This is a genomic window from Candidatus Omnitrophota bacterium (genome assembly GCA_014728045.1).
GTDB lineage: Bacteria > Omnitrophota > Gorgyraeia > Tantalellales > Tantalellaceae > WJMH01.
In genome coordinates this window covers 1-56,717 of record WJMH01000025.1, presented here as the reverse complement: position 1 = coordinate 56,717, position 56,717 = coordinate 1, and the positions used below count along the sequence as shown (strand labels likewise).

The 56,717-nt window shown below is 47.5% G+C and carries 64 protein-coding genes, 3 tRNA genes and 1 other RNA gene; 5 read left to right on the top strand and 63 right to left on the bottom strand.

Annotation, left to right across the window (positions count from 1 at the left end; translation table 11 throughout):
* Positions 1-31 precede the first annotated feature (31 nt).
* The 35 genes from GF409_08835 to GF409_08665 form a co-directional block, all read right to left on the bottom strand.
* Entirely contained in the window at positions 32-448 is a 417-nt protein-coding gene (locus GF409_08835; protein ID MBD3427305.1) for a YjbQ family protein, read from the bottom strand.
* A gap of 31 nt (positions 449-479) precedes the next feature.
* Positions 480-788, bottom strand: a complete 309-nt coding sequence (locus tag GF409_08830; GenBank protein ID MBD3427304.1) for a divalent cation tolerance protein CutA — start codon at positions 786-788, stop codon at positions 480-482.
* Positions 789-811: 23 nt separating this feature from the next.
* Positions 812-1,606: a hypothetical protein gene (locus GF409_08825; GenBank protein MBD3427303.1), complete on the bottom strand. Its 795-nt coding sequence runs from the start codon at positions 1,604-1,606 to the stop codon at positions 812-814.
* A gap of 4 nt (positions 1,607-1,610) precedes the next feature.
* Entirely contained in the window at positions 1,611-2,186 is a 576-nt protein-coding gene (locus GF409_08820; GenBank protein ID MBD3427302.1) for an HD domain-containing protein, read from the bottom strand.
* Between the two features lie 35 nt (positions 2,187-2,221).
* On the bottom strand, positions 2,222-2,935 hold the full coding sequence (gene rlmB / locus GF409_08815) for a 23S rRNA (guanosine(2251)-2'-O)-methyltransferase RlmB (protein ID MBD3427301.1): 714 nt from the start codon (positions 2,933-2,935) through the stop codon (positions 2,222-2,224).
* Between the two features lie 41 nt (positions 2,936-2,976).
* On the bottom strand, positions 2,977-3,483 hold the full coding sequence (locus GF409_08810) for a YbhB/YbcL family Raf kinase inhibitor-like protein (protein MBD3427300.1): 507 nt from the start codon (positions 3,481-3,483) through the stop codon (positions 2,977-2,979).
* Between the two features lie 44 nt (positions 3,484-3,527).
* Positions 3,528-3,893 (bottom strand): hypothetical protein, encoded by a 366-nt coding sequence (locus tag GF409_08805; protein MBD3427299.1) that lies wholly within the window; start codon positions 3,891-3,893, stop codon positions 3,528-3,530.
* Positions 3,894-3,918: 25 nt separating this feature from the next.
* Positions 3,919-5,148 (bottom strand): DUF748 domain-containing protein, encoded by a 1,230-nt coding sequence (locus tag GF409_08800; GenBank protein ID MBD3427298.1) that lies wholly within the window; start codon positions 5,146-5,148, stop codon positions 3,919-3,921.
* A complete protein-coding gene (amrS, locus tag GF409_08795) occupies positions 5,115-6,128 on the bottom strand; it encodes an AmmeMemoRadiSam system radical SAM enzyme (protein ID MBD3427297.1) in 1,014 nt (337 codons plus the stop codon). Before amrS (GF409_08795) ends, GF409_08800 begins: the two co-directional genes overlap by 34 nt.
* 13 nt (positions 6,129-6,141) lie before the next feature.
* A complete protein-coding gene (gene rmuC / locus GF409_08790) occupies positions 6,142-7,332 on the bottom strand; it encodes a DNA recombination protein RmuC (GenBank protein MBD3427296.1) in 1,191 nt (396 codons plus the stop codon).
* Complete coding sequence (gene lpdA / locus GF409_08785) at positions 7,238-8,644, bottom strand: dihydrolipoyl dehydrogenase (protein MBD3427295.1); 1,407 nt, start codon at positions 8,642-8,644, stop codon at positions 7,238-7,240. Before lpdA ends, rmuC begins: the two co-directional genes overlap by 95 nt.
* A gap of 22 nt (positions 8,645-8,666) precedes the next feature.
* A complete protein-coding gene (locus tag GF409_08780; protein ID MBD3427294.1) occupies positions 8,667-9,614 on the bottom strand; it encodes a bile acid:sodium symporter family protein in 948 nt (315 codons plus the stop codon).
* 20 nt (positions 9,615-9,634) lie between these two features.
* The gene (locus tag GF409_08775) at positions 9,635-10,195 is read right to left on the bottom strand and encodes a cob(I)yrinic acid a,c-diamide adenosyltransferase (GenBank protein MBD3427293.1); all 561 of its coding nucleotides are present in this window, start codon (positions 10,193-10,195) and stop codon (positions 9,635-9,637) included.
* A gap of 81 nt (positions 10,196-10,276) precedes the next feature.
* A complete protein-coding gene (gene bioA / locus GF409_08770) occupies positions 10,277-11,641 on the bottom strand; it encodes an adenosylmethionine--8-amino-7-oxononanoate transaminase (protein ID MBD3427292.1) in 1,365 nt (454 codons plus the stop codon).
* The gene (gene bioD / locus GF409_08765) at positions 11,638-12,336 is read right to left on the bottom strand and encodes a dethiobiotin synthase (protein ID MBD3427291.1); all 699 of its coding nucleotides are present in this window, start codon (positions 12,334-12,336) and stop codon (positions 11,638-11,640) included. The genes bioA and bioD overlap by 4 nt, the downstream gene beginning before the upstream one ends.
* Positions 12,337-12,341: 5 nt before the next feature.
* A complete protein-coding gene (gene bioC, locus GF409_08760; protein MBD3427290.1) occupies positions 12,342-13,106 on the bottom strand; it encodes a malonyl-ACP O-methyltransferase BioC in 765 nt (254 codons plus the stop codon).
* Positions 13,107-13,118: 12 nt separating this feature from the next.
* A complete protein-coding gene (gene bioF, locus GF409_08755) occupies positions 13,119-14,264 on the bottom strand; it encodes an 8-amino-7-oxononanoate synthase (protein ID MBD3427289.1) in 1,146 nt (381 codons plus the stop codon).
* Entirely contained in the window at positions 14,249-15,169 is a 921-nt protein-coding gene (gene bioB, locus GF409_08750; protein ID MBD3427288.1) for a biotin synthase BioB, read from the bottom strand. The genes bioF and bioB overlap by 16 nt, the downstream gene beginning before the upstream one ends.
* Before the next feature lie 35 nt (positions 15,170-15,204).
* Entirely contained in the window at positions 15,205-15,699 is a 495-nt protein-coding gene (locus GF409_08745; protein MBD3427287.1) for an NUDIX domain-containing protein, read from the bottom strand.
* 14 nt (positions 15,700-15,713) lie between these two features.
* Complete coding sequence (ilvD, locus tag GF409_08740) at positions 15,714-17,378, bottom strand: dihydroxy-acid dehydratase (protein ID MBD3427286.1); 1,665 nt, start codon at positions 17,376-17,378, stop codon at positions 15,714-15,716.
* A 12-nt stretch (positions 17,379-17,390) separates the two neighbouring features.
* The gene (gene trxB, locus GF409_08735) at positions 17,391-18,350 is read right to left on the bottom strand and encodes a thioredoxin-disulfide reductase (protein ID MBD3427285.1); all 960 of its coding nucleotides are present in this window, start codon (positions 18,348-18,350) and stop codon (positions 17,391-17,393) included.
* 23 nt (positions 18,351-18,373) lie between these two features.
* Positions 18,374-19,084 (bottom strand): hypothetical protein, encoded by a 711-nt coding sequence (locus GF409_08730; GenBank protein MBD3427284.1) that lies wholly within the window; start codon positions 19,082-19,084, stop codon positions 18,374-18,376.
* Positions 19,074-19,745, bottom strand: coding sequence for a YggS family pyridoxal phosphate-dependent enzyme (locus GF409_08725; protein MBD3427283.1), 672 nt, complete (start codon positions 19,743-19,745; stop codon positions 19,074-19,076). The genes GF409_08730 and GF409_08725 overlap by 11 nt, the downstream gene beginning before the upstream one ends.
* A gap of 13 nt (positions 19,746-19,758) precedes the next feature.
* Positions 19,759-19,920, bottom strand: coding sequence for a hypothetical protein (locus GF409_08720; protein MBD3427282.1), 162 nt, complete (start codon positions 19,918-19,920; stop codon positions 19,759-19,761).
* A 168-nt stretch (positions 19,921-20,088) separates the two neighbouring features.
* On the bottom strand, positions 20,089-20,439 hold the full coding sequence (locus GF409_08715) for a response regulator (GenBank protein ID MBD3427281.1): 351 nt from the start codon (positions 20,437-20,439) through the stop codon (positions 20,089-20,091).
* 110 nt (positions 20,440-20,549) lie between these two features.
* The gene (locus tag GF409_08710; GenBank protein MBD3427280.1) at positions 20,550-22,829 is read right to left on the bottom strand and encodes a hypothetical protein; all 2,280 of its coding nucleotides are present in this window, start codon (positions 22,827-22,829) and stop codon (positions 20,550-20,552) included.
* Positions 22,830-22,847: 18 nt separating this feature from the next.
* Positions 22,848-24,020 (bottom strand): AmmeMemoRadiSam system radical SAM enzyme, encoded by a 1,173-nt coding sequence (gene amrS, locus GF409_08705; protein ID MBD3427279.1) that lies wholly within the window; start codon positions 24,018-24,020, stop codon positions 22,848-22,850.
* Positions 24,021-24,046: 26 nt separating this feature from the next.
* On the bottom strand, positions 24,047-24,895 hold the full coding sequence (locus GF409_08700; protein MBD3427278.1) for a DUF89 family protein: 849 nt from the start codon (positions 24,893-24,895) through the stop codon (positions 24,047-24,049).
* A 43-nt stretch (positions 24,896-24,938) separates the two neighbouring features.
* Entirely contained in the window at positions 24,939-25,757 is an 819-nt protein-coding gene (locus tag GF409_08695; GenBank protein MBD3427277.1) for a hypothetical protein, read from the bottom strand.
* Positions 25,754-26,524 carry an ABC transporter permease subunit gene (locus GF409_08690; protein MBD3427276.1) on the bottom strand — a complete coding sequence of 257 codons (771 nt, stop codon included), beginning with the start codon at positions 26,522-26,524 and terminating at the stop codon, positions 25,754-25,756. Before GF409_08690 ends, GF409_08695 begins: the two co-directional genes overlap by 4 nt.
* Complete coding sequence (locus tag GF409_08685) at positions 26,521-27,261, bottom strand: ATP-binding cassette domain-containing protein (GenBank protein ID MBD3427275.1); 741 nt, start codon at positions 27,259-27,261, stop codon at positions 26,521-26,523. The genes GF409_08690 and GF409_08685 overlap by 4 nt, the downstream gene beginning before the upstream one ends.
* Before the next feature lie 34 nt (positions 27,262-27,295).
* Positions 27,296-27,645: RNase P RNA component class A (rnpB, locus tag GF409_08680), an RNA gene on the bottom strand.
* Positions 27,646-27,671: 26 nt separating this feature from the next.
* Positions 27,672-28,103: a reverse transcriptase-like protein gene (locus tag GF409_08675; GenBank protein MBD3427274.1), complete on the bottom strand. Its 432-nt coding sequence runs from the start codon at positions 28,101-28,103 to the stop codon at positions 27,672-27,674.
* Positions 28,087-28,812 (bottom strand): hypothetical protein, encoded by a 726-nt coding sequence (locus GF409_08670; protein MBD3427273.1) that lies wholly within the window; start codon positions 28,810-28,812, stop codon positions 28,087-28,089. The genes GF409_08675 and GF409_08670 overlap by 17 nt, the downstream gene beginning before the upstream one ends.
* A 39-nt stretch (positions 28,813-28,851) precedes the next feature.
* Positions 28,852-28,928 (bottom strand) — tRNA-Val (locus tag GF409_08665).
* Between the two features lie 208 nt (positions 28,929-29,136).
* On the opposite strand from GF409_08665, the gene GF409_08660 reads away from it, so the two are divergent.
* Both GF409_08660 and GF409_08655 read left to right on the top strand, forming a co-directional pair.
* Positions 29,137-29,214 (top strand) — tRNA-Ile (locus GF409_08660).
* A 113-nt stretch (positions 29,215-29,327) separates the two neighbouring features.
* Positions 29,328-30,776 (top strand): hypothetical protein, encoded by a 1,449-nt coding sequence (locus tag GF409_08655; protein MBD3427272.1) that lies wholly within the window; start codon positions 29,328-29,330, stop codon positions 30,774-30,776.
* A gap of 92 nt (positions 30,777-30,868) precedes the next feature.
* Here the strand turns inward: GF409_08655 and GF409_08650 are convergent, their stop codons facing one another.
* From GF409_08650 to uvrA, 28 genes are all read right to left on the bottom strand, one after another.
* Positions 30,869-31,066 carry a hypothetical protein gene (locus tag GF409_08650; GenBank protein MBD3427271.1) on the bottom strand — a complete coding sequence of 66 codons (198 nt, stop codon included), beginning with the start codon at positions 31,064-31,066 and terminating at the stop codon, positions 30,869-30,871.
* Positions 31,067-31,451: 385 nt separating this feature from the next.
* Positions 31,452-31,796 carry a hypothetical protein gene (locus GF409_08645; GenBank protein ID MBD3427270.1) on the bottom strand — a complete coding sequence of 115 codons (345 nt, stop codon included), beginning with the start codon at positions 31,794-31,796 and terminating at the stop codon, positions 31,452-31,454.
* A gap of 80 nt (positions 31,797-31,876) precedes the next feature.
* Positions 31,877-33,082 carry a 6-phosphofructokinase gene (locus GF409_08640; GenBank protein MBD3427269.1) on the bottom strand — a complete coding sequence of 402 codons (1,206 nt, stop codon included), beginning with the start codon at positions 33,080-33,082 and terminating at the stop codon, positions 31,877-31,879.
* 56 nt (positions 33,083-33,138) lie between these two features.
* Complete coding sequence (locus tag GF409_08635; protein ID MBD3427268.1) at positions 33,139-33,615, bottom strand: hypothetical protein; 477 nt, start codon at positions 33,613-33,615, stop codon at positions 33,139-33,141.
* A gap of 7 nt (positions 33,616-33,622) precedes the next feature.
* The gene (locus tag GF409_08630; protein ID MBD3427267.1) at positions 33,623-33,895 is read right to left on the bottom strand and encodes a DUF861 domain-containing protein; all 273 of its coding nucleotides are present in this window, start codon (positions 33,893-33,895) and stop codon (positions 33,623-33,625) included.
* A gap of 28 nt (positions 33,896-33,923) precedes the next feature.
* Positions 33,924-34,376 (bottom strand): dCTP deaminase, encoded by a 453-nt coding sequence (locus GF409_08625; protein ID MBD3427266.1) that lies wholly within the window; start codon positions 34,374-34,376, stop codon positions 33,924-33,926.
* A 15-nt stretch (positions 34,377-34,391) separates the two neighbouring features.
* Positions 34,392-34,829 (bottom strand): D-tyrosyl-tRNA(Tyr) deacylase, encoded by a 438-nt coding sequence (locus tag GF409_08620; GenBank protein MBD3427265.1) that lies wholly within the window; start codon positions 34,827-34,829, stop codon positions 34,392-34,394.
* A complete protein-coding gene (locus tag GF409_08615; protein MBD3427264.1) occupies positions 34,826-35,560 on the bottom strand; it encodes a hypothetical protein in 735 nt (244 codons plus the stop codon). Before GF409_08615 ends, GF409_08620 begins: the two co-directional genes overlap by 4 nt.
* Positions 35,561-35,570: 10 nt before the next feature.
* Positions 35,571-35,966, bottom strand: coding sequence for a deaminase (locus tag GF409_08610; GenBank protein ID MBD3427263.1), 396 nt, complete (start codon positions 35,964-35,966; stop codon positions 35,571-35,573).
* A gap of 48 nt (positions 35,967-36,014) precedes the next feature.
* On the bottom strand, positions 36,015-36,239 hold the full coding sequence (locus tag GF409_08605; protein ID MBD3427262.1) for a hypothetical protein: 225 nt from the start codon (positions 36,237-36,239) through the stop codon (positions 36,015-36,017).
* 39 nt (positions 36,240-36,278) lie between these two features.
* On the bottom strand, positions 36,279-38,003 hold the full coding sequence (gene rpoD / locus GF409_08600; protein ID MBD3427261.1) for an RNA polymerase sigma factor RpoD: 1,725 nt from the start codon (positions 38,001-38,003) through the stop codon (positions 36,279-36,281).
* 2 nt (positions 38,004-38,005) lie between these two features.
* The gene (locus GF409_08595; protein ID MBD3427260.1) at positions 38,006-39,787 is read right to left on the bottom strand and encodes a DNA primase; all 1,782 of its coding nucleotides are present in this window, start codon (positions 39,785-39,787) and stop codon (positions 38,006-38,008) included.
* A gap of 7 nt (positions 39,788-39,794) precedes the next feature.
* The gene (locus tag GF409_08590; protein MBD3427259.1) at positions 39,795-40,748 is read right to left on the bottom strand and encodes an NGG1p interacting factor NIF3; all 954 of its coding nucleotides are present in this window, start codon (positions 40,746-40,748) and stop codon (positions 39,795-39,797) included.
* Positions 40,738-41,319, bottom strand: coding sequence for a hypothetical protein (locus GF409_08585; GenBank protein MBD3427258.1), 582 nt, complete (start codon positions 41,317-41,319; stop codon positions 40,738-40,740). Before GF409_08585 ends, GF409_08590 begins: the two co-directional genes overlap by 11 nt.
* A gap of 105 nt (positions 41,320-41,424) precedes the next feature.
* Positions 41,425-42,705, bottom strand: a complete 1,281-nt coding sequence (mtaB, locus tag GF409_08580; GenBank protein ID MBD3427257.1) for a tRNA (N(6)-L-threonylcarbamoyladenosine(37)-C(2))-methylthiotransferase MtaB — start codon at positions 42,703-42,705, stop codon at positions 41,425-41,427.
* Between the two features lie 26 nt (positions 42,706-42,731).
* Positions 42,732-43,469 carry a 16S rRNA (uracil(1498)-N(3))-methyltransferase gene (locus tag GF409_08575; protein ID MBD3427256.1) on the bottom strand — a complete coding sequence of 246 codons (738 nt, stop codon included), beginning with the start codon at positions 43,467-43,469 and terminating at the stop codon, positions 42,732-42,734.
* A complete protein-coding gene (amrB, locus tag GF409_08570) occupies positions 43,466-44,968 on the bottom strand; it encodes an AmmeMemoRadiSam system protein B (protein MBD3427255.1) in 1,503 nt (500 codons plus the stop codon). Before amrB ends, GF409_08575 begins: the two co-directional genes overlap by 4 nt.
* Positions 44,968-45,456, bottom strand: coding sequence for a hypothetical protein (locus tag GF409_08565; protein MBD3427254.1), 489 nt, complete (start codon positions 45,454-45,456; stop codon positions 44,968-44,970). Before GF409_08565 ends, amrB begins: the two co-directional genes overlap by 1 nt.
* 56 nt (positions 45,457-45,512) lie before the next feature.
* Positions 45,513-45,588, bottom strand: a tRNA-Ala gene (locus GF409_08560).
* 59 nt (positions 45,589-45,647) lie between these two features.
* Positions 45,648-46,580, bottom strand: coding sequence for a histone deacetylase (locus tag GF409_08555; GenBank protein MBD3427253.1), 933 nt, complete (start codon positions 46,578-46,580; stop codon positions 45,648-45,650).
* Positions 46,581-46,616: 36 nt separating this feature from the next.
* Positions 46,617-46,937: a hypothetical protein gene (locus tag GF409_08550; GenBank protein MBD3427252.1), complete on the bottom strand. Its 321-nt coding sequence runs from the start codon at positions 46,935-46,937 to the stop codon at positions 46,617-46,619.
* Entirely contained in the window at positions 46,937-47,152 is a 216-nt protein-coding gene (locus GF409_08545) for a hypothetical protein (GenBank protein MBD3427251.1), read from the bottom strand. The genes GF409_08550 and GF409_08545 overlap by 1 nt, the downstream gene beginning before the upstream one ends.
* Positions 47,149-47,436 carry a hypothetical protein gene (locus GF409_08540; GenBank protein MBD3427250.1) on the bottom strand — a complete coding sequence of 96 codons (288 nt, stop codon included), beginning with the start codon at positions 47,434-47,436 and terminating at the stop codon, positions 47,149-47,151. The genes GF409_08545 and GF409_08540 overlap by 4 nt, the downstream gene beginning before the upstream one ends.
* Positions 47,433-48,137: a hypothetical protein gene (locus GF409_08535; protein ID MBD3427249.1), complete on the bottom strand. Its 705-nt coding sequence runs from the start codon at positions 48,135-48,137 to the stop codon at positions 47,433-47,435. The genes GF409_08540 and GF409_08535 overlap by 4 nt, the downstream gene beginning before the upstream one ends.
* Positions 48,134-48,532, bottom strand: coding sequence for a hypothetical protein (locus GF409_08530; GenBank protein MBD3427248.1), 399 nt, complete (start codon positions 48,530-48,532; stop codon positions 48,134-48,136). Before GF409_08530 ends, GF409_08535 begins: the two co-directional genes overlap by 4 nt.
* Positions 48,516-49,148, bottom strand: a complete 633-nt coding sequence (locus tag GF409_08525; GenBank protein ID MBD3427247.1) for a MotA/TolQ/ExbB proton channel family protein — start codon at positions 49,146-49,148, stop codon at positions 48,516-48,518. Before GF409_08525 ends, GF409_08530 begins: the two co-directional genes overlap by 17 nt.
* Before the next feature lie 40 nt (positions 49,149-49,188).
* Positions 49,189-51,669, bottom strand: a complete 2,481-nt coding sequence (locus GF409_08520; protein ID MBD3427246.1) for a tetratricopeptide repeat protein — start codon at positions 51,667-51,669, stop codon at positions 49,189-49,191.
* Positions 51,670-51,778: 109 nt separating this feature from the next.
* Entirely contained in the window at positions 51,779-54,571 is a 2,793-nt protein-coding gene (uvrA, locus tag GF409_08515) for an excinuclease ABC subunit UvrA (GenBank protein MBD3427245.1), read from the bottom strand.
* 73 nt (positions 54,572-54,644) lie between these two features.
* Between uvrA and GF409_08510 the strand changes: the two genes are divergently transcribed.
* The 3 genes from GF409_08510 to GF409_08500 form a co-directional block, all read left to right on the top strand.
* Positions 54,645-55,262, top strand: a complete 618-nt coding sequence (locus GF409_08510) for a cupin domain-containing protein (protein ID MBD3427244.1) — start codon at positions 54,645-54,647, stop codon at positions 55,260-55,262.
* 39 nt (positions 55,263-55,301) lie between these two features.
* Positions 55,302-55,658, top strand: coding sequence for a response regulator (locus tag GF409_08505; GenBank protein ID MBD3427243.1), 357 nt, complete (start codon positions 55,302-55,304; stop codon positions 55,656-55,658).
* Between the two features lie 18 nt (positions 55,659-55,676).
* Positions 55,677-56,717 (top strand): hypothetical protein (locus GF409_08500; GenBank protein MBD3427242.1); only part of this gene is annotated, 1,041 nt, incomplete at its 3' end.

Here is a 56,717-nt window from a genome sequence, read left to right as displayed (position 1 = left end):
AAATGCCAGTTGCCGGGTTTTTTGCGGGGATTTATTCGCCAATTAACTTTACCAGCACACGTTTTTTACGTCTGCCGTCGAATTCCCCGTAAAATATCTGCTCCCAGGGGCCAAAGTCCAGCTTTCCCTTGGTAATGGCCACAACGACCTCACGGCCCATTACCTGACGTTTCAGGTGAGCATCCCCGTTATCCTCATACCCGTTATGCCTGTACTGTTCAACGGGCGCATGAGGTGCAAGCCTCTCCAGCCAGTCATCATAATCCTGTATGAGGCCAGGTTCATCATCGTTGATATACACGCTGGCGGTTATATGCATGGCATTTACCAGGCATAAACCTTCTTTTATACCGCTTTTCCGAACGATCTCGGCAACTTTAGGGGTTATATTGATATAATCACGTCGGTGAGGCGTTTTGAACCAGAGTTCTTCTCGATACGACTTCATCATACCTCCTTGGAATAAATATTCAGGGATGTCAGCTTGTTTCGTTTATCACCCACTGCTGATATGATCTGGTGACCCGGGATACTGGCAAAGCCACTATACAGGGGCAGGTGTAGCTGTGAAGTTGCACCACTACTTCTTCAAGTTGCGGCAAAAGGGATTCTCTGGTCTTCAGTATTACAGCGGTCTCGACATCCTTTTGCAACTTATTTTCCCACCAGTAAACGGACTCTACCCCGTCAAAGATATTAGCGCAGGCTGCGAGCCTGTCCCTCACTACCTTTTCTGCTATATTCTGAGCTTCTGTGGTGCTTGAAGCAACTATGTAAACCAGATAAATATTTTCCATGCGAAAAACCGGGTCTATCGGTGTTGTGCTTTTGACAGAACAAATAAAGTTATCGCGGCCGCAACCGTTACGTTCAGTGATTCCACGCTCTCATGTATAGATATGGTGAAATAGTCATCGGCAAGTTCGGACAACCGCAAACTGACGCCTCTAGCCTCGCTTCCGAAACATACTATGACCGGTCCCTGGAACTGTATAAGTTCGCTGACATCCAGGCTTGTGGGAGCCTCTGGCATGCTCACAAGCAGGCGGTATCCTTCGTTCCTCAGGGAAACTACCTGTTCCAGGTCACAAGTTTTTACGGGCAGGTCAAGCAGCGTCCCGCTAGAAGCTCTTACAACCTTTGGGTTATATGGATCCACTGTCTCGCCTGTGAGTAGAATGCCACTGGCATTAAAAGCCGCGGAGGTGCGGATCATAGCCCCAAGGTTCCCCGGGTCCTGCACTCCGTCACACAGCACGACAACAGTTCTTCCGGCAACTTCTGTAAAATCAACCGGTTCACTTTTACGCATAACCGCGACAATGCCCTGTGAGTTCTTAAGGTCCGATATCTTATTAATGTCGGCTTCTCTTGTGAAATTTACGGGAACTCCCGAACTTTCAAATTCCCGGGCAAGCTCGGAACTTTCTTTCTTGTCTGCAAGAACATCGGACAGTAGAACTGACACGGGCATATGCCCCTTTTTGAACATATCAGTAACTATCTTAATCCCCTCAGCAACAAAAAGGTGCTTCTCGTCACGAACTTTCTTGTCGCGAACAAGATCACGAAGGTCCTTTAACTGTTTTCTTGTAGCTTTTTCCATGATCTCATCGCTCGAATTTGCCCAAGCTCTCCCACCAGGTGCTGCTGTCCCAGGCCGAAGCGCTCTCCCAGAGGTTCTTGGCGCTCTTCGTCTTGAGATGTTCTGGCGCCTTCTTGAAGAACTTTTTTGCGTTCTGGTAGCCTAAATCCACGTATTCCTTCGCCTGGATCAGGCATTCAAGTATATCAGCGTCGCGTGCAATCACACTCTCCGGAGATTTTTGTTCGTCATGTTCTTCGCGCAGCTGTTGCATCTCTTTCCTCATATCTTCGTCTAGGGAGGCGACCTGTTCACTGAACGCTGCTTTTTCGGCCTGCCTAACATCAACATATCTATGAGCTACCTTATGCATATCATTTATGCGGGCTTCATGCATGTCATTGAAAAGACTCATCATAACGGTCCTGTACGGGTCTACGCCTTCCATCCTGGAAAGCACGTAGCCTATCGCTGCGCACCTGAAACTGTGTTCTGCGACGCTTTCTTCCTCAGGAATGCCCACCATCCACCAGCCGCTCCGCTTTATGCGTTTCAGCATGCCGAGTTCAGCGAAAAAATCAAGAACCTGTTTATCTTTCATTAAATATCCCCTTTAATTTACGACAGCGTTTACCCCTACCAGCGCCTGCGGTTGATCTCATAACAGAATAAAGAAGCCGCGACAGCGGCGTTGTAAGACAAAGGAGCTCCCTTCATCGGAAGCGAAAGTTCAATGTCGATGGTCTTTTTTACACCCGGGCGGATACCTTTGCCCTCGGACCCTATTATCAAGGCCATAGGCCCTGATAACTCGGCTTTTGTTATATCGACCGAATCCTGGACAACCGCACCGGCAATGTTAATACCCTCTTTGCTGATCTGTTTCAAGGCCGTGGCAAGATTCGTGACGCTAGCTATCTTAATATAGTTCTCACCGCCGCTCGCGATTCTAAGAACGGTTTCATTCACCTTGGCCGAGCGGTGCTCCGGAAGCACCAGAGAGAACCCTCCCAGGCATGCCAGATTCCGTATAATCGCTCCCAGGTTCTGCGGATCGGTGATACCGTCCAAAAATACTGGTATGACGCTGCTATTCTTGCAATCGATAATAACATCTTCGAAGGAAGCATATTCGAACTCTTCAATCACAGCGAGTACTCCCTGTGTGTTCAAATCTCCGCATTCGGACATAAACCAAGCCTTATCAACGGACTCGAAGGTAAGACCTGCTCCTTTCGCGGCCTTGACGATCTCGGAAAGATCGGTTCTTTTTTGCAAATAGAGGGTCTTTATCGAATCTGGTCTGGCCTTTATTCTTTCCAGGACCGGATTCTTTCCGTATAATCTCATGAGAGCCTTTTCGTTATTGAAATATAAGACTTGTCCCCGGCTTATTCGAAGACACCGACAAGTTCCGCACGGTCAAGTATATTTCCCTGGATAGCCCGCATAAGCTGTCCTTTATTCGCGCCAGGGGCGAGTTCAAGCTCCCTATCCAGCGCGTATAGTTTGAAAAAATACCTGTGCGTCGACCCCGGGGGCGGTGACGGACCGCCATAGCCGGCCCACCTGAAGCTGTTGATGCCCTGGAGGGTGCCATTCTCGAGGGTAAAGTCCCTCGGAACACCTTCCGGTAGAGACCTGGATTCTTCCGGGATATTATAGATCACCCAGTGCACCCACGTCCCCATGGGCGCGTCAGGATCGTCCATAACAAGAGCGAAACTTTTTGTCCCGTCCGGCACATCAGACCATCTTAACGGCGGAGAGCTGTTCTCTCCCTTGCCTGTGAATTCAATCGGGATAGTTTCCCCGTCCTTGAACACATCGCTCGCGATCTCAAGACCCGACGCCTCAGATGAAGCAAACAAAAGCACCACAGAAAGAACGATACACATAAAAAATGTGAAATTCTTCATCTTACCTCCCCTTGCCTCACCCATCAAGCAGCCAATATAAGCGTAACACCAATGAATAAAGCTCCAACACCGATAAGGTACACCTGCTTTGCAGGTCTTGTTTCAACCCAGTCGAGCCATTTTATGAAAACATCCCTTTTGATGAGAAGGCCCGCTACTCCCGTAAAAGTATTAAGCGCGCCCCAGAAGAGCACTACCCAGGTTATACTGCAATACCTTGCGGCTATCATCATCAATATACCGAGAACTATTTTTATCGTCATTACCATCAATACATTATTGCGCTTCTTCAAGAACTCGGTAAAATTCGATATCATCCTGGGTCTGAATATTATCAGACACCCGTAAACCGTTATAGCGATAGCAAGAACCTTAATGAATAAGACCATTTCCACCTCCTGTTATATTGCCGTATCATTTGTTCATCAAGCCCTTTATTACGTCTATGACCTTGTCAGTATCAGACTGCCCGGCCGACTCTCCTTCTTCCTTTCCAAAACTCTTGATAACATCGGAGACCTTGTCGATGGCCATGTTCTGTATAGCCTGCTTGACGGTGGGCCCCGGATAGAACCTCGGGTTATCCATCGGGCCCTTTATCTTGAAATCAAAAGTGACCTCATCCGGATTGGACTGCAGATACTTGATCATCTCGGGGATTATGTCCTGCTGCCAGGCTGAAAAAGCGGTTCCTCCCTCCTTGGGTGTGAACCGCAGGCCTTTTATGACTATTGTATTCATGGAACCGATATTCCCGCGGTCAAAATCAAAGACCAGTGTTCCCGAGCAGGTACCTCTCTGTATGTTTATCGGCGAATACTCGTCATAATAAGGTTCGAACTGTGTTATATCTATGCCCTTTACCTCGAAGCGGTTCGACATGGTAAGCGCACTGGCCGTAGGGTCAAACGAGACGACCCAGTCTATTTGCTGCCTCATCTGCCCGTCGATATACCCGGTGCCCCTACTTTTGACGAATAGAACACCCGTATAATCATCGTTAAGTTTTAACTGTATATCTCCATTGACATTTTCGAAAGTTATTTTATACGGCGGTCTGGATACGTAATGATCTGTGAAAACAACCGAGCCATCAAGGACATTGATAGTTTCCGTCAGCTTCACAAGATCCGATATTTTCATTGCGGCCTTGTCGTTGCCTTTGTCATTCGCCGAGACGGCCGGCTTGTCGGTTTTTTTCATCAACTGTTCCATCTCATTGACATTTATCCTGCCACCGGAAAGCCGCTCAATGTTGATTACCGGCTTTGAGGCTGTTATGCGCGTAACCTCAATCCCGTCAAGGATATTGCCCCCTCTCATCCTGTATCGACAATTTATTTCAGCTATTCTCGCCAGATGTTTTTTACTGAAACCTTCGGGGTTATCGATCCTGAGACCCTCGAGGGTCATTCTCCGTTCTTTGAGGTCAAAGGCGAGTTTATCGACATGCACATACGGCGGCAGGTTCTGTTTAAGCACTTTTTCCGCTGAATACTGGAATATATCACCCCCGAAGAAATATATGACCGCCGCTATTACGACAACGATAATAATCACAACGAACAATATACGCATGAACATGTTTCGCCTTTCGGTTCTTGAAGAAATTATTTCCAAACACCCGCTATTTTGGTCCCGCATTTACGGCAACTCGCGCTGGAAGTAAAATCTTCGGAGATCTTGGCCGTGAAACCAGCCCTGTCGATCAGGGACGCCCCGCATTGCGGACAGACGGTCTCCGCCCTTGTATGAACGTTCCCAAGATAAATATAATTGAGCCCCTCTTCCTCGCCTATTTTCTTCGCTTCCTCCATGGTTTCAAGAGGTGTCGCGGGTGATTCACTGTATTTATAATCAGGGTGGAACCTGCTTATATGCCAGGGTATATCCCGGCTTGTATCAGAAATAAAACGTGCTATGTTCCGCAATTCTTCTTCTGAGTCGTTCTGACCCGGGACGACAAGCGTGGTGACCTCCACCCATATGCCGGCTTCATACAGGTTTTTTATTGTATCCAGTACCGGTTGCAACCGGGCTGAACACATTCTCCGGTAAATATCGTCATTGAAGAACTTAAGATCGACATTGGCGGCATCCAGATAGGGCTTGATGGTCTCGACCGCCTGTTTTGTCATATACCCGTTCGTGACAAAGTTATTGTGAAGACCTTTCTTCTTGGCTAATTTGGCGGTATCAAGCGCATATTCAAAGAATATGGTGGGCTCGGTGTAAGTGTACGAAATGCTTTTACAGTCATTGTCCAAAGCCTCCTTCACCACCTGTTCGGGTTTCATTTCAAGCCCTTCCAGATCACCGTCTTTCTTAGACATCTGCGAGATCGTCCAGTTCTGGCAAAAGGTACACCGGAAATTGCAACCTATGGTTGCGATCGAATAGGCGTAAGTTCCCGGGAGAAAGTGGTACAGGGGCTTCTTTTCGATCGGATCCACATGATTTGCGATAACGCTGCCGTAAGCATAAGTGAACAGCTCACCGCCGATATTCTGGCGCATGCCGCAGAAACCGTAGTCGTCTTCACCTATTTGACAGTTATGAGCGCAAAGAAAACAATGTATCTTGCCTTGTCCGGTCTTTTCCCATAGAACGGCTTTTCTGCGCATTTGCTAATCCCCCTTAAGTCCTGTGGTGTTCATCGGACAGCATCTGATGTTCAGCAGAATCTTTACTCGTTATTTCGAACCTCAGCGCCGAATCAAGGTTCTTCTTGAAGCGCTGTACATGTGTCTTTCCTGTATTGTACGATTTTGCGGCTTTATCCAGTGCTTTTCCTATATTCTCGAAATTGCTGTAAAAATATGTGTAATCCTTTTCTATCTTGGACAGAATTTCCTGAAGTTTCATTGCTTCCTTGGCTATCTCGACATTACGCACGCCGAGGATGATTACCTGCAGAAAAGCGAAAAATGTATTGGGGCTGACGGGAATCACCTTATTGTCGCGGGCGTAATCATATATCTGGCAGGGTTCTCCTATGAAGTTCTTTTCGGCAATGGTTTCATAATAAATCGCCTCTGACGGTATAAAAAGCAGAGCGAATTCTGTCGTACCCTTTTCGGGCTTTATATATTTGTCCCTTATCGAATTTATCTGGACCTTAAGTGCCTTTTCGTAATTGGACCAGTGCTTCCTCTGCTCCCGTTCATCAGTCGAAGAAAGGTATTTCTGATAGTCATCCCGAGGGAACTTGGAGTCTATCGGAACAACGACATTCTTGTATTTGACGACCGCGTCAACCTTCTCTCCGCCGTCAATGGTATACTGTCTTTCCCACATACCCTTGGCAGGGAGCACCTGCTCGAGCATCTCCTCCAGAATGGTCTCACCGTAATTACCCCTGAGTTTAGGCGCCTGCAAAAGATATTCAAGGGATTTACCAAGCTCCTGGGCCTTTTCCTGCTGCTGGACCAGGTTACCGACGATGGTATTCATATTATTTATGTGTTCCAGCGTCTTGATAGCGTTCTTCGAAAGAAAGTCTTTTGAATCCTCGACCTGCTTTCTCGTCGACTCCATCGTGTTGCTTATGCGTTCGGAAAAATCTATGAACTTCTCGTTAAGCACCGACTCGATATGCCCTCTGCCCTGGTCCCCGGAGAAAAGTCTCCATGCAAGGAACCCCACGAGCATCAAAAGAAAGAAAAGCATTACTAATATGATCGTTTCCATAATTATCATTGTATTATATATTAATTGTCCTTTCCATTCTTTTTCACCCGTGTATCGCCCTCCCAAAAACCGACCTGCAGGCTTCCGGAACAGCTTCGGATAAAGTGGGATGCGCATGAACAGCTTCAGCCAGCTCATCCACGCTGACACCGGCTTTCTTGGCGACCACGAACTCATGGATAAGATCGGCAGCATCTTCCCCGATAATGTGAACTCCAAGTATCTTGTGCGTAGAATTATCGGCAAGGATCTTTATGAATCCTTCCGTCTGCGAATTGATCACCGCCTTCCCGTTGGCCTTGAAGAAATATTTGCCTTCCGAATAATCGATATTCTTTTCCTTGACCTCTCTTTCAGTAAGGCCTACTCTTGCGGTCTGGATATCAGTATAAGCTACGCTTGGAACACAACCATAATCCAGAGCCTCCACTTCATCACCCGCGGCGCTTAAAGCGGCTTTCTCCCCTTCTGTATAACCAGCGTGAGCAAGCATTGGGCCGGGCACTACATCCCCCGCGGCGTACACGTTCTTGTTGGAAGTTCGCATTTCAAAGTCTACGATTATGAAACCATCTTTATCAGTATTTATCTCTGCCTTATCAAGCCCGATATTTTCTGTAACGGGACGTCTTCCGGCCGAGACCAGGATAATATCATAGTTCTCCCTGATCTTTAGATCTCTACCGTCTATGGTGACAGCCAAATGACCATCCGATATTTCAGCACCAGAAACAGTGCTGGAACTGAGGACTTTGATGCCTTTTTGCCTGCATATCGCCTGCATTCTCCTTCCGATATCTTCATCTTCCTCAGGGAGAACAGAATCTTTCATCTCAACAATGGTGACTTCAGATCCGAGAATATTGAAATATGAAGCGAATTCCATACCGATATATCCGCCGCCGATAATAAGAAGACGCTCGGGGACCTTTCCAAGGCGAATTGCTTCGGAACTGGATATTATGCGTTCGCCGTCAAATCCCAGTCCCGGAAGGACCCTTGGGACCGAACCAGTAGCTATAAGATATTTATCCGCTTTTATCGTAAGAGGTCCTCCCTGCTCCTTCCGGATATGAACGGTTTGGCTGTCTTGAAAACAAGCTGCACCCTCGAGAAGATCAATTCCGTTCTTCTTGAAAAGGAACTTGAGACCTTTTTTCAACTGTTCGGTCTTCTGCCGGCTCCTCTTCACGAATGCAGAAAGGTTAGGCGCGCCATATTCAGCCTCGATACCGCAAAGCTCCTTGCTCCTGCGAATACTGTCATAAATAGAAGCGCATCTGTACAGGGCTTTGGCGGGGATGCAGCCTTCGTTGAGACAAACTCCGCCGAACATGCCGGGATCCTTTTCAACCACGGCCACTTTAAGGCCTAGCTGCGCGGCCTTGATAGCGGATACGTGACCCGCCGGACCGCTTCCAATGACCAGATAATCGTATTTGTCGCTCATGTATCACCTTTCCGGTAGACTCTCATGCGTAATTTGATAGCGCCTCAGCGTTTCCTCTCCAGAACTCGGCTATTACGGACGCGGTGAGAATGCATATAAAAACGAACGCGGCTGCCGGTATGGCCGTCTGGGCAGTAAAATGTTTAAGCGCCAGTACCGTGCCCAATCCGGCGTTCTGCATTCCAATTTCAATGCTGAGCGATCTTCTTCTGGGGATACTGAATCCGGCTAACTTACCTACACCATACCCCATCAACAAGCCGCCCGCGTTCAAAAATATAACTGTAACCAGAACAAGTCCGGTTATCTCGATAAGCCTGTCCTTGTTCAGCGCGATAACAAGAGCGCATATAAAAACGATAAAAGTAACAGAAACAGCCGGAAAAACGCTCAGCACTTTTTCGATATGTTTCTTGAAATAATGCCGTGTCAATACTCCCAGAATAAGCGGGATGATGACCATTGCCATCAAACTGGTGAACATTGACCAGAAATCCACCTTGAGCAATGACCCCGCTAATAAATAAGTCAACCCCGGCGTCATTACAGGCGTCAGCAGAGTAGAAACCGAGGTGAGTGAGACCGAATACGCCACATCAGCCCTAGCGATATAGCTCAGAACATTACTTGCCATGGCCCCTGGAGCGGAACCTGTCAGGATCAGCCCTACCGCTATCGCCGGCGGTAGACTGAAGGCCTTCGCAAGCAAAAACGCGCCCAGGGGCATAATCGAGAACTGTGCTATGGTGCCGATAAGGACCACCACGGGGTTTTTGGCTATGTTCTTGAAGTCTTCCACGTGCAGGACCACACCTATCCCGAACATTGTCAATGCAAAGAACGAATCCATCCATGGTTTCATCGCCACAAAGGGGGCCGGTCTGAAATAAGCTACCGCGGATACGGCGATCACCCATATCGCCATATATTTTGTGTAAACTTTTAGAAATCTCTCTACACCAGCAGGCATGAAACTCTTGTCTGGCCTTTCTATTTATTCTTTTTGGCGGATTTCCTTTTTTTTCTGCGTGCCGCTCTTTTTTTAGCCTTTTTCCTGGCAAGGATGAACAAAATATCTGAAATACAGTTAAGATACGATAAAATGAATTCGTCCTTGACCTTGTCCTTGTGAAATAACTCGACAACGCTTCTTTCGGCTCTCCGGGCAACCGCGCGAGCTACGTCACAAAGGGCCGATTGTTCACACTCTCCCGGAAGACGAAAACAGTTCTCGATCTTTGTATCTTTTTCCAGATCGTAGATGCGCTGTTTTATCCAATCCGTATCTTCTTTCTTGAGCAGTATACCGTGCTTCTTTTTTTTCTCCGCACCGATCGATATTTCCGAAGCTATTATGACCAGGGCAAGCTGAATGTGCTCGAGCATCTTCTTCTCTTTGCGCGACCTGGTTTTTGCCTTTATGAGCCCCAGAAAACTGTTAAGCTCATCCAGATCCCCTATTGCCCTTATATCCAGGCTCTCCTTGCCTATATGTTTACTGAAATGAAGCTCGGTGAAACCTTCATCTCCCTTGCCGGAACGAATAACCATACCTGCCCCCCCATACTATTAATATTAAAGCTTATTTTACAGGAAAATCCGTAATTTGGAAATGGAAAACGACAGGCCCATTCAGGATAGGACCGATATTTTACTATTTATCTCGCCAAGCACACCTTCCGCGCGGAAGAATATATCTGAAAGCTGGTCCTTATCAACACAAAGCGGAAGAAAGAAATAGATGACATCCCCGAGAGGCCTGAGAAGTATGTTCCTATCGAGCCCGAGTTTGTAGACCTCCAGACCGATGCGCTCTTGCATGGGAAAAGATGCTTTCGTGCGCCTGTCCCTGACAAGTTCCATCGCACCCACTGCTCCGATATGACGGACGTCACCAACAATCGGAAGTTCACTCATTCTTGAAAGAAAGCCACTGAGCATATCACTTATGTTTTTCACGTTATCCAGAGTCCCCTCTTTTTCAAACAGATCTACGGACGCCACTCCTGCAGAACAAGCCAAAGGATTCGCTGTATACGTATGGCCGTGATAAAAAGTCTTCAGGTTTTCATAGTCATCATAAAAAGCGTCAAATACCCTGTCGGTGGTAAGTGTAGCCCCCAAGGGCAGATAACCTGAAGTCACTCCCTTTGACAAACAAAGAAAATCAGGCTTTATCCCTGCATATTCACAGGCGAACATCTTCCCGGTCCTTCCGAACCCGGTTGCCACCTCGTCGACTATAAGATGTACGTTATATTCCCGAGAAAGCCTTTCCAGGCCCCTGAGATATTCGGGCGGATAGATGATCATCCCTCCAGCGGCCATGAGAAGCGGCTCTACCAACATGGCCGCGATATTCTCGCTTTTCCCTTTGAGAATCTCTTCCAGGTCGTTAAGACAGTCAAGACCGCATTTTTCCCTGCTCATCCCTTTAGGGCACCTGTAACAATACGGAGAAGGAGCTTTGTATGAATTAAAAAACAGCGGTTTGAATTTTTTGTTGAATAGATCCACCCCGCTCACGCTCATAGTTCCGACGGTATCACCATGGTAGGCCCTGTCCAGGCTGACAAAAGATGTTTTTCCATGTCTTTTGGTGTTTTGCCAGTACTGAAAAGACATCTTCATGGCCACCTCAACCGATGTCGAGCCATTATCTGAATAAAAAACCTTGGTCAGCCCCTCCGGGGTTATCTTAACAAGTCTCTCGGCAAGATCAACGGCCGGCTTGTGTGTGAATCCCGCGAAAAGCACGTGCTCAAGCATATCCAACTGCTCCTTGATCGCGGATTTGACAGCGGGATGGTTGTGCCCATGGACATTGCACCACCAGCTGGATATGGTATCGTAATAAAAATTACCGTGAATATCGTATAATTTAACCCCCTCGGCCCGTTCTACCGCAATTGGAGGCATGGATTCGGCATCTTTCATCTGCGTATAGGGGTGCCATAGATATTCATGGTCCCTTTTTATTATATCTTCTTTCATCATGTCTCCATATTTTCAAGTAGTCTTTCGCCTATGGGCACAAAAGTCCTGTAGAGTTCCTCTGTTCTGGGCCTATAAGGCAACTCCCCGAGTACATTTATGCCGGTAAGACCCTCGACTATACGCAAATTGTCCTTGAGGATGATATCGTCCTCCTGATCATTCACCCTGTTGAATATGATACCCATAACCTTGAGCCCCCTGCTCTGGGCCGCCTCAACGGTCAATACGGTCTGGTTTATCGCGCCCAGCCGGTTTTCGGCCACCACAAGGATAGGTAAACCCAGCTTCTCAACGATATCGACCAGCATATCTTCGTCACTCACGGGTACCATCAATCCGCCTGCACCTTCGACCAGAACGAAATCAAACTTATCAGAAAGACGGTAAAAACTGTTCTCGATCTTTTCCGGGCATATCTTCTTCTTTTCAAGCGCCGCGGCAAGATGCGGTGACGAGGGGTGCTCGAAAGAATATGGGACCATATCCTGAACATGTTGTTCTACTTCGGCCCTCTCGACCTTCATGGACCTGAGGTGCTCGGCAATGTCACAGGAGAACCCATCGCATCCGGTCTGCACCCATTTCTGGGTTATGACGTTGATGCCTTTTTCCGAGAGCATCCGCCCCAGAAGCCCCGTTACAAGGGTCTTACCGACGCCTGTATCTGTGCCTGTTATGAATATCGCTTTTGCCATTATCTTCACATTTGCGCTTTGCAGAAGAAGACATGGTGTGTCGCTACTATACGTCCGTATTTCTCCATATATGTCTTCTCCATTTCCCGCAAGCCGTACCTGCCCAAGAAAGTGCTCCTGCCGAGCCCTTCCCCGCGGGTACCGCTGTGCTTAATATCCTTCAGCATGTCCCACAAGGAGATGAATTCAACTTCAAAATGCTTTTCTGAGAGTTCAACTCTCGAAAAATATTTGTCCATAACAGCCTTGACCGTTCCGAAAGGGATGAACCGGCTTGAACTCAACCATTTTCTGCTGCCGTAATGCTTGTTTAATACCTTCTTGAATTCATGGAAAGTGTCAGGCCCGTACATGGAAAAACACAATAGGCCGCCTTTCTTCAGATGTCCAGTGAACATGGCCATCGCTTTGTGCAGATCCTCGAACCACTGGAAACTCGCATTGGAGGTAACCAGTTCGAAATCCGCATCAAGATCAATATTTTCCCCGTCTTCGGTCAAATACACTATTTTATCGTCTTGCATCCTCTCCTTCGCGATATTTATCATATCAGGAGATATATCTACGGCCGTTATGCGTGCTTCTTTATTAGTGCTGCGCAATAAACGCGTGTATATACCGGTGCCGCAGCCAATCTCCAGTATGTTCGGGTACTCTTTCCCCTTAAGTGAATCCACAAGTATCCTGGCACACTGCCTCTGAACCGAAGCATGATCTTCGTAGCGAGGAGCGTTCCTGGAAAAATTTCCTTGAATTATTTTCTTATCCATGATCTGTACCTTTTAGATCCCGCTCAAAGCCTCAACGAGCCTGTCCAAGACATCCCTGGAATGGTCATACGTTACAGAAATGCGCAACCTTGCGCTGTTTTTGGGGACCGTAGGAGGCCTTACGGGCATTACCCAAAAACCTTTCTTCCGCAATCTGTCACTGAGCATCACCGCACGCTGGTTCTCTTTTACAACCAGCGGTATTATCTGAGATCTTCCAAATACTGTATAGCCCTTATCCCTAAGTCGTTTCCGGAGATAATCTGCCCTTTCCAGAAGTTCTCTCCTTCTGTGGGGCTCTTTCTCTATGATCTCCATGGCGGCTATATTCGATGCGATTACTGCCGGGGGCAGCGCGGTTGAATAAATAAAGCTTCTACATGTATTTATCAGGTATGATCGCATAATGTCCGAAACAGCTGCGTAAGCGCCGAACCCAGCCAGGGCCTTGCTGAAAGTGCCCATGATTATATCGACGTCTCCGGTTATCCCTTCCTGCTCAGTCATTCCGCTTCCTCCTGGACCGAATATGCCGGTGGCATGAGCTTCATCCACCATCAGCAAACAATCATACGCTTTTTTCAATTTTAGGATATGTTTCAAGGGGGCTACGTCCCCATCCATGCTGAAAACCGTCTCTGTGACTATCAGTGCATCCCGGTATTCCTTTCTGTGTTCATGCAAAAGGCATTCAAGGTGTTCTGGATCATTGTGCCGGAAACGGAAAAGCCTGGCCCCGGAAAGCCGTATCCCGTCAATTATGCTCGCATGATTAAGCCTGTCAGAGAAAACACAGTCGCCTCTGCCAAGAATCGAACTTATTATACCCACGTTTGCCTGATAACCGGAATTGAATACGAGGGCTGCCTCTTTCTGCTTGAATATTGCCGTTCTCTCTTCAAGCGCATGGTGAAGTTCAGTGCTTCCGGTCATGAGTCTTGAGGCAGTGGCACTAACCACGGGAGAAAGGGCCTCTTGTGCTGCCTTTGCCAGCGACCGATGCGAGGCCAGGCCCAGATAATCATTAGAAGAAAGATTAACGTAACGCTTGGGCCCCACAACGATCTCGCCCCTCTTGTCAGGACTAAGCCTGGTAAGCGAACGCAGGGAACTACCCTCTTCAAGTCTTTTTAAATGATCCGCTATCCTCTTGACCATGATCCCTTTATCCTTGATACAAGCTGCCTGTCCAATTCAACCTGTCTTCCCGATACGGTCAGATACCCTCCTACCATCATACCGTTCGCCCCGGCCTTAAAGATCATCTCCTGCTCATCTTTAAAGATGGACTCCCTGCCGGCGATCACCTTTATCGGTTTCTGTTTAAGGATGATCCTGAAAAGAGCTATGGCGCGTATGGCATCCGCGCGTTTCATCGGCTTGACCCGCCCAAGGGGCGTCCCGTTCATCGGTATCAGGAAATTAACAGGCACTGAATCCACCTCAAGCTCTTTAAGAAACACAGCCATATCATATCGATCTTCCCAGGTCTCGCCAAGACCAAGTATGCCGCCTGAACAGACTTCCAGACCCGCTTTTTGGGCAGCCCTTATTGTTTCCACCCTCTGGGAGAAACCATGAGTCGTCACTATAGAAGGATAATACCTTCGGGAAGTTTCGATATTATGATGGTACCTCTTTAGACCGGCTGACTTCAAAAACGAAAAGGCCTCTATACTGAGCGCGCCTAAAGAAGCGCAAGGGACAATACCAACCTCGACAACTATCCTCCGTATAGCTTCGGCTACCGTTCCAAGCTCTTCTTCGGTAAGCGCATTCCCACTGGTGACGATCCCAAAATGGCTGGCGCCATTTTTAAGGGCTTTCCGGGAAGCTCGAACGATCTCGTCGCTAGTTTTTAAGGAATATTCATTCACGGAAGCATTATATCTCGCCGACTGCGCGCAGAAGCTGCAATTTTCAGCGCATCTGCCTGATTTCGCGTTAATGATGCCGCATAGTTCGACAGAACCACCGCACCACTCTGTTCTTACCTTATTGGCATGTCCGAAAAGCTCCTCAAGGGGCATGGATATGATATCATTTATCGTAGGATCCTTCATATTGTAAACTATTCTACCAGTTTGGGTTTACAATATCAAGAGGAGAAAAATTCCCTGATAAGTGAAATATGTGACCTAAAGGGTATCTCCGGAAGATCCTGAGCAGAAGCGAATTTCGCCTCAGCGGCATCATCACCAGGTGTGATCTGTCTGTTATCCGCTGTAAACTCCATTCCAAGGACAAGGATCGAGCCGTATAAAGGGCTTTTATGTTCATGAGCGCCTACTAATCGTCCAGGGTTGCCTGAGATACCGGTTTCTTCCAAAAGTTCTCGTTTGCCTGCTTCCGGGATGGTTTCACCGCTTTCAATGAAGCCTCCAGGCAATGCCCAATACCCCTTGCAGGGTTCCACTCCTCTTTTTACAAGAAGCACCCTTCCCTCACGATCAGAAACTAGGCAGACAACTACGGGCAACGGGTTTTTGTAGTTGATCCATCCACATTCTTCGCAGACGAGTCTCTGCCGACCGTCGATATGTTCTTTCCTGAGCGAAGCCCTGCACATGGGGCAATATTTGAAATCATCCATATGCTCAAACCGGATCAGTCGCTTTTGAATATCGCCCCGGTGGATGCGGAGGTAACCTGCTTGGCATACCTGTAAAGATACCCTTCCTTGACCTTGTATTCAGGCTGTTCCCATGCTTTCAGCCTTTTGGATATCTCCGCCTCATCCAACATCAGTTCAAGTTTCTTGTTTGGTATGTCTATCCTTATCCTGTCACCCTCCTTTACGACGGCTATAACCCCGCCGTCCTGAGCTTCAGGCGAAATATGACCTATGGCCGCCCCGCGCGTTCCCCCGGAGAACCTGCCGTCAGTGATAAGTGCGACGTCCTTATCCAGCCCCTCACCGGCTATGGCAGAGGTCGGCCCAAGCATCTCGCGCATTCCCGGACCGCCTTTAGGACCTTCATAACGGATAACCACCACGTCGCCTTTTTTGATCTGGGCGCTCATTATCGCCTTCATCGCATCATCTTCAGAATCAAAGACACGCGCTGGACCCTCATGAACGAGCATGCTCTCATCGACCGCGGATTTTTTGACGACCGCACCCGCTGTGGCAAGATTACCGAACAGTATACATAATCCGCCATCCGGCGTGTACGGTGAATCAATTGGACGGATGACCTCCGGATCCATGTTCTCTGCCGAATCAATAGTATCTTTGAGCTTCGCCCCGGTCACTGTGACCGCACCGGTGTCCAATAGCGCCTTTTTATTGAGCTCGGACATCACAGCCGGTATACCGCCTGCCGCGTCCAGATCCTGCAGATGCTGCGATCCAGCAGGCGAAATACGGCAAAGATTGGGAGTGCGCTCGCTGATCTTATTGAAAAGGTCAAGATCAAGCTTTATCCCCGCTTCGTTGGCTATCGCCGGAAGATGAAGAACCGTATTCGTCGAGCTTCCAAGCGCCATTTCGACGGTAATGGCATTGACCAAACTGCTTTGGGTGACAATATCACGAGGCCTGATGTTCTTCTCAACAAGTTCCAGGATCTTCATTCCGGCAGACTTCGCCAGGCGAAGTCTTTTAGCCATAACCGCAGGTATTGTCCCATTACCAGGCAGACTTAAGCCTAGCGCTTCGCTCAGACAGTTCATCGAATTAGCCGTGAACATGCCCGAACAGGAACCGGATCCCGGACAGGCCTCATTCTCAAGCTGTTTGAGGACCTCCTCGTTTATCTTCTTCGATGCAAGAGCGCCTATACCCTCAAAGACGGATATGAGATCGATCGCCTCTTTGTTAACACATCCGGCCATCATCGGCCCCCCACTAACAAGAATAGCCGGCACGTTGACCCTCAGCATAGCCATCATCATCCCCGGAACGATCTTGTCGCAATCACATATGCATATAAGACCATCTATGGGATATGCTGTTGCCATTATTTCGACCGAATCTGCTATAAGCTCCCTTGAAGGAAGAGAATACTTCATACCCTGATGCCCCATCGCGATACCGTCACAAACACCTATGGTATTGAATTCCATGGGTGTTCCTCCCGCCATTCGGATCCCGGCCTTCGCCGATTCGCCGATATCTCTCAGGTGATTATGTCCCGGTATCACTTCACTGGCTGAATTGGCTATGCCTATTATGGGGCGATTAAGCTCCTCGTCCGTAAAGGCAAGAGCTTTAAACAGAGATCTGTGTGGAGCTCTTTCTATCCCTTTTTTCATTTTGTCTGAACGCATGTATATCCTCCTTTACTTATAAGCTACACCCTTGAGCTCTTCCACGTATTGCTGCGACGCATACGCGGCGGTCGCTCCGTCCCCGCAGGCAGTGACTACCTGATGCAAAAGCTTGCTAGTGCAGTCACCTGCGGCAAAAATACCATCTCTGGAAGTTCTCATGTTGCTGTCTACTGTTATAGCACCACGGTCGTTCATATCGACCTTGTCGCCGAGAAATTCCGTATTAGGATGCCACCCGACGAATATGAAGACACCGTTACAGGGTAATTCCGAATTCTTTCCGGTGCTCCTGTTCTTCAGTGTAATACTTTCAACTGCATCTTTCCCGTTTATTCTTTCAACCACCGACTCCCATACAAAATCCATCTTATCATTGTTCAGAGCCCTCTGTTGCAAGACCCGTGCGGCTCTAAGACGGTTTCTGCGGTGAACCAGGGTCACCTTTTTCCCGAATTTTGTCAGAAAAAGCGCTTCTTCGACAGCGGCATCCCCACCGCCGACAACAACGATGTCCTTTTCACGGAAGAATGCTCCGTCGCATGTAGCGCAATAGGATACGCCTTTGCCCAAGAACTCTGTTTCTCCGGCTACTTCCAGTTTTTTCGGCCTGGCCCCACTGGTGACTATGATCGACAACGCCTCATGAACAGCATTTTCATCGTGGACTTTCCACAGAGGCAATCCCTGCTTCTGTCCGGCCTCAACGCCTTTAACAGTTCCCATCATGTTTTCAAGTCCGAAAGACTGGGCCTGCTTCTTAAATGCGGAGACGAGCTCGAATCCGCCGATCTTCTCTATGCCGGGATAATTCTCGACTGTCTCGGTCATCGTAAGCTGCCCGATAACGCTCATGCTTTCCACTAGAAGAACATCCATGCCCGCCCGCGCGGCATAGAGACCGGCTGTCAGTCCCGCGGGCCCCCCACCGATTATTATAATGTCACGCACCCCTTCCGGTAACTTGTTCATAGAATATCTTCCTCTCTCCTCTGTTAAAGCTGAATAATGTGACCGGCCATCACGGGAATGAAATTCCCGTGGTATTTTCCGCTGAATATCCTGTTGACCTTATCCTCCGTAGAATGTGTAGGACCTATCTTCTCAACCCCCATTGATTCAAGCCTGGCAATGGTAGCTGCTATATCGTCCCGTTCTTCGCTCTCAAGACGGAACCCGCCGATTACCATGTACATCTTGTCAATGTCCATCCGGGCTTTAACTGTTTGTATAACGTTCAATATACCCGCGTCGGAACAGCCATTGATCAGTGACACGCCTTTTTCGCCGTTAACTACAAGGGCCTGTTCATGTATCACGGTTTCATTATGCCTGGCCTCTATGGCCCCGGTAACATGGATATTCTCCGTAATACTGGTAGGGCCCTCGACAAGTATCAGTTCGCCTCCCAATTCCTTGACGCAGTTCTTGAAAGTTTCGCTGAATACTGGGCATGCGTATACCTTAAGACCTTTCTTGCGCTTGAGAACTTCCCACAGGCCGCCTGTATGATCCCATTTGTCACTTGAGATAACGACCGCTTCAAGCTCCGGTATGGAGACCATCAGCCTGTCCATGTTCTCGACCAAAGCCTCAGGATCGCCTCCGGCATCGAATAGTATCTTATTATCTATCAAACAGGCAAACCCCCTGCCTGAAAGCAGACCTCTCTTGGCCTTGGCATCATAAAGAACTTTAACGTACATCCCTCTCTCCGAATATTTTGGTGCCGATCCTTACTAAGTTCGCCCCCTCCTCTATAGCCACCTGGTAGGAATTCGTCATACCCATGGACAAATACACTGCTTCTACCCGTGGCAGGGAGGCCTCTTTCAATTCCTCGAAAGCTTTTCGTGTTTCCGTGAAGAACGGTCGCGCCTGTTCCGGATCTCCAGAGAATGGCCCCATCGTCATCAGCCCCTTTAACCGGATATTGCCAAGACGCGCGATCTCTTTCGCAAAAGAAAGCACATCCTCCGGGAATATGCCGTATTTCTGGGGTTCCTTGCCGCTATTGACCTCTATCAGCACATCCATCACCTTACCGGATGAGAAGCATCTCTTGTCAAGCTCTTGGGCAAGCTCCAGAGAATCGATCGTCTCTATCATATCGAAAAGCTTAATGGCCTTGTTTATCTTATTCTTCTGCAAGTGGCCTATAAAATGCCATTTAACCGGTTTTTCAATTGCTCTAAGAGCCTTGACAGCCTCCTGCACGTAATTTTCACCTATTATCCCGACCCCGGCGTCTATAGCCTCTCTCACTTCTTCGGCCGTCCGGGATTTGGCGGCCGCAACGAGCTGAACCCCTTGGGGGAGTTCGTTAAGAATCGTTCTTACGTTCTCGGTTATGCTGGATGGGACCATTGCATCTCTGTGTTTATTGTTTTCCCTTCAAAAGGTTCGATATTTCCTCAAGCTGGGAAGAGATTCTCTTAAGCAGCTCGATCTGTTCTCTCTGAGATCTTTCCTGGCTCGCCTGCACCTTTTTAGCCTGGTCGGCAATCTTCGTCATGTCGCCCAATTTACTTAGATCAAACATATCTGCCTTTCTGTCATTTACTGTTAACAATGTGACAATTATACAATGTAAGTCAGGTTAATACAACAGTCAAACAAGTACTCTTAGGGGCCTTATGAGATATGACCGTGGAATGACCGCTTAAGGAAAAACGTCCCCGGAAGAATCTGGTGCACAGTAACTGCAGGATCAGCCATTCAAAATATCATTTATCGTATCTATGAGCGTGTTGAGATCTATCGGCTTTCTCAAAACCGCTCTTGTGGAGGGTATATCGTCATTCACGCCCACAGAACCGGTGAGAAGAATAACAGGAATGTCTGTCTGCTTTTTCCTCATCTCCTCCAGAACCTCAAAGCCCTTGAGCCCGGGCATCCTGTTATCAAGTAATATGATATCGTACTCTTCGCCTGAATCTATGATACTCAAAGCTTTGCTGCCGTCATCGATGCAGGTAACATCAAAACCTTTCTTCTCCAGAAATATCCGCAAAACGTCACGGATGGACCGTTCATCGTCAACTACGAGTACCTTGGGCATATTTACCTCCGGGAATTATATCCTGTAAGATCTACTTCTAAGCGGCAATATTAAATATAATATACATCACTCTGCCAGGAAAATGCAAATATATTAGGAATAGCGCAAAGCTATTTCCGGATGTATGATAAAAGAAGCAGTGCCAGCACTGTAACATTGATCAGGGCGGTCAGAAAACACGTCCCGAAAATCCCCAGCACTGGCACCAGGAACGCGGCCGCTAGCAGGGCTCCCACGCAGGCGCCTAAGAGGTCCAAGCCGTAACTCAACCCAGCTGTGCGGCCTATCTCACTGCGATCCTGCATATAGATCTTGTTCGCCAGAGGGAACTGTATCCCTCCTATGATCCCGGCTATAACCGGCAGGAATGGAAAGATGACGTTCGATCCAAGCCAGGATAAAATTCCCGCTCCAGCCGCTGAGAACGCCAGGAAAACGACAGGCAGCAAAAGCGGATAAAGGCAAATACTGAACTGTGTCCTGACGAAGATCTTCATATCATCCTCAAGGGCGTTTATTCGCCGTGCTATTAACCAGCCGCCAAGAGCAAGACCAATCATGAAAGAAGTGATGATTATTCCTAATTTATAAAAGACATAACCGTAAACAACCTGAAAAGACAATATCACCGTTATCTGAAATATGATCTCGGCAAATCCAGTGGTCATTATCGCAAGAAGCGCACCGCGCTTGGCCAGTCTGTCTCCGCTCAGAAGACCGAAGATCAGCACGCCTGCACAAAAAAGAACCGCGGCAAGCCATACGTTCTCCGTCCTTATCGAGCGCAAAAGATGCCTGAAAAAAGGCATCTCGAACTGGGTCCCCCAGAATACAGTAGCATAATAATACGATACGGGCCTGAAATCCCTGTTAAGTCTGGCTCTCCCGTCCTGTTGAACCGCTTCACGCATATATTCCGTTCTTTCATCTGAGAGCTTAAACTGAAGGTAATAATCCCGGAAATATGCGGTTTCGATACCCCATTTATCCATCGTTCGGGTAAGAATATCGGTGTCATGTGTAAGAGGCTTCTTATCTCTGAGCAGGAAATAAGCTGTATCTCCCGGGATCACGAGAACATTCGAAAAAACCTTTTTGGCGCTCAGGTAAATGGATCTGAGGTACTGCTTGAGCTCCGAGCTTATATAGTTTTCCGAGGAAGTAAGGGCAAAGCCGCATACCCCGTTCGGTGAAAGGATATTCTTGAGCTCACTGAAGAACTCCACGGTATAGAACCTGTTGATCTGAGCGGTATAAGGGTCCCCCAGGGAAATGATCACGCAATCATATTTATGGGGTTTCTTTTTAACGAAAAAACGTCCATCCCGGTGTATGATGTTCACGCTCGCATCGTTCAGGACTTTTGCATCCGCTTCTTTCAGGTATTTTCTCGCCATCCGGATAATTGTGGGGTCGAGCTCCACATAGTCCACCTTTTCAACCGGGTATTTCAGGACCTCTTCCAGAAGCCCCCCTACACCTCCGCCGATAAGAAGCACACGGCGAGGAGCTTCTGTCTGCAAAAGAACGAAATGAACGGATTCCTCGGCGTAAAGCTTATCCGGAACGGTATACAGGTGCAGACCGTTCCCGTAGAAGGACCTCTGCTCTCCCCTTTTGGTGACAGTGATATTGCCGTAAATCGAATCTTTGGAACCAAGTACCTCAAAGCCCGACCAGAGCTGCTCCAGCGAGAACTGCCTGAAGAAGGAACTTGCTCCAATAAAAGAAGAAAAGATCCCGCAGATGAGAAAAAAAGCTGTGATAACAAGAAGGGTCTTTTTAAAAGCCTTGTTCTTTCTGTATCGCTGCATGAACAAAGATGCCGAGAGATTTAGCAACGAAAGCAAGAATAATATGGAGGTAGCGCTCATGTATCGTATAAGGAAATAACTTACCAGGAGCCCCCCGGAAAGGGCCCCCATCGCCTCGTAAATATATACGCGCGCTATACTCTCTTCTGATGAGGCCGCGTGATCGCTATAAAGACGGCATGCCAGACTGAACATGAAGCCCATGACCATACAGGGTAGCCAAAGAACCAGAAAGGTCGAGAGCAGCATCGGGGGATACCCTATGATCTCTCCTGTAGTTATGCCTAAAAGATTCTTGACGGACCTTACAGCGAGCAATGTCAGCGGAAAGATAAAAGCGAGGGCCAACTGGCAAAGCGAAAAGACAGTTACCCTGCTTTGTATACGGTCTGAGTACCTGCCCAGCAATGCGCTGCCGAAAGAGCCCCATACCAGCCAGCTGGCGAGTATAAGTCCCACGGATACTTCGTTACCGTAAAAAACAACGAGGAATTCCCTCATCAGGACTATCTGAGAAGCCATGGCGGAAGCACCCGCCAGGACAATGGAAAGAATAACTGTCTTCTTAAAATCCATATCGGAATGATCAGGCTGTTAGCTCCAGATCCCTTCTATTTGACAGCCGCAGAACTTGCATTTACCGTTAACAACGTGATTTTCCAGAACCTTGTAACCAATCCTTTTTATTATGACCCTGCCGCAGCCAGGGCATATGGTGCTCTCGCTTGCTGTTTGTGGCACGTTCCCTATATAAACGTATTTGAGGCCTTCTTCCATGGCTATTTCCCTAGCCTGTTTCAACGTGGATACCGGCGTGGGATAAAGGGACCTTAATTTATACTGTGGCCAGAACCGCGAAAAATGAACTGGGACCCCCTCTCCGAGGTTATCTTTTATCCACCTGACCATGCGCCGGATATCATTCATATCGTCATTTAATGTCGGTACTATAAGATTGGTTATCTCGACCCATACGCCATGCTTCTTGAGGATAACAAGTGTCTGAAGGATATTATCCAAGTCCTGCGCGCAGACCTCTTTAAGGTATTTTCTATCAAATCCCTTAAGATCGACATTAGCCGCATCGATGGTCTTACACATCATTTTCAGGGGTTCTGACCGGATCTTGCCTCCGGTGACGATTATGTTCTTTAGCCCCTTTTTGTGGGCCTCCCGGGAAGCATTAACGGTATATTCATAGAAAACAATGGGTTCAGTGTAAGTATAGGCTATCGAGGAGCAACCGTTCATCACAGCCGCACCAACGAGACCCTCCTTGGTCAATACCCTGTTATTCGTCTGTTCTGGAGGGCGTTGTGAAATGGTCCAGTTCTGGCAGAATTTACATCTTGAATTGCATCCGGCTGTAGCAATCGAAAAAGACCTTGAACCAGGCAATACATGGAACATGGGTTTTTTCTCGATAGGATCCACATGCATCGCGCAAACAAGCTCATAGACAAAGCTGTATAACTTACCTTTTACAGGGCCCCGCACCCGGCAGAACCCCCTCTGCCCGTTGGAGAGAACACACTCTTCAGGACAAAGCTTGCACCTTACGATATCATCGCTTATCTTCTCGTAGAAAAGGGCCTCTCTCATACCCCTTTTCTCGCCCACGGAAGCATACGCCTCGTATTTTGAAAGAGCATCAAAAAGATACATTGAAGCGGCTACAGTGGCTCCTGTAGCCACGCATTTGCTTATGAAATCTCTTCGCGAGAGCTTCTCGCGCCATATTTTTTCGAGTCTTTCAGCGGATATCATGCTTAAATCACCCCTATAATATTATATCATATAAGGGGTTGCTTCTTTAAGATGATATCCCCCACTTCGCATCCGATATGACGGGCGATCACCGGACACTTGGCTTTGAAAATGAAAAAAATGGGTTTGGACTCATCTGCGAGGGTCTCATAATTACCCTGCCCCTTGCTGATAATGAGATCAGCCTTATTGTACAGTTCAAGGAATTCTTCATTGCATCTGGAAGGCACAGTGCCGGGAACATCCGATCCACTGGATATAACAGGCACCACCCTGTCCAGTCCCGTTTCACGTGCGTCTTCCATGGTCACATCGTTTATGATGGGTTTTCCTCTCACCGCGCAGACTATATCCCGATCGATCTCTTCAACAAGGATCTTGTCAAAGACAATTTCACCCGCGTTATCAAGAAGATATAGGATATTATCTGAGCGTTTCACCGCTTTTGCAAAATCTTCGAAATCGAATATAGCAAAATCCTTCTCCAGACACTCTTCTATCTCTTTTTCGATATCAAAGGCATGTGGAACACCATAATCTATAACGTTCCCCGCAACCGCTAGCCGTACCGCGCTTAATAGTACGTCGTCAGAGCCTTCTATCTGGTCTTTAAGCCGTGAGTAGAGCTCCATCGACATCCGGTTGCTTTTTTGCTTTACTTTCTTGTAAACATCTTTTCCGCCTGTGATCTCCTCGACCAGACCGTAAACGGTCCGTGCTATTTCGGGCGGGGTCACGTTAAGCGGAAATTCCGGCAGAAGCCGGGACACCTCATCGATCACCTGTTTCTGCGTCAGCTCATCTGCGCCGGCTAATTTGGCAGCTTCATGGGCTTGCCTCAAAAAACAGGGTATACATTCGAGATACGTTTTCACCGTCTCACCTCTTTTCCCATGATTTAATTAAAATCCGCTATCGCTATGGAGAAGAAAGTTCTCGTATCTTTTCCCGGAAAGAATCCTGCTCCGGGAAGATCCTTTGTAGCTGCCGGTATAGCGGAATGGCTTTATCTTCCTGCCCGACCTGTTCATAACAGTACGCCAGATAGGTAAGTACATATCTTTGCTGGAATTTATCGTGCGGGGCTCTCCCCAGGTGGTTCTTCGCCCTGGCAAAATAACGCAAGGCGACCCCGGGCTCATCTTTCTTGGTTAAGTACAATCGGCCAATTTCAGCATTCAACCGCCATGATTCGGGATTGTTGGCAAGGCCCTTCTTGAGGAAGGAAAGCCCCTGCTGGACCCTGTTAAGCCTGTATGCCAGATAATACCCGGTCAGCGTATACGCCAGATCATTATGTGGATCGATCTCGGAAGCGTAGTAAAGCCAGGGAACGATCTCCTTGAGCTGGTCACCCTTAAGATGCACATGCTCGGTTATGCGAACCTGCTCTGAAACCCTTAGAAGGATATTGTACGGGGCTATATCCGCCGAATCTTCTTCGTGGTGGTGCACATGGGGCCTATGCTCCTCCTCTTCCCCGGCAACCTCTTTGCTTTGCCTGTACATATGCCCGCACTGGCCTTTGTAAATTCCTCCGTGGAAATAGACATCAGCCTGGATAAGAGAAAGATTGGACACGATCGACCTTGCTTCTCCGAGTAACTGCAGGAAAACGGGAGTGTCTGAGGTCCTGGCAGGAAGGCTGTGCGCGTAACTATAAGTATCTATTTTCGGTGCAAATAGAAGTGTTCCAGCGAGCCACAGGAGGAGCACTATAACGGTTTTGATCTTCAAAGTTTTCTCCTCCGGAACAAAAGCCCCGCAAAATATAAAAGCATGGAACTATATATAAGGGTGTACAAAGTTATAGTCCCCATCACCCAAAAAGGCAATGGGTCCCAGGCATGGGTTATTCTCACGCGCATATCATAAAAGTCAAAATGCGGTATCATATAATACAAAGTGGATGTTACAGCAGCCATTAACCCCTTTGAGTAGAGAACAAGCTCCCTGAGACTCTCGGAAAAACCGGATATCAGCATATATATCAACAGAGAAAGTGTGATATTGGCCGACGTGGTAAGGAAGTTCGAGAAGAAAATAACAAGCGCTGAGACCAGAAACAGGAAAAGAACCCCCATTAAGAACCCCTGCGTGGCAAGAACAAAGCTCCCGCCTGTACCGCTCGTCAGGTAGAACACAAGATATGCTGCATAGAAAACCATGAATGAAAAGACCGACACGAGAACTGAACCGCAATACTTGCCCAGAATAACAGTAGCGCGGTCGATAGGCTTGGCAAGCAGGGGATAGATCGTCCTGTTATCTATCTCTTCGGGGATCTGCTTTGCCGCGAAGGTCACTGCTATTATCAGCGAGAAGAAAACCACCATGAAATATCCGAAATCGCGTATGTACCTGGACACCTCTTCCAGCGCGAAAAAAGTCTGCGAAGATAAAAGCCCCAGAAGTACCAGCAGAAATATGAGGAGCACATAGAAATCTTTTCTGCGTATAAGCTGCTTTATCATACATGAAGCTATCGCCCAGATGGCCCTCATTCGGATTCTCCTATCATTTCGAGAAAATAGTTTTCCAGGGACTGGGCCTGCCCCTTGGCGCCGATAAGTTCCGCGACAGGCCCAGTTGCCAGGATGCGCCCTTTATTGAGAACGGCTATCCTGTCACTTATAAGCTCGACTTCGGAAAGTTCATGGGAGGAGAAAAAAACGGTTTTCCCGTCTTCACGCAAACTGTGTATCACCTCGCGCATATTACGCCTGGCTACCGGATCAAGCCCCCCGGTAGGCTCATCAAGGATCAGCAGATCAGGATCGTTGATAAGCGCCTGGGCAAAACTCACTTTCTGCATCATGCCCTTTGAAAATGTCCCCATCGGTCTTGAGGATGCTTCTTCTAAGCCTACCCCGGCAAGAAGTTCTCTTATGCGCTCGGAAAGGGTCTTCTTCTCTATACCGAAAATATTGCCGTACATCCTTAAAAGCTCGACCGGGGTCAGGAACCTGTAATAATCCGAGCTTTCGGGCATGTAGCCGATATGGCTGCGGGTCTGGGCGTCTTGAGGAGATTTGGAAAATACGGCAAGCTCCCCCCGCTGCACTTTCAGAATCCCGAGTAAGTGCTTTATGGTAGTGGTCTTGCCTGCACCGTTGGGGCCTATGAAGCCAAATATCTCCCCACGTTTGACGGAAAAATCAACACCTTTAAGTGACTCGACAATCGTTTTCCCGCTATGGTATGCGTGATGCAGACCTTTTATTGAAATTATCTCTTCCATCCGTCCGACAAGGTCCTGTATCAATAAAAAAGCTCACAGAAGCAGATCTGTAAGCCGGGTTCTGTTCCGCATAAAGCGGAGGTGATTATCCATCTTGGCCCGGCATTGCTGCGGGGCTCTTGCGGCCTACCCGGAAGTTTGACGAGACTAGCCGCCTCGTACCAGTCGTTCCGCACGTACCGGACTTTCCTGGTTCCTTCCCTATTTGGACTTGCTCCGCGTAGAGATTGCCGCGTTTCACCCCCCTTGATAAACAAAGGGACTCGTCTCTGTGGCTCTTATCCTCGCCTCACGGCGGACGGGCATTACCCGCTACGCTGCTATTTGGAGCCCGGACTTTCCTCTTCCTGCCACAGGGCAGAAAGCAATCACCCGATCTGCTTCAATGAGCTCGAAAAAAAACTAAATCTTTAAAGGAGCGCTTTTAAGTTTATCGCCTTGTTGACAAGTGCATCGGCTTCTTTGTTCTTATCCCGTGGCACTTCCCTTACTTCTACTTTATCAAATCCCCTGAACAGATTCAAGGCGACATCAAAGAATTTCCTGAGGTCCTGGTCCTTTACCTTGTACTCCCCCTTGAGCTGTCTGGCAATAAGCTGGCTGTCCAGATTAAGAATGACTTTTTGCGCTTTCATGATAAGCGCTTCCTGAAGGCCATATATCGCAGCCAGGTATTCAGCAGCATTATTTGTGGCAACGCCTATGAATTTGGATACCTCCGCCACTCTTTCGCCTTTTTCATTCAAAAGAACACATCCTATGCCGGCAGGCCCAGGATTACCCCTTGCGCCTCCGTCGGCGAATATCTCAACGGATCCTGTTTGTTCAGCTTTCTTGTTCATATAATAGTCTGGCACAATTTTCGCAAAAGATGGGCTTCTTTTTCTGCTTGACCTCGTTTATTATCTGTGGGCGAAGGTGCATATTGCATTCACCGCAGAACTCTCCCTCTATCCTGGTAAGCGCCACGCGTCCCCATTTATTAAGGATCCTGTTATATTGACCAAGCAGGCCCAGATCTACACTCTTTACGCATTCTTCCCTTTTCGCGTTAAGCTCCTCGAGTTGTTTTTTCAGTGCGCTCTCTTCAGCCTTCAGAACCTGTTTATTCTTTTCTACCTGCTGCTTTTCCTCTTCGAATTTCTTCTTTTCTTCTTCCAGTTTTTTGCGGGCTTCCTCTATGTCATCGAAAAGCTGTATCAGATCCTCCTCAATAAGAGAAACGTCTGCTTTAATGCTTTCTATCTCTTCCTGGAGGGCCTTGTATTCCTTGTTGTTCTTTATCTGGTACAGATCCCCTTCGTGTTTCTTTATTTTCTCCTCCTTGGCCTGCATTTCATTCTCTTTTTCGTTCTTCGCCACCTGCAAGGCCTTATACTCCTGATCGGCTTTCTCCATGCCCCCTTTTTTGTCGTCGAGGGATTGGTCCATTTCCTGCATTTTCCGGGGGATTTCTTCCAGTTTGCTCTTAAGATCGAATATATCGGAATCGATTGTTTGTAAGGTGATCAGTTTGGGAAGCTGTTCTTTGTAATTCGTCTCTTCGGGCATTTTTTATTGTTCCTTTATCTGGCTTTGACAAGAAGGATATGGTGGGCGCAGGGGGACTCGAACCTCCGACCTCATGCATGTGAGGCATGCGCTCTAACCAGCTGAGCTATGCGCCCTTTATCCTTATATACTAATATATCTGTGCGAAAGTACGTCAGAAAATTATATCAGAAATTGAATTAAGCTACAAGATTTTCCGATAAAATTCTCAGTTTTGCTGTATAAATACCCTCCTTGTTAAGGAAGAAAAGACGATTTATCTACTTGAAATATTTTTAGCCGCTATGCTATAATACGCACTCTGAATAAATATCTGAAATAGTCGGGGGCATAGCTCAATTTGGTTAGAGCAACTGACTCATAATCAGTAGGTTCATGGTTCAAGTCCATGTGCCCCCACCAGTGTGCAAAAAGCCCGGTTTCCAGCCGGGCTTTTCTGTTAAACAAAGGAATTGACAGGCTAAATAGCTGATGATAAACTGGCTACTAAATCGAAGACCAAGGGAAGTTTTCAAATGAAATACCTCCACCATAAGAAAATATCTGGCCTCTTTCTATTAATAACCATCTTCCTGATCACATCACTCTCTCCCGCTTTTGCCGGAGAAGAACTTACACTTGAATCTCTGCAGAAAAAACTCGCTTCTCTAGAGAAGAAGGTCGAGCAGCAGCAAAAGGAGATTCAGACCTACAAAGAACTCCTTGACCAACAGATCCGCCTTAACGAAAAACAAAGACAAGAAATACAAAAGACCTTTCAGGAAGCGACCGGCCTCAGCAGCGAAAAGGTCGGCAAGATCCTCGCGCGTAAAAAACCAGGTCCCCTGACCGCGCACCCGTACATGCCGGGTAATTTCAAGATAGGAGCCAACTTTACCGGCATCGTCCAGGGCTCTCCCGATGCGCGTCTTATCGGAGAAGATCGCAAGTCAGTCATGGGAGCTTCTTACCAGGCGAACGTCACTATAGCCAACAAGTTCGAGGGGGTTGACGGTATTGCCGTGGCAAACCTGCGCGTGAGTCAGGGGTCCGGCATAGAGGACCAGCTATCCATATACAGCAATGTGGACAACAACAACTGGGGTAATGACGTTTTTACCTTGAGCGAGATATTCTATGAACAGAACCTTTTCAATAAGAATCTTGTTGTCGATATAGGCAAACTTGACCCCACAGTTTACTTTGCTCTCAACGAATACGCTAATTCTGATACAACGCAATTTCTTGCCCGCATGTTCAATAACAGCCCGGTAATAGAATTCCCGGATCATTCCGGCGGCGTGCGTATAGCCGTTTTCCCGTACAAGTGGCTGGAAATAAGTTACATGGCAATGGCCGGAACAGCGGATATGCGTGACCTGGAATCACGTATGTTCCATATAGGCCAGGTCATATTCAAACCGTCGATCAGCGGACGCAAGGGCAACTACCGCTTCCTGATGTGGCAGAACAACAACCCTCACACCGTATGGAAGGATCTGACCAGGACACGCGAAGACTCTTACGGGTTTTCGATCTCCTGCGATCAGGAAATAAACGATGACGTCGGCATTTTCGGTAAATTCGGATGGCAGGACCCGAGCGTCTATAATCCTGACCAGAGAGCTTATCCGTTCTCTGATAGCGATCCGAACCCTCATAAAAACAATTATACGCTGGAATACATGTGGAGTACCGGTCTTCAGGTAAAAGGACATCCATGGGGCCGCGCCCATGACTTTTTCGGTGTTGCCATCGGCCAGGTCATACCGTCGCAAGATATGAAGAGTGCCCTGAGCGGTATGCCTGACAACAGAAGAGAAGCCAAAAGTGAAACCCATTTCGAAATATACTACAATTTCTTTGCGAATAAATATCTCGCTATAAGTCCCGGGGTTCAGCTAATATGGGATCCTTACGGAGGGGATGCCGGCGGTGAAGGAATGGTCTCGGTTTACACTTTACGGACTCATTTTGATTTTTGATAATGTAAACGAGCATGAAACGTTCTCCAGTACACAAAAAGGGCAGAACTGAATAGTCCTGCCCTTTTTGCTATAAATTCGTAAAAGACTGTTTATTTCTTCTTTTTCTTCGCAGCCTTTTTCTTCGTAGCCTTTTTCTTCGTAGCTTTTTTCTTCGTAGCCTTTTTCTTCGCCGCAGTCTTTTTCTTCGCGGTCTTTTTCTTTGCAGTCTTTTTCTTGGCTACCTTTTTCTTCGCAGTCTTTTTCTTCGCAGCTTTTTTCTTTGCTGCCTTTTTCTTTTTCACCGCCATCGTTCCCTCCTTCTTTTGTTTAAACTGTTTCAACAAAAACTAGTTAAACAATTTCTTTTGTTTAAAATATACATTAATATTTTCGATTTGCAAGTTTATGAAGAATTTTTTTTATATTTTTTACATACATTAACAGTCTGTGCATTTATGCTTGTCCGGGTTATTTGTCGCGCGTAATCCATGAATAAATTCCGGAATTAAGCCGTACGCTATAACTCTTTAAAGATAAGGCCCATGGAGCTCTCAACCGCCTCGCTCACTCCACCATCCGCAAAGGCGTATATTCACATCCTATGAACGTTCTTTCTTAAAATTTTTTTATTGAGATCTATTTGGAGAAGATTTTTGTGGATATGCGGATATTTAAACCTTTGTTAGGCGCTGATCAAACAGAAGATGAAAGAGCTTTTTCAAGTTTCTTTCTGGAGTCTCCGAAGGCCTTTGTGAATTCAACAGCGATCCCGAATGTGTCGACCATATTGTTGTTCAACGATTCGCACCTCACGACTCGCGCAAGAAACCGGCCATGTCCATCGCAGGAAAGCATCTCAATATCACATTCAAGGATATCCCCTATATTCATCTTCATCAGGCTGATAAAGTATACGCCGCCAAGACTGATATTCTCGGAAACCGATTTCCCTTTCGCACCGTCGGGCCCCTGAAAATTGTAACGCACGGTGAACTTACGTTTGACACGTCTGAATGCTCTTTTTTCGTCAGTGATCATTTTTGGTATTATTACAATAAAATGGGACAGGAAGGGTTGCCCCTTCCTGTCCTCAATAATGAACGGAACCTGTTGCGGCCTTACATATATCGCTCGGGAGAGGTTTTCAGCTGTTCGAACTTGGGTGAGAAATCACCCTCTTCCCTGCCGAAACAGATCCCGAGTTTTTCAAAAAGTGCCACCTCATCCAAATCGACAAAACGTTGTTCGATAGCCTTTTCAGCGGTCATATAGCGAACCTCGTTACCGGTAATGCCGGCCATGGTAACACCGAAGATCCCTTTATTAATCAGAAGCACGGCTCCGGCACCGACCGTATTGCCGAAATTAACGTCGTAAGCAGAGCTTCTTCCGCAACGCACTAAATGACCTGGCCGTACCGAACGTATCTCAGGAGCCGTATAAAGTCCCTCCACATACATGTGTGTCTTCTTCATGAATTCGGTTACATCAGTATCCGCCTTCAATCTTTTTTCAAGCTCCTGGCATACATATTTGCCCGCTCCGGCCAGTTTTTTATGACCGAAGGCGTCAAGCCCAGCGCTGTCATCAACTATCTCACCACCGCTTGCGTCCCTCAGACCCTCAGCGACCACGAGCAGGTACGTGCCGGCAAGAACGTCGCTGTCTTGTATCCTTTCCTTGAGGCTTTTGATGACATCCTTGTAGAGGATATTGAAATCCACCGGTATCTCAGGTATCAGAATGGCATCGGCATCCGCGGCGACACCGCCCCGGAAAGCGGTATGTCCAGCATATCGCCCGAAGACCTCTACCACGATCACCCGGTTATGCGTCCTTCCTGTGGTCTTCAGATCATCAGCGAAAACGGCTATCCTGTTGATGGTGGAATCGCCCCCGACCGAATAAGTCTGCAGATCCAGGTCCATGGTTTTGGGCGCATGGACACAGTTTATGCCGTTCTTATGAAGGTCCACCATTACGCTGCCAGTATCATCTCCGCCGCTTATTACAAGAGCGTCGATATTGAACTTCTTAAGGCCTTCCTTGATCCTTTCATACTTGTTCTCGTCCTTGATCTTCTTGACCTTGACCCTGGAATGGCCAGCTTCAGAGCCCGACAGGTTGTTGTTTATCAGGTCCAAGCGGCTTTCGGTCATTTTTGTGAGACTTTTGAAATCAACCAGATTATACAGCCCCGCATATCCATTCGGTATGATATAGCACTCTATACCAAGGTTATTAGCCATGCTCGCCGCGCCCTTGACAACCGCGTTCAATCCGCCGCAGTCACCACCGCTGGTAATAACACCGATCTTTTTTATATCTGACATTTCTCCTCCTCTTCTTGATTTATATCCTTATCAACTAACCAGAATAACTAAAAGTAGCTTTCCAGGGATTTTTTAAAGGGTGAGTTGGAAGACTGCATGATTATTTTGTAAGTTTCTCCGCTTATCAGGACCTTTACCACCTGCTTCTGGCCATCCTTCCAGTCCCCGTAGCTTAAAAGCATCTCATAATCGTCGCCACGCCGCCTCACATAGCTTATCCTGTACTCTTTGAATTCCATGAACTGAAAATCGAAAGTTGCCTGTTCATAGGTGTAACCCTTCTTGCTCTCATCATCGATAAGCTCGTACATGGTCCGGTAATCACCATTCTGCCAGGCCTGGAGGAACTGGTTCACGACCAGAACACCCTGCGGACACAGATCAAGATTAGCCTCCTCCTCACTAGCTCCTCCCCATGAGAAACCCGGCATGGGGGAAGAATACGCGATATCGATCCCGGCAAGCAGAAAGAACACTGCCGCCAAAAAGCAAACTGTCCTTATTTTTGTGGTAACTCTAAACATAAAACTATTACCCCATCTTATAATGCTTTCTAATGGGGCTGGATATTTCCCAAACGCAGTTCATACCTTGAGGGAACGTTACGAGGTCTCCCTCTCCGAACTCGACGGGCTCGCCGTCCTCCGGCTCTACTTTAGCCCTGCCCTGGAGTATGTAACACGTTTCCTTGGCGTCATAGCTCCAGTCAAACCGTGAATTCTCCTTTTCCCAGATAGGCCATGATCTCACCCCAAGTTCCTGCAGTTTGTGCTCATCAGGACGCTCAATCTTTATTATATCCATAACTGCCCCCCTTACGTTCAAATGCTGATCAGATCTCCAAGAATGTCGCAGAGGATATGCGCGCGTTCTCTTTGATATTAAATCCCGTTTTGCCCACGGATAAAGGGACCCTGGTAATCTCTTCACCCTCCATATAAATGAGTGACGGCTGGATACCACCACCTTCCAGGGTTCTGGGTAAAGGTCTCAGAAAACTTATTGAACCTTCCGGGACCTTGACCGTTTCGTTAAATTCTACAAAATATTCGCCTTCTGTCAAGTTCCACCACCCGTATTTATCATCTTCCGACCTTTTTTCAGGCTCCAGCGGCTTTGAATCTGCTTTCTTTTGCTCGCTGCCCCCGAAATCGATCTCCCCTGCCTTTTCAGGCTGGTATACGGCAGCAACGGTAAGTTCTATTGAACGAGGTTTTACCTGATGCTTTTCAGATACAAGGTCTCCCACCAGCTTGGCGCTCTCCTCCCCCGAATATATCCTCATGTTCTCCTCCTTAAGTTAGCTATCCAGTACAAAGGTTACCGGCCCGTCATTTACAAGACTGACCTGCATGTTCGCGCCGAAACGGCCTTTTTCAACTGTTAAGCCCGCTTTCTCGAGAATTTCGTTAAAACTATTCCAATATTTTTCGGCCTTTTCCGGATCCGCCGCATCTTCAAACCCAGGGCGGTTGCCTTTATCTGTTCTTGCCAGAAGCGTGAATTGCGGAACACTGAGGATCCCTCCTCCAACATCGGCAATGGCCTTATTCATCTTACCCTTTTCATCCTCAAACACCCTCAATCGAATGATCTTTCCGGCCATCATCTCAACCTTGTCAAGATCGTCCTCCCTGGCTATTCCCACAAGCAGCATATAACCATTCTGGATCGAACCGGTCACGGTCCCGTTGACAGTAACAGAAGACCGCTTGACCCTCTGAACGACTATCCTCATTGTTTTTTCTCCGATTCTACACTGTTTACCAATCTTCCGACACCGTCGATCTCAACAACAACTTCATCCCCCGGCCGCATCGGACCAATATTGGCAGGTGTGCCGGTTGCGATTATGTCCCCCTTTTGAAGCGTCATCACGCTCGAGATGAAACTTACCAGTTCCTGCACATTGAATATAAGGTTCGAGGTACGGGAATTCTGCCTGAGCTCTCCGTTAAGGAAGGACCGGATACCAACATCGGCAGGATCGAGCTCTGTCTCGATAAAGGGGCCAACAGGCGCGAACGTGTCAAATGATTTGGCCCTGGTCCACTGCCCGTCTTTTTTCTGCAGGTCCCGCGCGGTAACATCATTAAAACAGGTATATCCTTCGATGTATTCGGGGACTTCCTCTTTGGTAATGTGTCTGGCCGTTTTTTTGATGACCACGCCCAGCTCTGCTTCGTAATCAACTCTTTTCGACATCTCAGGATATATTATCGCTTCATCCGGACCGATAACAGAAGTTGACGGCTTAAGAAAGATCACCGGTTCGTCCGGGACTTCCATGCCTAGTTCCAGGGCATGATCGGTGTAATTCAGTCCCACTGAAACGATCTTTGTGGGAAAAACCGGGGACAAAAGAGTTACTTCGGTAAGAGGCGCTCCAATGCCATCGGCATGAACCCAATCACCTTCAATTGTTCCTCTTTTTTCTTTGCCTTCGTGGATAAATCTGGCGATCTTCATGGTTAAGCCTTTATCGGGCAAGGGCTATGCAGGAAAGCTCTATCAGCACATTTTTCGGCAGTCTGGAAACCTGAACAACACACCTGGCAGGTTTTACATTACCGGTGAACCTCGATCCGTACACATCGTTCATACGCGGAAAGTTTTCCATGTTATTCAAAAAAACATCCGCCTTGACAACATCATTTAGCTCAAGTCCGCATGAAGAAAGTATCTTTTCAATGTTATCGATAACTAGTGCAGTCTGGCCCTCTATATCGGCCGTACTGACCCGTCCCGTCCCGGGATCAATCGGTATCTGCCCCGATATGAAAAGAAAATCTCCCGCTCTTACCGCTTGTGAATAAGGGCCTATCGGTGCGGGCACTTCGGTGCATTCGATCCTCTCTGATTTTCTTTCTTTCATATGTCCCGGATGATGATCAGAATACCAGGGGGCTGATATCCGATATGATTATTCACGTACTTCTATGTTAATGCCTTTATCCCTCAGATAGCCGAACATTCTGTCGATCTCATCCTTCTGACCGTCTATGACCAGAAAGGCCCACCCACTCTCGGTGGAAAAGGACGCTTCGACTATCTTCATGCTAATATCGAAGTTGTTGATCATATCACAGATTATAGGTTCGTCTTTTAGCTCTCCGGGAATGAAAAGTTCTATTTTTTGCTGTGCCATAATCGGATTCCCCTTTCTTTCCGTTGTATTTGCTTTATATCACTCTGAAAACCCCATATCAAGAAAGTTCTTGAGTTTCTTCGCTCTAATGGGATGTCTCAGCTTTTTCAGGGCTTTAGCCTCTATCTGGCGTACTCTTTCCCTTGTAACATTAAATATTTTTCCCACCTCTTCGAGCGTCCTGGGATAGCCGTCCCCGATACCGAACCTCAGGGTGAGAACCTTTCTTTCTCTTTCTGTGAGAGTATCCAGAACTTCGTCCATCTGTTCCCGGAGCATGGCATATGCGGTAGCGTTGGCAGGAGAAACAGCGGACTTATCCTCGATGAAATCCCCGAAACTTGTATCCCCCTCGTCCCCGATAGGCGTCTCCAGGGATATAGGATGCTGGGCTATTTTTATTATGCCCCTCACCTTTTCAACGGGGATCTTCATTGCATTGGCTATCTCTTCAGGTGTGGGCTCCCTGCCGTACTCCTGAACAAGAGCCCTGGATACCCTGACCAACTTGTTAATAGTTTCTGTCATATGGACCGGTATACGGATGGTCCTTGACTGGTCCGCTATCGACCGAGTTATCGCCTGTCGTATCCACCATGTTGCATAAGTACTGAACTTGTATCCCCTTTCGTACTCGAACTTATCCACCGCTTTCATAAGCCCCATATTGCCTTCCTGTATAAGATCAAGGAAGGAAAGGCCCCTGTTGGTGTATTTTTTCGCAATGCTTACGACAAGGCGGAGATTGGCAGCGACCAGCTCTTTCTTGGCTTTGGTGTATTCGGTCTCTATATTATTCAGCTTGTTGAGGTCCTGCACAATGCGTTCGGCGGACTTGCCTATCTTGCGCGTGAGGCTCCTCAGGTCTTTCTGGGCCTGTTTGAGATCCTTTTTACTCCTGCCCTTTTTAAGGCGTTCCACTTTATTGCGCAGCCTCCTGGTCTCCTCCATGGGTTTTCGTATCTCTTCGGTGACTTTTTCGATAAGGGAGATGGCGACTTTAAGTTTCCTCATTAACTTGATTATCGTCTCGTTCTTCTTGGAGAGCCTTATGCGTTTTATAAGCTGCCTCTTCTTATCTTCGAGTTTTTCAAGATCGGCGCCCGGCTGGATATCAAGAACATCATCAAGATTATAGTCGTTGTCGAACGCCTCTTCTATCTGTTCCAGAGCCCGCTCGCGCCCCATCCTGATGCTGAAGACTATTTCCTTGAAATCCTTTTCCTTTTTTTTGATCCGTTTTGCCAGTTCCAGTTCTTCATTGCGGCTCAAAAGAGGTATCTGTCCCATCTGCTTAAGATACATTTTTACGGGATCATCTATCTGGACGAATTTTCTGGACTTGACCTTCTTCTGGCTGCTTTTTACTGCCATAGGGATCTTCTCGACCTCTTCCTCGGATTCAACGACTTTTATATCCGCGCTGTGAAGAGCGGTTATGACCTCGTCTATCTCGTCAGAGGAGACAACATCATCCGGAAGAATATCGTTGACTTCGTCGTAACTGACGTATCCCTTGTCTTTACCCACCCTTATAAGCTTGCGGACGATCGCGGACCGGCTCTTTGTGTATTTATCGCCCTTCTCCTCGGCGGGGGAGGATGCGGAACCTTTCCTGGTCCGGGATGACTTCTTCGCAGTTTTCGCGGAGGTCTTTTTAGCCTTGGTCTTTTTGCCGCTCTTTGAAGAGGTTCTGGCTTTCTGGGTCTTCTTTTTAGCCGGCTTGCCCTTCTTGGTCTTGGCTTTTTTCTTTTTCCGTGGCATGATCACGCAACCTTCTCTTTATGTATCCTGTTAAGTTTATCGGTGATGTCCTTTATCTTCACCACCAGATCCATTATCTGTTCGTCATCTTTTGTCTTCTGGGCTTTCTTGAGCATCTCTTTCAGATACCTGAGCTTATCCTCCCCGTTTTCTTTTTTTACACAGAATATGCAGTCTTTCAATGCGCGTTCGGGTTCTTGTGTAATGTCGGCTTTTGCCAACGCCTGCACTGCAGCGTTCTTGGCGTCTTCATCTTCCTCGAGCCTGCTGAGAAGTTTGCCGGGGTTGATGTTTTGCGCGCCCTCCTCATACATCTTCTGTACCTTCATAAATACCAGCTTGACCTTCGGATCACAGAACTTGTCAAGCCCGAGCGCGGACTTGATCCTCTTGAAATTTTCACCGCTCATCATCGCAAGGCCTAAAAGATGTATTTCGCTGCTTTTATAGTTCTTTGACTCCAAGTCCACTTTCGCTTCGGAGGCATAATGGTAAGAATAATCGGGTTTTACTTTTTTCATTTCATGGCGCAAAGATTGTTCGTGAATGCCCAGGCGTTCGGCAAGCCTTTTAAGATAATCCGACTTTACGACCTCGCTTTCGACCTTGGCTATAGTAGGTAGCATTTCATCGGTTATCCCGCCTATGTCCCTTCGGCCAAGTTTACCGACCAAAAGGTCCAGCTTGTAGTCAAACAGGCCCTTGGCGTTCTCGATGATCTGCTGGAAGGCTGCTTTACCGTTGTTTTTTACGTAGCTGTCCGGATCATCGCCTTCAGGAAGAGAAGCTATACGTACTTTCATCCCGCTTTCCACAAGAATATCGAGCCCCCTCAGGCTGGCGGCCTCGCCGGCCTGGTCCGAATCAAATACCATGACCGCGGTGTCGGTATACTTCTTAAGCATGTTCACCTGATTAACAGTAAGAGCCGTCCCGGAAGTGGCAACAGCATTGCTGATCCCATACTGGAAAGGCGCGATAACATCCATGTATCCCTCTGTGAGTACCGCACAACCTTCTTCACGTATACCCCGCCTGCTGAAATTGAGCCCGTAGAGTACATTACTCTTGCTGTATATAACGGTCTCTGGGGAATTTATGTATTTCGGCAGTGAATCATCCATCACCCGCCCACCGAAAGCCACTATCTTGCCCCTTTCATTGAATATAGGGAAAATTATCCTGTTGCGGAACCTGTCGTAATCACCTTTTCCCTTTTCGCTGGGTATGCTCAGCCCGGCCTTCCTCAAAAGATCAGCTCTTATCTTCTTGCTCTGGCAGTACCTTCTAAGGGATTCCCACTCGTTGGGGGCATAACCCATCTTGAACTCTTCGAGTGTTTCGGCGTTAATGCCCCTTCTTTTCAGATACTCCAGGGCTTTCTTGCCCTTCTGGGAATTGAGCATGTTCTGGTAGAATGCGGCGGCTATTTCATTCACTTGATAAAGCTTTGCCGCTAGAGAAGGTTCACCGGAAGGATCCCTTTCGAATTTCGGCAATTCCACCCCTGCCTTCTCGGCAAGCAGCCTGAAAGCTTCAGGAAAATCCATGTTCTCGTATTTCATTACGAAGTTGATCAGGTTCCCGCCTGCATGACATCCGAAACAGTGGTATATCTGTTTATCGGGGCTGACAACGAAGGATGGTGTCTTCTCATTATGGAAAGGACAGCAGGCCTTGAAATTCCTGCCGGCTTTCTTAAGCTGGATATAACCCGAGACGACTTCCACTATATCAAGCCTGTCAAGAACACTGTCTATTACTTCCTGAGGTATTCTGCCCATGATCTTATTATCGTCTGAACCTCCTGAACCCGGAGCATTCTATGAATTTCAGTTTTCCCTTTTTTTCGATGGAATCGAGCAGAAGGTTCATCCCGAGGTTATCGCTGGAAATATGTCCGGCTATAACGTAGTTGATGAACTCGCTCTTGGCCACCTTGAAAGATTCTTCCTTGCAATGCATCCCGATTATCGTCTTAACCCCCGCCTGCGAAAGTCTCCCGAAAAGCCTTTTGGGGCCGGAAGTGCCGCCGGTCATGTCGATGAAGATCTTGCCAGCCTCGTCCTTCTCCTTGCCAATCAGGATATAGGGGCCTGCGCTCACCTTCATGGCATCCTTGTACTCGGGCATCCTCTTAAGTATGTTGAGCACATTTTTGAGCTTTTTTGGTTTTTTCTTATCGAAAATGTTCTGAAGATATCTGGCCACGCAATTATCCGCAGCGGTATGCGTACACATGAAAGGTATCTCCAGAAGTTTAGCCGCGTCAACCGCCTGGTTATGATTGACCGGTGAAAGGCCGCGCTCCACCTGGCTTATCCGCTCTTTCATGATACCCGTGGCGATCTCGGTTGAAAGGCCGTATTTCTGCCAGAGGGTGGGCTGTATTCCCATGACCTTATGCAGTTGAGCCAAGCCCCTGCCCGAGGGATGGTGGGAAAGAACCAGATCTATCTTCACGCCTTTTTCCCTCAATCTGTCCGCGAGAAGAAGTTCGGGCACGCCTATATCTATGCCGGCCAAAACGGTCTTGACCTGCTCCTCGCCAGTGCCATTAAGTATCCGGGTATCTGCGTAAGGGTTTTTGAACCTTTCCTTGTCAAAAGTTGACTTGTCGACCCCCTTCGCCTGGCGGTATTCCTTCTTAGCTTCCTTCAACGCCTCCTCGATGGCTTTTTTGGGCCTTTGGTCCTCTTTCATGCCTTTTCTTACAGCCTGTTCATACATGGTCTTAAGCTTCATCTGTACCGTTCCCTTCTTCTTGCGCTCTTAATAACGATTCAACGATCTGTTCACGTTCCTTGGCTTCCGGACCGTTAACAAGCTTTGTCATCCAGCTATAAAGCTGGGCGTCCAGCTTAACGAAGAACATGGAAGTTTTCGAGTCTGCCACGGCAGCGGCCTTGACACTTTCAACCGGAATAAGCAGTAAAAGTATGCTTATGGCCCCGAAGAACATGAAAGCCCTAAAACTGGCAAGGACCGCCCCACCCAAACGTTCTATCGAAACGACCTCCTCCGAATGCATTACATTGAATATTCTTTCAACAAGTTTGATAATTATGAATATGATCGAAGCTATCAAGAAAAATGATAAAGGTTTTGCCCATTTCTGGAGCAGAAATCCAAAAATAGCCTGTGAAAAATAACCGTAATAACCTATTGAAAAGAAAAGCAATATAAACCAGCCGAGCAAAGAAAGAACCTGGGTGCCTACACCGGTCCTGAGCCCTTTATAAACCATTCCCAGTAAAAGGATTATAAAAACTATATCAAGCCAGTTTATTTGTTCAAATATTGAAGGCAAAGGCATTCCTCCCTAACGGAAAAAAGAGTATATCATATAATTTATATGAAGTCAAAATACTAGGATAAAAGGAGTTTACAGTTTTTGTTCGACTAACATCCGCTGATTATTTCAGATTTCTGCGAGTTTTCCAACCAGACATGACGAATTGCTGTTATATCCTTCTATCAATGCTGTTAGGATCTGCCCCTCCGGGAGATTATGGCCGCTAATCCGTACCCTGAGATACTCTCCGCTGTAACCTTCGGTATATTCCCCGGGCTTTGTTATCTCCGAAAGGACCTGGACTTCCCGCCCGATGAACTTTCTGCCGAATTCGGCCTGCAGGAGCTTTCCAATATTAATTAGCTCGCCCACTCGCCGCTTTGCCAGATCACCCCTGACCTTATCCTTGAATCCAGATGCACTGGTCCCATTCCTGTCACTATATCTGAAAACATGCAGACGTGAAGGCCCGAGCTGTTCAACGAGTTCCCGTGAGAGGGCAAAATCCTCCTCTGTTTCCCCGGGAAAACCCGATATCACATCCATGGTCAGCCCCACTAAAGGTATCTTTCGGCGCACTTTATCGATAAGTTCCCGGTACTGAGCAGCGCTATACCTTCTTTTCATCAGGCGCAGGATCCTGTCTGAACCGCTCTGAAGGGGTATATGCAGATGTCTGGAGATCTTCCCGCTTCCGGCTATGCTGCTGATAAGATCATCTGTTATGTGGTTGGGCTCAAGGGAACTTAACCTTATCCTGAAATCCCCCTTTATTCGGCTTATCTCATCTATAAGCGCGGGTAAAGCCTGCCCCCTGCTCCCCTGCCAGGACCCGAGGCATATGCCCGTAAGCACTATTTCCCTGTAACCGGCCGATATGAAACGCTTAGCCTCTTCTAGAATATGGTCTTCCGCTCTGCTGCGAGAAGGTCCCCTTACCACGTTCACCTTGCAATAAGAACAGTTCTGGTCGCATCCATCCTGTATCTTCAGGAAAGCCCTTGTGTGGTCACTGAAAACCGATATGCCGTACCTAGGCTGCAGGGCGGCCCCGACATTGAAGAGCTTTTTCATGATCAAAGGTATCATCTGCTTATCCCCGCCAGGTATGACCCCTTCGACCTGCGGCATGGCCTCAAGCCGTTTAATGTCCTCCTGTAACACGGCATAGCACCCGGTTACGAAAACTTTCGCTCGCGGATTGTCCTTCTTGACCTTTCTTATGAGCTTGCGTGTTTTCGCATCAGCCGTATCCGTGACGGTGCAGGAATTTAGGATAATAATATCAGCCTGACCGGGGTCCGATTCTGCAAATCCCAGACCGGAAAGGTTCTCCCTTATCAGCTGCTCTTCATATTGGTTGACCTTGCAACCAAGTGCTTTTACCGCGAATTTGATCTTTTCCATAATTGTTTTGGTGAATACTGCGGGCTTTATTCTGAAAATTCATAATCCAGAACGGATAGAAGGGCCAGACCGGCGGTATCGCTTTTTAAAACTCTGTCACCCAGAGAGACGAACCTGCAATTGCCCGCACAGGCCATTTCAGCTTCTTCGGGGGTAAAATCTCCTTCCGGTCCGATAAACACAAGTATATCTCCGTTTTTGAAACCTTCCAGAGACTGCCTGAGCGGTATGGTATCATCCCTCAGAGAGGCAAAAAGAACAAGGTCATACTGGTCCATCCTGCTAACCATATCACTGAATTGGGTGATCTGTTCAATTTCAGGAACATCCGTCCGGCCGCACTGTTTTGCCGCCTCTACTGCCAGTTTTTTCCACCTATCAACTTTTTTGGCCCTCCGGCGGTCATCCGGTCTTACGATAGTTCTTTTAGTAACCAAAGGTATGATACGGTTCACTCCCAGTTCTGTGGCTTTTTCGACAATGTAATCCATTTTGGACTTTTTGGGAATAGCCTGGGCCAAAGTCACCCGCGGCATTCGCCGGGCGGACGGTTTATCGGTACGGACTATGCGGACCGTAAGTCTTCCGGCCGCCCTGTCGCTGTTCTCTATAAATCCGGAATATTCATTGCCTGTGCCGTCAAAAACGGTCACATTATCCCCGTCCTGCATCCTCATCACATCGAGGATGTGGTGGGCCTCTTCACCGTCTATCAGGATCTTATTATCGCGCACTTTTTGGGGAGATACAAAAAACCTGCTCATTCGGATAACTCTTTTTCACCGAAAACTTCAGCCGTGAATACGTAGATGTCGCATTGACCGGTCTTCCAGGCGTTCGGCGGGATGCCGGCTTTATGCGCACACAGGCTGTTCATGAACTGTTCCCTGCTCCAGCCGGTCTCTTCGGCAACCTGAGGCAGGTATACACCGCTTCTCCACCCCATACGAACCATTACGCCGTGCTTGCCCATCTCTATGTCTTCATGATCCTCGATCTTCACCATAGGCGAAAGCGCGGATATCTCTATATCCACTTCGTCCAGTTCACTCGCTTTTAGAGGAGGGAACCTGGGGTCCTCCACCGCTGCTGCTATGGCCATATCCCGGACCGCAAGGTAAAGAGGCCCTTTAGCCACCATGTGGCCTATGCATCCCCTCAACGCACCGTTCTTGTGCAGGGTCACGAAAGCGCCCATCTCCTGCTGGAGAGCCTCGTCTACAACCTCTACTTCCAGCCTTTCGCCCGTTTCCAGATAATGCCTGATAGTATCTCTGGCTATCTTCAAAAGCTCTTTTCTCTGGGATTTATCGTACATACTGGTCTCCTTGTCTTTTCCCGTGGACCGTTCTCTGTCATCTGAGATATCGCTCTTAATGAAAGCCGCGCTCATATAGCCTACTACCCTGTCTTTCATGCCGGAGGTATCGCCCGAATTAGCGTATTTGAGCAGCTTCACCTTGTCAGCCCCCAGCCTTTTGGATGCTTTCATCACGGCGTAAACAGCCCCGTACCCGCACATCCTCTGGTCATTTTCGTCCCTTAAGCTCTTTGCGTAAAACCTGTCCGGGTCAAAAGTCTCTATAGCTTCGATCGTGTCGGCATCGATCCTCTTGGCCACATCGTAAGGCTTGTGGTGACACATGTCGGCGCTCGCCAGAATGGCATAATTCTCCTCGTCTTTCAGGACTTCGTACAAAGCATCGGCCAGATGGTCGGAGTTGGCCTTGGACTGGTCGCCAAGTGCTACCAGGACCAGTCGCGGATCATCCAGCGCGACCTGCGCGAAAGGCACTTCCATCTCCACGGAATTTTCCGATATAAAAGCCTGGGGCATATACCCGATCCGCTCACTGTAAGAGATGAGCTCCTCGGAAAGGGGTCTGTCTATGTGGGCTTTGCCTAAGGGAGTGACGAAATATTCATCCGTGAGGACGGAAATCCTGTTCGGGAAATATCTTCTGTGAGTAAACCCGACAATCACAAGCTTTTCGGGGGGATTTTCCATGAGAGCCTTAAAAGCAAATGCCGCCACAGGCCCCGAATACCTGTAGCCCGCGTGAGGTGCTATAACCCCTATAACCCTGCCATTCAATTTGCCGGGACGGGCCTTATCCAGATAACCTTCAAGCTCCGCCCTCAAACGTTCAGGAACGGGGGAATACCACCTGCCCGCCAGGTCTGCGTGTTTTGCATCCAGGTCCCGTACGGGAAAAACAAAAGATAACAGGAAGAATACTATCAGTATGTGTTTTATCTTCATCAAAAATCCTGGTCGATAAATTCGTCAGTGATAGGCTCCTCGAGCTGAGCGGAGGTTTGTTCCCGGAGACCTTCGAAAACACCCGCGTTCATGGCCTCCACGCATTGGTAGCACAGGTTACCCAAGTCCGGTCCGGTCTCAAGCCACAATCCGTAATAATTGCTGCATATCAGGGGATTATCTTCGAGAGGGATATTCAGTATCTCCGAACTGGCGGAGGCTATAACATATCCCAGCCGCCTTCCCCTGTTGGTGACAAGTCTGCGCACAATAACATGTATGTATATTTCGGGGGATTCCTCGACAAGCTGGATATCTGGAAGTTTCCCGAAAGCGTTGTCCAGATGCCTTTCGGCCTGTTGATCAAGATTCGCCACCGCTACGACCTCAACCTTAACACGGATGGGATCCTGTTGAGCGTAAGCGGTGGAAAGCAGACAACCTGATGGCATAAGAATGCCCAGTGCTATGAAAAGTATTAACAGCACGGAGCGCAGGATGGGATTTAGAGAGCAGGGCCCTCTCTTCCCGGCGGCACCAAAAGTGGTGGAGCAGATGGGATTCGAACCCACGACCCCCACGTTGCGAACGTGATGCTCTTCCAACTGAGCTACTGCCCCACCGGAAAAACGGTGAACATTATAACATAAATCATTAAAACGTAAAGCTTCGAGATACTTCATTTTTCTCCTGTAAAGATATTTACGCCTTCTTCGACGGTAGCGTAATGTATGTCTACGGTATCTTCCCGGTTAACGGCGTAGCCTCCGGCCAGCGTTACCGCAACGGGAATGCCATAATTCAGGGCCTGGGTAAAGATAAAATTGTCCCTTTCCCTAAGACCATCTTTCGTGATGGAAAGCCTGCCCAGCTGATCGCCCTTGAAAGGGTCCGCACCGGCCAGGTAAATTATTATATCCGGCTTGAAGGTGTTTATGATCTTCGGGGCCCGGTCGTACAGATACCCCAGATATTCACTGTCTTTCGTAAAATCAGCCAGACCTATGTCCACATCACTGGCGGGCTTGTGATAAGGATAATTGTTCTGCTGATGCATGGAAAATGTGAAAACCGTCGGGTCATCCTGAAAGATGAAAGCCGTGCCGTTACCCTGATGAAGGTCGCAATCAATTATAAGGCCTCTTTTGATAACTCCCTCGTTTTGAAGCGCTTTAACGGTCACTGCGACATCATTCAGCACGCAGAAACCCTCGCCATGATCGGCAAAAGCATGATGAAAACCGCCGCCAAGATGCACCGCAGCCCTTGATCTCAGCGCACGGCGTGCCGTGGTGAGCGTCCCGCCGCAAGTGGTGAACGAAGCTTTTGTCAGCTCAACCGAATACGGGACCTCCATCATTACGATTTCATCAACGCTTAAATTACCGGTCCTGAGTTTATCGATATAATCTTTGGTGTGTACACTAAGCACCTCTTCATCGGTAACAGGTTCGGGCTCAACCAATTCGCATCTTTCGCCCACGAACTCATCCGACTCTATGCGCTTTTTCAGGATCTTGTACTTTGACGTGGGAAACACGTGATCGCCGATGTCCACGTAATAAAGGTCCGAATAAACAACAGGTAATTTCTGCGGTTTTTCTGTCAACATAGTTAGAATAACATTGTCGTACCGGCATGCTCCCTATCAAGCGAGCTCGCCGATGAACGACTCTACGGACTTTTTCATGATCTCCCAGTCTTCCCGGGAATGAATGCCGAACTTCTGTTTCCTTTTCCAGCCTTCGTCCTTCTTCTGCCACAAATAGAAACAAATCTGTTTTTTTGCGTAACTTTCCAGAAGAACGACAGCGGCCCACCAACCGAACTTCTTGTTGACCGTGCGGAACTTCAACACCCTCAGGGGAGCTTTAATGGGCAAACGGTCCTCTTGGCCTCCGTTGCTGTCATCGATCGGCAACGAATGTTCCTCCCGCAGTTCAGGCTTTTTTGAGATATCCTCGACCATTATTCCTCCTTGTTATGGGAAAGTTTCACCGTGTAATTCGGCATCTTGCCCTCAAGAACTATATGCCCTTCCCGGGCCAGCCAGCCTATGCTCATTAACACGAGATCCCGGTCCTTCTTAAGATCACTGGTAAGGTCACCCATTCTTGCCTCTCCGTTGTGGTTGTCAAGATAATCCCATATATCTCCCGCAACCAGGCCTATCTGAGTTATCATCCTTCACCTCCCTTCACAGCTTTCGCTGGATCTTTATATCCGTCAAAATCTTCTAATTTGCTTCTTTGATTGTAACTCCCGCACCTCGGGCATTTTGATATATCATCATGCCTGCTGTCCACGTATGTATTAGTGCATATGGGACAATGCCAGAGATATTTTTCATCGGAAGAAAATGTTTTCAGTTTCGTCCCGAAATCAAAGAACGACCATAGCAGCAGTATGAACACGGCAGTGAAAAGCAGATACAGAAAAAGTGCCATTGATATGTCCAGTTCTATCATCTGTATGCACCCGCCTTCAAAGTAACGTCAACAACGTGCCATTTCTCCCGGTAATCATATTCCGGAGCTGGTTCAAATATCCAGCTGCGCACGAATTCCGAAATCATCATATCAAGCTGGGGGTAGCCTGTCGTAGTAAGCGGCTCGGCCTGTTTGACCTGGCCGTCGGGGGCTACCAACACGCTCATCCTTATGCCGTAAGCCGATCTATCCCCGTAGAACCCGCTCATGATGAGCGGTGGGTCCGCCCTGTAAATGACTTTCCGGGGCTCTTTCGAAGAGCTCCGGGCGCCACCCCATCCGGGCAGTAGATATTTATTCTGTCCGGTGCCCAGATTGAGTTTCGGGACCGCCTTGGTCTCCTTGAGATAATCAAGAACGAGCACGTCCATCTTCTCTTCCTGGTAATCCGGAAAGACCGGAACCAATGATTCCTTCCTGGAGATATCCACCTGAAGATAGCCTTCTCGAGGATCTATATCAGAAAACCTGTACGTAGTACTCTTCACCGTCGCTATATTCTCAAGCATTATATCGAAGGCGGTTTTCTTCAAAAGCGGTCCGAGAAAATCTACACGGGTATATGCGCCTTTTCGCCTCATGTCCTCAGGAGTGATGATTTTCACCGCGGACACACCGAAAACATGCGCTGCCAGCGATACAACCAATGCTATTGTCAGATTCCTGCTTATCATGGTCATTGCGTCGTGGCGATGTTGATCTGTTTAATGTCCATGCGCCTACATATATCCCAGACCTCGATAACCTTGCCCATATCCGCTCTCTTATCAGACCTAATGAGCAGAGACTGACCGTCCCTGGCAGCCATTGTTATCCGGGATAAGAGCTCATCGCTGCTGACCGGCCTGTCATTCAAAAGTATCTGATTATCCTCTGTTACGGTCACTATCAACAACTCTTTGTGCAGTACTTCGCTGGTGACAGCCTTGGGAAGGTTAACCCGTATGCCCGGCTGAAAGATGAAGCTCGAGGTAAGCATGAAAAAGATAAGAAGCAAAAAGACCACGTCAATGAGCGGCGTGATATCCAAGCGTCCTTTTTCGAGAAATACTTTTCTTTTAAATTTCATCTTCATCCCTCTTGATGCCGAGTATGTTTATGACATCTGTTGCGCTTTTCTCCATCTCCAGAACGAACCCGTCAACCTTGCTCACCAGAAAATTATAGGCCACGTAAGTGGGTATAGCGACAGCCAGACCGGCTACAGTAGTGATAAGCGCCTCCCATATCCCGCCGGCCAGGTCTCCAGGGTTCACGGACATTAAAGCAGTGGCTTTCTGTTCAATTACCTGAAATGAGCGCACCATACCCGTTACGGTACCCAGTAGTCCCAATAGCGGAGTTATATGGGCTATTGTCGCCAGAGCACTGAGGTTCTTCTCAAGTCTTGGCACTTCATGAAGTCCGGCGTCTTCTATAGCTTCCTTGATTTCCGTGCGGGGTCTGTCGTGTTTAAGTATTCCCGCTTTCAGGATCTGCGCGATCGGCCCTGGCATGGCATTGCATTTATCTATCGCCTCGACTATTCTATTCCGTTTAAGTGTCTCGGCTATATCCTCCATGAAATCCTCGGTATTTATTTCCGCTCGCCGCAAATGCCACAGCTTCTCCAGAACGACCGCAAAAGCGATCACTGAACACATGATTATAAGAAACATCAACGGTCCGCCTTTAACTATAAGATCCCACATCTTTTTTCCTCCTTTTGGACATCATACTGCCAGTTCGGTATTATCTGGCATATTGACCTAAAAGTTTAAGTTTCTCTTTGGCAATTCGAGCCTCCTGGCCCTCTCCTTCGGAGAGTTTCTGGTATATGGTGAAGGCTCTTTTATATTCACCCATTCTCTCAAGAAGTTCGGCGCACTTTAGATGCGCGCGCATAACCCAGAATTCACCGCGGGGATAGTCATACTCGACTTTCATGTACGCCCCCACCGCTTCTTCCAGATCGCCAGCTCTTTCCAGACATTCCGCGATATCGAACTGAATCTGGGCGTTGATATCCGAATTCTCCCTGGTAAGCGCTACACGGAAATACTCAACCGCCAGAGGATATTTCTCCTGCAGTTTGAGAATAAGCCCGATGCGATTATTCGCGATATTCGTTATGCCGCTATCGGGGTAATTCTTAATGAGGGTTTTATATTTGGATACTGCCTTTAAGTAATCCGCTTTCTTTTTATGGATATCCCCGAGAGCCAATATTGCCCTTGGCGCCCATTTACTGCCGGGCCGCTCCTTCACTATCCCCTGGAATTGTTCAAGGCTTTCCTGGATACGGTCATCATCATATAGCGCCCATCCCAATGTATATGCGGCATCATCAGCAAAAGTACTGTCCGGATATTCGTCGATAACTTCTTTCAGATATCTCCGAGCTTTCTGAAAATCACCTTTCTTGTAGAAGTATTCACCAAACCAGAGCTTCGCTCCGGGTAAAAAACGATTTCCGCCGGGCTGATCGGGGATCTGATCGAATATCTCAAGCGCTTTTTTCTCCTTACCCATCTTATAATATGTCCAGCCGGCGTGATATCTGGCTCTTTGCGCGAGGTCATCATCCATATCCGATAACTTGATCAGTTTCTCGTATATCTTCGCGGCTTCGTCATATCTGGCTGCATTATAAAGTGAATTAGCTTTTTTCAGGCGGGCCTCATTCACCAGCGCACTCTTGCGGAAGTCATTGATTATGCGATCGTACTGGCCGATCGACGAAACGTAGTCTCCCTTCTGGGCGTATAGCTCCCCCAGCTGATAGTGCGCTTTATCGAGGAGTCCTGATCGGGGGAAATTGACCAGCAGAGAACGGAACGCCAGGATCGCCGCGTCCGTCCTGTTCATCTTCTTGAGCAAAGTGCCTACCTCGTATTGTGCGCTGTCGGCCAGAATACTGTTGGGAAAGTCCCTCAGGACGCGGTCATAGACATCGACGGCCTGATCGTTCTTTCCGGAACCCTGGAGGATATCACCTATACTGCACAGAGCGCTGACAACAAGATCCTCGTTATCCGACCGCTCAACGGTCCTGTCAAAACACTCAAGAGCATTTTGCTCTTCTCCAAGGCCAAGATAGACCCAGCCGAGATTATAGTTCATTTCATCAGAGAACTCGCCGTTAGGAAACCTGTTAAGGGCCTGCTCGTAGACATTAACCGCCTCGCGCAGCTCGCCTTTCCTATAGAGGATCTCACCCTTCCAGTAATGCGCGTCATCCGTCCATTCGTTCTGTGGGATATTATCTATTATCCTGTTGTACAATCCGATCGCATTTTCCATCGCACCGGGGTCAGTCCCCTCTTCCGCATTCTTAAGATGGATGCTGGCCGCTCCCATCAAAGCAGCACTCTTTGCTGAGGGCTGCCGGGCGTCTTCGGCGGACATCTCGAACCATCCTTTAGCTGTCGAGGGATCCCCTGTCTCCAGATATGACCGCGCTATCTTATACTCGGCTATCGCCGACCAGGGCTTGTCGATCCTTCCCTGCAACGCGTTTTTGAGATCAACTATTGCCTCCGGGAACTCTTCAAGTTTATAGTGGCAGTCCCCCAGCATATAATAGGCATCGAATATGCGTTCGTTCACCGGATACTCTTTGACGAATGATTTGAGTTCAGTAATTGCCTCCCGGTATAGGCTGGACTTATAGAGTATCTCTGCTATTTTGTACTTGGCTTTAACGGCAAGCTCGCTCGTGTCATACAGTTCTACCACTTCCCGGAAAGCTTCAATTGCGACCTGATATTCACCCATTTTCTCATAGCACCATGCTTCTGAATAATAAGCAAAAGGGGCATATTCGCTTGTCGAGTAGGACTTCATCACCTGCTGGTAATGCGAGAGGGCTTGCTTATAGTCCCCTTCGGCAAAATATACTTCAGCAATCCAGTAAGAGGCCGCAGCGGACAGCTCTCCTTTCTGGAAATTATCGAGAACAAGGTTGAATTCGGTGAGCGCTTTTGCCGGTAGGTCCTGTTCGAAATACACCCGCCCCAAAAGAAGGTGTACTTCACCCTCGATCTGTTTTGGTATGCCCGTCACTAGCAAAGCGCTCAATTTTGACTCAGCCAGGCCATAGAAACCGTCATTTATGGCTTTGCGGGCAAAATCCAGTTCCGAGTGTACTGCCTGTTCCTCACACTCGGATAAAGAACACCAGCACGATAGCAAAACCGTGAGCAAAAAGCAAATGATCCTGTTGGTTTTCATCTTTTATATGCCAATTATAGGTTAATTATATGGTAAGGGTTTTGTATTATGCTAACAGAATAAACAGGCTACATCAAGATATTTATTTATGGCCGGGGATTGAACTCACTTAAAGGACTTTTTTTAGATATTTACCGGTATAAGAGCTTTTATTTTGAGCTATATCCTCTGGAGTTCCGGTTGCGACGAGCCTGCCTCCCTTATCTCCGCCTTCCGGTCCCAGATCTATTATATTATCAGCGGATTTAATAACATCAAGGTTGTGTTCTATGACAAGAACGGTATTGCCAGTCGATACAAGAGCATGAAGAACATCAAGCAACTTGTGTATATCAGCGAAGTGGAGCCCGGTTGTTGGCTCGTCAAGAATATACAAAGTCCTGCCCGTTGCGGTCTTGGAAAGTTCCGTCGAGAGTTTTACCCTCTGCGCTTCACCCCCGGACAAGGTAGTTGCCGGCTGCCCCAGTCGGATATACCCAAGGCCCACATCGTTCAGCGTGATCAGCTTATTGCTTATAGAAGGTATGTTCTCGAATACGCTTAGGGCTTCTTCGACGCTCATCTCGAGTATATCGGAAATGGTGTAGCCTTTATATCTGATCTCTAACGTTTGGTCATTAAAGCGTTTGCCGTCACAAACCTGGCATTGCACGTAGACATCTGGCAAAAAATGCATCTCTATCTTTTTGACCCCGTCCCCCTGGCAGGCTTCGCACCTTCCGCCTTTTACATTGAAACTAAATCTGCCCGGTTTATAGCCGCGCATCCTTGATTCAGGTAGCGAGCTGAAAAGCTTGCGTATGGGGTCAAAAGCGCCGGTGTATGTGGCTGGGTTGGACCTGGGGGTCCTTCCGATCGGCGACTGGTCTATAACGATGACCTTGTCGATATTCTGCAGACCATTGATCCTTTTATGCTTCCCGGGCCTCAGCTTACTCCGGTAGAACTTCTTGGCCAGGGCACGGTAGAGTATCTCGTCGACCAAGGTGCTTTTTCCGGAACCTGAAACCCCTGTGACACAGTTGAATACTCCAAGGGGTATCGGCACGTCTATGTTCCGTAGATTATGTTCAGCGGCACCGACGATCTTAAGCCTTCTGTTCTTAGCACTTTTGCGCCGGAACTCCGGCACCTCTATCTTGTAATCTCCCCGCAAATACTTGCCGGTGAGAGATCTTTCGGACTTGAGTATATCCTCCAGTTTTCCCTCCGCGACTATCCTGCCCCCGTGTTCCCCGGCCCCGGGACCAAGATCTATAATGTGGTCAGCTCGCCTGATCGTGGCCTCATCATGTTCTACCACCACAAGAGTGTTCCCCAGGTCGCGCAGGGCGAAAAGTGTATCTAAAAGTTTCTGATTGTCCCTCTGGTGCAATCCGATGCTGGGTTCATCCAAAACGTACAAAACTCCCACCAGCCCGGCGCCTATCTGCGTCGCCAGACGGATCCGCTGGTCCTCACCCCCCGAAAGGGTATTACTCTTCCTGTCAAGAGTAAGATAATCAAGACCCACATTGACCATGAAATCAAGTCTCGACTGTATTTCTTTGAGTGATTCCTCGGCGATCTTCTTCTTCATGGGTCCCAGTTCAAGCTTTGAAAAATATTTCCTTGCCTGGATTATGGACATACTGCTCACATCGGCTATATTCTTCCCGCCTATGAATACATTCAGCGATTCGGCCCTGAGTCTCTGGCCTTTGCACTGCGGACACGGCTGAACTGACATGAATTTGCTTATCATTTCTTTGATAAAGTCACTTTCTGAATGCTGGAACCTGCGCTCAAGGTTCGGGACGACACCTTCGAAGCCTGTCTCATCATCACCGTACAGGACCAGTTCTTTCTGCTTGGCGGAGAGGTCCTCAAAAGGCTGGTCATAATCAAATCCCCAGTAACGGGCCAGCTTTCTGAGCTGCCTGCGGTAATGAAGCACGATCCCCTTCCCGCCGCGTTTCCACGGAACAACGGCCTTTAACAATGGTTCTGACTTATCCGGGATGAGCAAATCCAGATCTATTTCCATTTTATTGCCCAGACCATTGCACGCCGGACATGCCCCGTAAGGACTGTTGAAAGAAAAATTCCTCGGCGCGAGTTTTTCAAAACTTATCCCGCATTCTACGCACGCGTTCTGCTCGCTGAAAAGGATATCCCGGGGCAGTCCTTTCTGGCCTTTTTCCGCCGGGGCTACAATGATAATGCCCTCGCCCAGTTTAAGAGCTATCTCCACCGAATCTGAAAGCCTTGAGCGTATCCCCTGTTTTACCACCAGACGGTCCACAACGGCTTCGATCGTATGTTTCACCTTTTTGTTCAGACGAGGTATACTATCGCCTATATCCGTGATATTCCCGTCGAGCCTTACTCTTATCAGCCCCTCTTTCCGGGCGTTCTTCATTATCTCTACATGTTCGCCCTTTCTACCCCTTACAAGAGGAGCAAGGATCAAGATCCTGGACCCTTCGGGCAGTGACAGGATGCGGTCCACTATCTGCTGCGAGCTCTGGCTTGTGATCTCCTTGCCGCAATTGGGGCAATGCTGCACGCCTATCCTGGAAAAAAGAACCCTGAGATAATCGTATATCTCGGTTTGCGTCCCCACCGTGGACCTGGGGTTACGCCCCCCCGATCTTTGTTCGATACTTATGGTCGGAGAAAGACCCTCTATGTAATCCATGTGAGGTTTTTGCAGTTGTTCGATGAACTGTCTTGCGTAACTAGACAGGGACTCCACATAACGTCTCTGCCCTTCCGCATATAGGGTGTCAAAGGCAAGGGACGATTTGCCGGAGCCGGAAAGCCCGGTAATAACACACATAACGTCTCTTGGTATCTGAACATTGATGTTCTTGAGATTGTGCTCCCGGGCCCCTTTGATATATATATTTTCTTTTCCCATAGATGTTAATTGTAGCATAAGTAATTATGAAGGACAAGCAGGCCGATTTTTTTAATCATATTAAAAATTTCATTTGATAATAAGCAAAATGTGCTGTATATTATTGGTAATATTGCCGCAACAGCGAAAGGAGATACATATGAAGATCGGAAAAAGCATCCGTCATCTAAGAAAAGAAAAAGGCATGACGCTCGAAGAACTCGCCGAAAAAAGCGGAGTCGCCCTCGCTACCTTAAGCCGCATGGAAAACGATAAGATGACAGGCACGCTCGATTCACATAACAGGATCTGCAAGGCCCTCAACACTTCCCTCGCGGAACTTTACCGGGAAGTCGAGGAAGAATCAAAAACCATCGAAACGGTTCCGAAGAAACGACGTACAGAACACTTCATGCATTCGAAAAAAGCCAGATATGAACTTCTCGTTGAAACCGCGATGGACAAAAAGATCATGCCCCTTATGATCAGAATATCCAGCGGCGGCGAGACTCAGAAAGAAAAGAATAAGCCCGGTGTCGAAAAATTCGTATACATGATCAGCGGAACAATAGAAGCAACCGTAGGCTCCGATTCATATGCTCTAAAGAATGGAGATAGTTTATACTTTGACGCTTCTTTATCACATTCCTTCAAAAATAAGAGTAAAACGGATGCCGAAGCGATATGCATAATTTCGCCACCGGCCCTTTAAACACAAAAACCCGAATTCTTATTCGCTAAGGAGGAACAAATGGACAACCGTAAAAGAATTTTGATATGTGACGATGAAGAAGGCATAAGAGAATCTCTTAAACTGATCCTTGAAGATTCTTTTGAACTGGACTTCGCTTCTTCCGGCAACGAAGCCGTGAGGAAAATACAGGATGGGAAATTCGACGGTATGATACTAGACATCAAAATGCCGGCCAAAGATGGACTGGAAACATTGGAGGAAGTCAGGAAAGTTTCCCCTGACACCAGAGTGATCATCGCTACCGGCTACCAGAGTGTTGAAACAGCCTCTAAGGCAGTAAAATTGGGGGCTATAGACTATATCACCAAACCCTTTGAAAGCGAAGAAGTATTGAAGAAAGCGGAAAAGTTTTAAATTTGAGTAAGACAAAGAATGAGCATATCTCCCTATTCAATCCCAATGTTTGCAACAAGCCTTGCAATAGCAGCATTGGCACTATTTGTTTTTACCCGCAATCGCTTTTCGACAACAAATAAATTATTCTTTTTGCTTTCATCCAGTATTTTTATATGGTTGCTGGGCTTTGGGGTTCTTTTCTCATCCAAAAACATTCAAATGGCAATGTTTTGGGCGCGTTTCACTTATATTGGAATTATTTTTATCCCTAGCACAACATTACATTTTACATTATCCTTAATAGGCATTCATAAGAAGAAATATGTTTTGATTTTGTGCGCTTATTCTTTTAGCTTTTTATTTTTGATATTAAGTCGTACCAATCTCTTCATCAAAGGCATAAACACTTTCTTTTGGGGATATTATCCAGCAATATCTTACGCTTACTATCCCTTCCTGTTCCTTTTCTTTGCTTTTTATGTGATTTCACTCTATTACCTCAATAAATATATTTGGGGGTCACAGAAAGATTCAATCCCACTGTTCAAGCATATTCAATTGAAATATTGTTTTTGGGCTTTTGTAATAGCTTTGTTTGCATCAGTTGACTTTTTAGCAAAGTTTAATCTTGAAATCTATCCATCAGGTTATTTATTTATGCTATGTTTTGTTTCAATATTAGCATATGCCATCATCAAGCACCGCTTACTAGAAATAGATATTGTAATTAAAAAGACCTTGCTGTATTCAATACTGATCTCCGTAATTACTATTTTATATTTTATCGGGGTATATATATTAGAAAAGTTATTTAAAAGATTCGTTGGTTATCATTCAACAATAAAAGCAATTTCAATAATCACATTTTTCTCAATAATTTTTATTCCTCTCAAAAATTATATCCAGCGTGTTCTTGATAAATATTTTTTTCATGGGTCAATTGATCAAATAAATGAAGAGAATATCAAGCTACGTGAAGAGCTTCAAAAAAGCGAGAAATTAAAAGCCGTGTCAACTTTAGCCGCAGGCATGGCGCATGAGATTAAGAATCCACTCACTTCAATCAAGACTTTTGCA

Coding starts and splice junctions, on each gene's coding strand:
- GF409_08835 (MBD3427305.1), bottom strand. CDS start 448: ATGAAGTCGTATCGAGAAGAACTCTGGTTCAAAACGCCTCACCGACGT.
- GF409_08530 (MBD3427248.1), bottom strand. CDS start 48,532: ATGAAGATGAAATTTAAAAGAAAAGTATTTCTCGAAAAAGGACGCTTG.
- GF409_08505 (MBD3427243.1), top strand. CDS start 55,302: ATGGACAACCGTAAAAGAATTTTGATATGTGACGATGAAGAAGGCATA.
- GF409_08625 (MBD3427266.1), bottom strand. CDS start 34,376: ATGAGGATATATTCGGGGGAGGAGAGCGCCAAGCTGGTGGGAGACCTT.
- rmuC (MBD3427296.1), bottom strand. CDS start 7,332: ATGAGCTGGCTGAAGCTGTTCATGCGCATCCCACTTTATCCGAAGCTG.
- trxB (MBD3427285.1), bottom strand. CDS start 18,350: ATGAACAAGTTACCGGAAGGGGTGCGTGACATTATAATAATCGGTGGG.
- rlmB (MBD3427301.1), bottom strand. CDS start 2,935: ATGAGATTATACGGAAAGAATCCGGTCCTGGAAAGAATAAAGGCCAGA.
- GF409_08715 (MBD3427281.1), bottom strand. CDS start 20,439: ATGCCCAAGGTACTCGTAGTTGACGATGAACGGTCCATCCGTGACGTT.
- GF409_08615 (MBD3427264.1), bottom strand. CDS start 35,560: ATGAAGATCGCCAGATTTATCCACGAAGGCAAAGAAAAAAGAGGAACA.
- GF409_08805 (MBD3427299.1), bottom strand. CDS start 3,893: ATGGTCTTATTCATTAAGGTTCTTGCTATCGCTATAACGGTTTACGGG.
- GF409_08605 (MBD3427262.1), bottom strand. CDS start 36,239: ATGGCACAGCAAAAAATAGAACTTTTCATTCCCGGAGAGCTAAAAGAC.
- ilvD (MBD3427286.1), bottom strand. CDS start 17,378: ATGCGTTCAGACAAAATGAAAAAAGGGATAGAAAGAGCTCCACACAGA.
- GF409_08525 (MBD3427247.1), bottom strand. CDS start 49,148: ATGTGGGATCTTATAGTTAAAGGCGGACCGTTGATGTTTCTTATAATC.
- mtaB (MBD3427257.1), bottom strand. CDS start 42,705: ATGGAAAAGATCAAATTCGCGGTAAAAGCACTTGGTTGCAAGGTCAAC.
- GF409_08545 (MBD3427251.1), bottom strand. CDS start 47,152: ATGATAACTCAGATAGGCCTGGTTGCGGGAGATATATGGGATTATCTT.
- GF409_08540 (MBD3427250.1), bottom strand. CDS start 47,436: ATGATAGAACTGGACATATCAATGGCACTTTTTCTGTATCTGCTTTTC.
- GF409_08645 (MBD3427270.1), bottom strand. CDS start 31,796: ATGATCACTGACGAAAAAAGAGCATTCAGACGTGTCAAACGTAAGTTC.
- uvrA (MBD3427245.1), bottom strand. CDS start 54,571: ATGGGAAAAGAAAATATATATATCAAAGGGGCCCGGGAGCACAATCTC.
- GF409_08685 (MBD3427275.1), bottom strand. CDS start 27,261: ATGGAAGAGATAATTTCAATAAAAGGTCTGCATCACGCATACCATAGC.
- amrS (MBD3427297.1), bottom strand. CDS start 6,128: ATGCGCAGAAAAGCCGTTCTATGGGAAAAGACCGGACAAGGCAAGATA.
- rpoD (MBD3427261.1), bottom strand. CDS start 38,003: ATGCCACGGAAAAAGAAAAAAGCCAAGACCAAGAAGGGCAAGCCGGCT.
- GF409_08535 (MBD3427249.1), bottom strand. CDS start 48,137: ATGACCATGATAAGCAGGAATCTGACAATAGCATTGGTTGTATCGCTG.
- GF409_08825 (MBD3427303.1), bottom strand. CDS start 1,606: ATGGAAAAAGCTACAAGAAAACAGTTAAAGGACCTTCGTGATCTTGTT.
- bioC (MBD3427290.1), bottom strand. CDS start 13,106: ATGGATAAGAAAATAATTCAAGGAAATTTTTCCAGGAACGCTCCTCGC.
- GF409_08730 (MBD3427284.1), bottom strand. CDS start 19,084: ATGTACGTTAAAGTTCTTTATGATGCCAAGGCCAAGAGAGGTCTGCTT.
- GF409_08585 (MBD3427258.1), bottom strand. CDS start 41,319: ATGCCTTTGCCTTCAATATTTGAACAAATAAACTGGCTTGATATAGTT.
- GF409_08720 (MBD3427282.1), bottom strand. CDS start 19,920: ATGTTTGATCTAAGTAAATTGGGCGACATGACGAAGATTGCCGACCAG.
- GF409_08630 (MBD3427267.1), bottom strand. CDS start 33,895: ATGGATATAATAAAGATTGAGCGTCCTGATGAGCACAAACTGCAGGAA.
- lpdA (MBD3427295.1), bottom strand. CDS start 8,644: ATGAGCGACAAATACGATTATCTGGTCATTGGAAGCGGTCCGGCGGGT.
- GF409_08810 (MBD3427300.1), bottom strand. CDS start 3,483: ATGTGTATCGTTCTTTCTGTGGTGCTTTTGTTTGCTTCATCTGAGGCG.
- GF409_08650 (MBD3427271.1), bottom strand. CDS start 31,066: ATGGCGGTGAAAAAGAAAAAGGCAGCAAAGAAAAAAGCTGCGAAGAAA.
- GF409_08520 (MBD3427246.1), bottom strand. CDS start 51,669: ATGAAAACCAACAGGATCATTTGCTTTTTGCTCACGGTTTTGCTATCG.
- GF409_08775 (MBD3427293.1), bottom strand. CDS start 10,195: ATGGTTATTCGTTCCGGCAAGGGAGATGAAGGTTTCACCGAGCTTCAT.
- amrS (MBD3427279.1), bottom strand. CDS start 24,020: ATGATATCCGCTGAAAGACTCGAAAAAATATGGCGCGAGAAGCTCTCG.
- GF409_08575 (MBD3427256.1), bottom strand. CDS start 43,469: ATGAGCAGGTTTTTTGTATCTCCCCAAAAAGTGCGCGATAATAAGATC.
- GF409_08555 (MBD3427253.1), bottom strand. CDS start 46,580: ATGTTGACAGAAAAACCGCAGAAATTACCTGTTGTTTATTCGGACCTT.
- GF409_08710 (MBD3427280.1), bottom strand. CDS start 22,829: ATGGATTTTAAGAAGACAGTTATTCTTTCCATTGTCCTGGCGGGTGCT.
- GF409_08590 (MBD3427259.1), bottom strand. CDS start 40,748: ATGAAGCTTAAGACCATGTATGAACAGGCTGTAAGAAAAGGCATGAAA.
- GF409_08620 (MBD3427265.1), bottom strand. CDS start 34,829: ATGAGGATAGTCGTTCAGAGGGTCAAGCGGTCTTCTGTTACTGTCAAC.
- GF409_08595 (MBD3427260.1), bottom strand. CDS start 39,787: ATGGGCAGAATACCTCAGGAAGTAATAGACAGTGTTCTTGACAGGCTT.
- bioF (MBD3427289.1), bottom strand. CDS start 14,264: ATGGTCAAGAGGATAGCGGATCATTTAAAAAGACTTGAAGAGGGTAGT.
- GF409_08670 (MBD3427273.1), bottom strand. CDS start 28,812: ATGCCCGAAGAGACGAATTACAAAGAACAGCTTCCCAAACTGATCACC.
- GF409_08610 (MBD3427263.1), bottom strand. CDS start 35,966: ATGAAAGAAAGAAAATCAGAGAGGATCGAATGCACCGAAGTGCCCGCA.
- GF409_08745 (MBD3427287.1), bottom strand. CDS start 15,699: ATGGATGATTTCAAATATTGCCCCATGTGCAGGGCTTCGCTCAGGAAA.
- amrB (MBD3427255.1), bottom strand. CDS start 44,968: ATGAAGATAAAACACATACTGATAGTATTCTTCCTGTTATCTTTTGTT.
- bioD (MBD3427291.1), bottom strand. CDS start 12,336: ATGGCAAAAGCGATATTCATAACAGGCACAGATACAGGCGTCGGTAAG.
- GF409_08780 (MBD3427294.1), bottom strand. CDS start 9,614: ATGCCTGCTGGTGTAGAGAGATTTCTAAAAGTTTACACAAAATATATG.
- GF409_08690 (MBD3427276.1), bottom strand. CDS start 26,524: ATGAGGGCCATCTGGGCGATAGCTTCATGTATGATAAAGCAGCTTATA.
- GF409_08725 (MBD3427283.1), bottom strand. CDS start 19,745: ATGGTCCCATCCAGCATAACCGAGAACGTAAGAACGATTCTTAACGAA.
- bioB (MBD3427288.1), bottom strand. CDS start 15,169: ATGAAGGATCCTACGATAAATGATATCATATCCATGCCCCTTGAGGAG.
- GF409_08550 (MBD3427252.1), bottom strand. CDS start 46,937: ATGGTCGAGGATATCTCAAAAAAGCCTGAACTGCGGGAGGAACATTCG.
- GF409_08655 (MBD3427272.1), top strand. CDS start 29,328: ATGAAATACCTCCACCATAAGAAAATATCTGGCCTCTTTCTATTAATA.
- GF409_08675 (MBD3427274.1), bottom strand. CDS start 28,103: ATGAACAAGAAAGCTGAACAAACAGGATCCGTTGAGATATTCGCCGAC.
- GF409_08635 (MBD3427268.1), bottom strand. CDS start 33,615: ATGTTTAGAGTTACCACAAAAATAAGGACAGTTTGCTTTTTGGCGGCA.
- bioA (MBD3427292.1), bottom strand. CDS start 11,641: ATGATGAAAGAAGATATAATAAAAAGGGACCATGAATATCTATGGCAC.
- GF409_08800 (MBD3427298.1), bottom strand. CDS start 5,148: ATGCGGGACCAAAATAGCGGGTGTTTGGAAATAATTTCTTCAAGAACC.
- GF409_08820 (MBD3427302.1), bottom strand. CDS start 2,186: ATGAAAGATAAACAGGTTCTTGATTTTTTCGCTGAACTCGGCATGCTG.